51 protein-coding genes, 2 tRNA genes and 1 pseudogene (1 of these 54 cut by a window edge) are annotated in these 55,336 nt (G+C 75.3%); 20 read left to right on the top strand and 34 right to left on the bottom strand.

The genetic code is table 11. The annotated features are described in order from the left end of the window. From ACIOFR_RS28015 to ACIOFR_RS28005, 3 genes are all read left to right on the top strand, one after another. Positions 1-633: the 3' portion of an ABC-F family ATP-binding cassette domain-containing protein gene (locus tag ACIOFR_RS28015; protein ID WP_401001930.1), read on the top strand. The gene continues 1,005 nt to the left of window position 1, outside the view; only the last 633 of its 1,638 coding nucleotides appear in the window; its start codon lies beyond the left edge, outside the window; it ends in the stop codon at positions 631-633. 50 nt (positions 634-683) lie between these two features. After that, the gene (locus tag ACIOFR_RS28010; RefSeq protein WP_401001928.1) at positions 684-1,355 is read left to right on the top strand and encodes a nitroreductase family protein; all 672 of its coding nucleotides are present in this window, start codon (positions 684-686) and stop codon (positions 1,353-1,355) included. A gap of 100 nt (positions 1,356-1,455) precedes the next feature. Beyond that, positions 1,456-2,049, top strand: a complete 594-nt coding sequence (locus ACIOFR_RS28005; protein WP_401001926.1) for a GNAT family N-acetyltransferase — start codon at positions 1,456-1,458, stop codon at positions 2,047-2,049. A gap of 73 nt (positions 2,050-2,122) precedes the next feature. On the opposite strand, the gene ACIOFR_RS28000 is transcribed toward ACIOFR_RS28005, so the two are convergent. After that, complete coding sequence (locus ACIOFR_RS28000; protein ID WP_401001924.1) at positions 2,123-3,079, bottom strand: aldo/keto reductase; 957 nt, start codon at positions 3,077-3,079, stop codon at positions 2,123-2,125. A 461-nt stretch (positions 3,080-3,540) separates the two neighbouring features. Between ACIOFR_RS28000 and ACIOFR_RS27995 the strand changes: the two genes are divergently transcribed. The 3 genes from ACIOFR_RS27995 to ACIOFR_RS27985 all read left to right on the top strand — a co-directional run bounded on the left by ACIOFR_RS27995 (position 3,541) and on the right by ACIOFR_RS27985 (position 6,843). Then, positions 3,541-3,837 carry a hypothetical protein gene (locus ACIOFR_RS27995; protein ID WP_401001922.1) on the top strand — a complete coding sequence of 99 codons (297 nt, stop codon included), beginning with the start codon at positions 3,541-3,543 and terminating at the stop codon, positions 3,835-3,837. 542 nt (positions 3,838-4,379) lie between these two features. Next, positions 4,380-5,882, top strand: coding sequence for a carbohydrate binding domain-containing protein (locus tag ACIOFR_RS27990; RefSeq protein WP_401001920.1), 1,503 nt, complete (start codon positions 4,380-4,382; stop codon positions 5,880-5,882). A 160-nt stretch (positions 5,883-6,042) separates the two neighbouring features. After that, complete coding sequence (locus tag ACIOFR_RS27985; RefSeq protein WP_401001918.1) at positions 6,043-6,843, top strand: DUF6585 family protein; 801 nt, start codon at positions 6,043-6,045, stop codon at positions 6,841-6,843. 44 nt (positions 6,844-6,887) lie between these two features. Here ACIOFR_RS27985 and ACIOFR_RS27980 read toward each other — a convergent pair whose 3' ends face one another. Further along, complete coding sequence (locus tag ACIOFR_RS27980; protein WP_401001916.1) at positions 6,888-7,511, bottom strand: LysE family translocator; 624 nt, start codon at positions 7,509-7,511, stop codon at positions 6,888-6,890. A gap of 131 nt (positions 7,512-7,642) precedes the next feature. Here ACIOFR_RS27980 and ACIOFR_RS27975 point away from each other — a divergent pair. From ACIOFR_RS27975 to ACIOFR_RS27965, 3 genes are all read left to right on the top strand, one after another. Continuing rightward, a tRNA-Ala gene (locus tag ACIOFR_RS27975) sits at positions 7,643-7,718 on the top strand. Between the two features lie 28 nt (positions 7,719-7,746). Continuing rightward, the gene (locus tag ACIOFR_RS27970; protein ID WP_401001914.1) at positions 7,747-9,120 is read left to right on the top strand and encodes an SDR family NAD(P)-dependent oxidoreductase; all 1,374 of its coding nucleotides are present in this window, start codon (positions 7,747-7,749) and stop codon (positions 9,118-9,120) included. A gap of 86 nt (positions 9,121-9,206) precedes the next feature. After that, positions 9,207-9,279 (top strand) — tRNA-Arg (locus ACIOFR_RS27965). A gap of 42 nt (positions 9,280-9,321) precedes the next feature. Here the strand turns inward: ACIOFR_RS27965 and ACIOFR_RS27960 are convergent. The 3 genes from ACIOFR_RS27960 to ACIOFR_RS27950 are packed head-to-tail and all read right to left on the bottom strand — an operon-like array spanning position 9,322 to position 13,411. After that, positions 9,322-11,166, bottom strand: a complete 1,845-nt coding sequence (locus ACIOFR_RS27960; protein ID WP_401001912.1) for an AAA family ATPase — start codon at positions 11,164-11,166, stop codon at positions 9,322-9,324. After that, positions 11,163-12,524 carry a hypothetical protein gene (locus ACIOFR_RS27955; RefSeq protein WP_401001910.1) on the bottom strand — a complete coding sequence of 454 codons (1,362 nt, stop codon included), beginning with the start codon at positions 12,522-12,524 and terminating at the stop codon, positions 11,163-11,165. The genes ACIOFR_RS27960 and ACIOFR_RS27955 overlap by 4 nt, the downstream gene beginning before the upstream one ends. A gap of 26 nt (positions 12,525-12,550) precedes the next feature. Then, positions 12,551-13,411 (bottom strand): hypothetical protein, encoded by an 861-nt coding sequence (locus ACIOFR_RS27950; protein ID WP_401001909.1) that lies wholly within the window; start codon positions 13,409-13,411, stop codon positions 12,551-12,553. 172 nt (positions 13,412-13,583) lie between these two features. On the opposite strand from ACIOFR_RS27950, the gene ACIOFR_RS27945 reads away from it, so the two are divergent. After that, entirely contained in the window at positions 13,584-14,153 is a 570-nt protein-coding gene (locus ACIOFR_RS27945; protein WP_401001907.1) for an NUDIX hydrolase, read from the top strand. A 76-nt stretch (positions 14,154-14,229) separates the two neighbouring features. On the opposite strand, the gene ACIOFR_RS27940 is transcribed toward ACIOFR_RS27945, so the two are convergent. The 3 genes from ACIOFR_RS27940 to ACIOFR_RS27930 form a co-directional block, all read right to left on the bottom strand. Continuing rightward, positions 14,230-14,736 carry a hypothetical protein gene (locus tag ACIOFR_RS27940; protein ID WP_401001905.1) on the bottom strand — a complete coding sequence of 169 codons (507 nt, stop codon included), beginning with the start codon at positions 14,734-14,736 and terminating at the stop codon, positions 14,230-14,232. After that, positions 14,733-15,350, bottom strand: coding sequence for a thioredoxin family protein (locus ACIOFR_RS27935; RefSeq protein ID WP_401001904.1), 618 nt, complete (start codon positions 15,348-15,350; stop codon positions 14,733-14,735). The genes ACIOFR_RS27940 and ACIOFR_RS27935 overlap by 4 nt, the downstream gene beginning before the upstream one ends. Positions 15,351-15,559: 209 nt before the next feature. After that, positions 15,560-17,905: a Tex family protein gene (locus ACIOFR_RS27930; RefSeq protein ID WP_401002001.1), complete on the bottom strand. Its 2,346-nt coding sequence runs from the start codon at positions 17,903-17,905 to the stop codon at positions 15,560-15,562. Positions 17,906-18,223: 318 nt separating this feature from the next. Here ACIOFR_RS27930 and ACIOFR_RS27925 point away from each other — a divergent pair, with 318 nt between their 5' ends. Both ACIOFR_RS27925 and ACIOFR_RS27920 read left to right on the top strand, forming a co-directional pair. Then, on the top strand, positions 18,224-19,108 hold the full coding sequence (locus tag ACIOFR_RS27925; protein ID WP_401001901.1) for a hypothetical protein: 885 nt from the start codon (positions 18,224-18,226) through the stop codon (positions 19,106-19,108). A 92-nt stretch (positions 19,109-19,200) separates the two neighbouring features. Then, complete coding sequence (locus ACIOFR_RS27920; RefSeq protein WP_401001899.1) at positions 19,201-19,698, top strand: SigE family RNA polymerase sigma factor; 498 nt, start codon at positions 19,201-19,203, stop codon at positions 19,696-19,698. A 59-nt stretch (positions 19,699-19,757) separates the two neighbouring features. Here the strand turns inward: ACIOFR_RS27920 and ACIOFR_RS27915 are convergent, their stop codons facing one another. Further along, positions 19,758-20,204: a MarR family winged helix-turn-helix transcriptional regulator gene (locus ACIOFR_RS27915; RefSeq protein WP_401001897.1), complete on the bottom strand. Its 447-nt coding sequence runs from the start codon at positions 20,202-20,204 to the stop codon at positions 19,758-19,760. 93 nt (positions 20,205-20,297) lie between these two features. Here ACIOFR_RS27915 and ACIOFR_RS27910 point away from each other — a divergent pair, with 93 nt between their 5' ends. Further along, the gene (locus tag ACIOFR_RS27910) at positions 20,298-20,669 is read left to right on the top strand and encodes a cupin domain-containing protein (protein WP_401001895.1); all 372 of its coding nucleotides are present in this window, start codon (positions 20,298-20,300) and stop codon (positions 20,667-20,669) included. 269 nt (positions 20,670-20,938) lie between these two features. After that, positions 20,939-21,274, top strand: coding sequence for a hypothetical protein (locus ACIOFR_RS27905; protein ID WP_401001893.1), 336 nt, complete (start codon positions 20,939-20,941; stop codon positions 21,272-21,274). A gap of 37 nt (positions 21,275-21,311) precedes the next feature. Here the strand turns inward: ACIOFR_RS27905 and ACIOFR_RS27900 are convergent, their stop codons facing one another. Next, on the bottom strand, positions 21,312-22,115 hold the full coding sequence (locus tag ACIOFR_RS27900; protein WP_401001891.1) for an SGNH/GDSL hydrolase family protein: 804 nt from the start codon (positions 22,113-22,115) through the stop codon (positions 21,312-21,314). A gap of 45 nt (positions 22,116-22,160) precedes the next feature. Beyond that, positions 22,161-22,943, bottom strand: coding sequence for an alpha/beta fold hydrolase (locus ACIOFR_RS27895; protein WP_401001889.1), 783 nt, complete (start codon positions 22,941-22,943; stop codon positions 22,161-22,163). Positions 22,944-23,084: 141 nt separating this feature from the next. Between ACIOFR_RS27895 and ACIOFR_RS27890 the strand changes: the two genes are divergently transcribed. Further along, a complete protein-coding gene (locus ACIOFR_RS27890; protein ID WP_401001887.1) occupies positions 23,085-24,047 on the top strand; it encodes a MerR family transcriptional regulator in 963 nt (320 codons plus the stop codon). On the opposite strand, the pseudogene ACIOFR_RS27885 reads toward ACIOFR_RS27890, so the two are convergent. Next, positions 24,046-24,399: pseudogene (locus tag ACIOFR_RS27885) on the bottom strand (winged helix-turn-helix transcriptional regulator); the annotation flags it as partial. The gene ACIOFR_RS27890 and the pseudogene ACIOFR_RS27885 sit on opposite strands and share 2 nt — an antisense overlap. A 97-nt stretch (positions 24,400-24,496) precedes the next feature. Between ACIOFR_RS27885 and ACIOFR_RS27880 the strand changes: the two are divergent. Then, positions 24,497-25,708 carry a pyridoxal phosphate-dependent aminotransferase gene (locus tag ACIOFR_RS27880; RefSeq protein ID WP_401001885.1) on the top strand — a complete coding sequence of 404 codons (1,212 nt, stop codon included), beginning with the start codon at positions 24,497-24,499 and terminating at the stop codon, positions 25,706-25,708. 25 nt (positions 25,709-25,733) lie between these two features. Here ACIOFR_RS27880 and ACIOFR_RS27875 read toward each other — a convergent pair whose 3' ends face one another. Then, entirely contained in the window at positions 25,734-26,549 is an 816-nt protein-coding gene (locus ACIOFR_RS27875; RefSeq protein WP_401001883.1) for a carbohydrate-binding protein, read from the bottom strand. A 47-nt stretch (positions 26,550-26,596) separates the two neighbouring features. Between ACIOFR_RS27875 and ACIOFR_RS27870 the strand changes: the two genes are divergently transcribed. Beyond that, positions 26,597-27,076, top strand: a complete 480-nt coding sequence (locus tag ACIOFR_RS27870; protein ID WP_401001881.1) for a peroxiredoxin — start codon at positions 26,597-26,599, stop codon at positions 27,074-27,076. Between the two features lie 6 nt (positions 27,077-27,082). On the opposite strand, the gene ACIOFR_RS27865 is transcribed toward ACIOFR_RS27870, so the two are convergent. Then, positions 27,083-27,988, bottom strand: a complete 906-nt coding sequence (locus ACIOFR_RS27865) for a helix-turn-helix transcriptional regulator (protein WP_401001879.1) — start codon at positions 27,986-27,988, stop codon at positions 27,083-27,085. A 266-nt stretch (positions 27,989-28,254) separates the two neighbouring features. Between ACIOFR_RS27865 and ACIOFR_RS27860 the strand changes: the two genes are divergently transcribed. Next, positions 28,255-29,772 carry a methionine--tRNA ligase gene (locus tag ACIOFR_RS27860; protein WP_401001877.1) on the top strand — a complete coding sequence of 506 codons (1,518 nt, stop codon included), beginning with the start codon at positions 28,255-28,257 and terminating at the stop codon, positions 29,770-29,772. A 77-nt stretch (positions 29,773-29,849) separates the two neighbouring features. Here ACIOFR_RS27860 and ACIOFR_RS27855 read toward each other — a convergent pair whose 3' ends face one another. From ACIOFR_RS27855 to ACIOFR_RS27785, 15 genes are all read right to left on the bottom strand, one after another. Beyond that, complete coding sequence (locus ACIOFR_RS27855) at positions 29,850-31,469, bottom strand: purple acid phosphatase family protein (protein ID WP_401001876.1); 1,620 nt, start codon at positions 31,467-31,469, stop codon at positions 29,850-29,852. A gap of 114 nt (positions 31,470-31,583) precedes the next feature. Continuing rightward, positions 31,584-32,924, bottom strand: coding sequence for an MFS transporter (locus ACIOFR_RS27850; protein ID WP_401001875.1), 1,341 nt, complete (start codon positions 32,922-32,924; stop codon positions 31,584-31,586). Then, positions 32,921-33,901 (bottom strand): JmjC domain-containing protein, encoded by a 981-nt coding sequence (locus ACIOFR_RS27845; protein WP_401001873.1) that lies wholly within the window; start codon positions 33,899-33,901, stop codon positions 32,921-32,923. The genes ACIOFR_RS27850 and ACIOFR_RS27845 overlap by 4 nt, the downstream gene beginning before the upstream one ends. 5 nt (positions 33,902-33,906) lie before the next feature. Then, entirely contained in the window at positions 33,907-34,968 is a 1,062-nt protein-coding gene (locus ACIOFR_RS27840) for a hypothetical protein (protein ID WP_401001871.1), read from the bottom strand. Continuing rightward, complete coding sequence (locus ACIOFR_RS27835) at positions 34,965-37,979, bottom strand: thiopeptide-type bacteriocin biosynthesis protein (protein ID WP_401001869.1); 3,015 nt, start codon at positions 37,977-37,979, stop codon at positions 34,965-34,967. The genes ACIOFR_RS27840 and ACIOFR_RS27835 overlap by 4 nt, the downstream gene beginning before the upstream one ends. A 169-nt stretch (positions 37,980-38,148) precedes the next feature. After that, entirely contained in the window at positions 38,149-38,301 is a 153-nt protein-coding gene (locus tag ACIOFR_RS27830) for a hypothetical protein (protein WP_401001867.1), read from the bottom strand. A gap of 183 nt (positions 38,302-38,484) precedes the next feature. Next, positions 38,485-41,472 (bottom strand): AAA family ATPase, encoded by a 2,988-nt coding sequence (locus tag ACIOFR_RS27825; protein WP_401001866.1) that lies wholly within the window; start codon positions 41,470-41,472, stop codon positions 38,485-38,487. After that, positions 41,469-41,657, bottom strand: a complete 189-nt coding sequence (locus tag ACIOFR_RS27820) for an aroma-sacti cluster domain-containing protein (protein WP_401001864.1) — start codon at positions 41,655-41,657, stop codon at positions 41,469-41,471. The genes ACIOFR_RS27825 and ACIOFR_RS27820 overlap by 4 nt, the downstream gene beginning before the upstream one ends. Beyond that, a complete protein-coding gene (locus ACIOFR_RS27815) occupies positions 41,573-42,358 on the bottom strand; it encodes an iron-containing redox enzyme family protein (RefSeq protein ID WP_401001862.1) in 786 nt (261 codons plus the stop codon). Before ACIOFR_RS27815 ends, ACIOFR_RS27820 begins: the two co-directional genes overlap by 85 nt. Further along, the gene (locus ACIOFR_RS27810; protein ID WP_401001861.1) at positions 42,340-43,338 is read right to left on the bottom strand and encodes a hypothetical protein; all 999 of its coding nucleotides are present in this window, start codon (positions 43,336-43,338) and stop codon (positions 42,340-42,342) included. Before ACIOFR_RS27810 ends, ACIOFR_RS27815 begins: the two co-directional genes overlap by 19 nt. After that, the gene (locus ACIOFR_RS27805; protein ID WP_401001859.1) at positions 43,335-44,408 is read right to left on the bottom strand and encodes a radical SAM protein; all 1,074 of its coding nucleotides are present in this window, start codon (positions 44,406-44,408) and stop codon (positions 43,335-43,337) included. The genes ACIOFR_RS27810 and ACIOFR_RS27805 overlap by 4 nt, the downstream gene beginning before the upstream one ends. Before the next feature lie 14 nt (positions 44,409-44,422). Beyond that, a complete protein-coding gene (locus ACIOFR_RS27800; protein WP_401001857.1) occupies positions 44,423-45,013 on the bottom strand; it encodes a GAF domain-containing protein in 591 nt (196 codons plus the stop codon). Next, complete coding sequence (locus tag ACIOFR_RS27795) at positions 45,010-45,867, bottom strand: S8 family serine peptidase (RefSeq protein ID WP_401001856.1); 858 nt, start codon at positions 45,865-45,867, stop codon at positions 45,010-45,012. The genes ACIOFR_RS27800 and ACIOFR_RS27795 overlap by 4 nt, the downstream gene beginning before the upstream one ends. Further along, positions 45,864-47,240, bottom strand: coding sequence for a radical SAM protein (locus tag ACIOFR_RS27790; protein ID WP_401001999.1), 1,377 nt, complete (start codon positions 47,238-47,240; stop codon positions 45,864-45,866). The genes ACIOFR_RS27795 and ACIOFR_RS27790 overlap by 4 nt, the downstream gene beginning before the upstream one ends. A gap of 5 nt (positions 47,241-47,245) precedes the next feature. Beyond that, positions 47,246-48,172 carry a hypothetical protein gene (locus ACIOFR_RS27785; RefSeq protein ID WP_401001854.1) on the bottom strand — a complete coding sequence of 309 codons (927 nt, stop codon included), beginning with the start codon at positions 48,170-48,172 and terminating at the stop codon, positions 47,246-47,248. Between the two features lie 359 nt (positions 48,173-48,531). Here ACIOFR_RS27785 and ACIOFR_RS27780 point away from each other — a divergent pair, with 359 nt between their 5' ends. Both ACIOFR_RS27780 and ACIOFR_RS27775 read left to right on the top strand, forming a co-directional pair. Beyond that, the gene (locus ACIOFR_RS27780; protein ID WP_401001852.1) at positions 48,532-49,560 is read left to right on the top strand and encodes a LuxR C-terminal-related transcriptional regulator; all 1,029 of its coding nucleotides are present in this window, start codon (positions 48,532-48,534) and stop codon (positions 49,558-49,560) included. Positions 49,561-49,716: 156 nt separating this feature from the next. Then, positions 49,717-50,271, top strand: a complete 555-nt coding sequence (locus tag ACIOFR_RS27775; RefSeq protein WP_401001850.1) for a hypothetical protein — start codon at positions 49,717-49,719, stop codon at positions 50,269-50,271. A 46-nt stretch (positions 50,272-50,317) separates the two neighbouring features. Here the strand turns inward: ACIOFR_RS27775 and ACIOFR_RS27770 are convergent, their stop codons facing one another. From ACIOFR_RS27770 to ACIOFR_RS27750, 5 genes are all read right to left on the bottom strand, one after another. Beyond that, positions 50,318-51,214 (bottom strand): prohibitin family protein, encoded by an 897-nt coding sequence (locus tag ACIOFR_RS27770; RefSeq protein WP_401001849.1) that lies wholly within the window; start codon positions 51,212-51,214, stop codon positions 50,318-50,320. Positions 51,215-51,337: 123 nt separating this feature from the next. Beyond that, entirely contained in the window at positions 51,338-51,748 is a 411-nt protein-coding gene (locus ACIOFR_RS27765) for a (2Fe-2S) ferredoxin domain-containing protein (RefSeq protein WP_401001847.1), read from the bottom strand. A 156-nt stretch (positions 51,749-51,904) separates the two neighbouring features. Then, entirely contained in the window at positions 51,905-53,575 is a 1,671-nt protein-coding gene (locus ACIOFR_RS27760) for an FAD-binding dehydrogenase (protein WP_401001845.1), read from the bottom strand. A gap of 233 nt (positions 53,576-53,808) precedes the next feature. Next, positions 53,809-54,387 carry a hypothetical protein gene (locus ACIOFR_RS27755; RefSeq protein WP_401001844.1) on the bottom strand — a complete coding sequence of 193 codons (579 nt, stop codon included), beginning with the start codon at positions 54,385-54,387 and terminating at the stop codon, positions 53,809-53,811. 71 nt (positions 54,388-54,458) lie between these two features. Further along, on the bottom strand, positions 54,459-55,336 hold an 878-nt coding region (locus ACIOFR_RS27750), incomplete at its 5' end, for an RICIN domain-containing protein (protein ID WP_401001843.1).

Genomic DNA, 55,336 nt, shown 5'->3' with positions numbered 1-55,336 from the left:
CTGCGGATGGAGATCGCCTCCGCGCCGCGCTCCGGCTCGGTGGTCGCCACCCTGCGGGGCGCCACGGTGCGGCGCGGGCGGTTCGCGCTCGGCCCGGTGGACCTGCAGATCGACTGGGCGGACCGGGTCGCGATCACCGGCGCCAACGGCGCGGGCAAGTCCACCCTGCTCGCGGCGCTGCTCGGCCGGCTGGACCTGGACGGTGGCAGCAGCGTGCTGGGCTCGGGCGTGGTGGTCGGCGAGGTCGACCAGGCGCGCGGCCTGTTCCTCGGCGACGAGCCGCTGCTGGAGGCCTTCGCCGCGGCCGTGCCGGACACCGCGCCGGAGGAGGTCCGCACCCTGCTGGCCAAGTTCGGGCTGAAGGCCGCACACGTGATGCGCCCGGCCGCCACCCTCTCGCCCGGCGAGCGGACCAGGGCGGCACTCGCCCTGCTGCAGGGCCGCGGGGTCAACCTGCTGGTGCTGGACGAGCCGACCAACCACCTGGACCTGCCCGCGATCGAGCAGCTGGAGTCGGCGCTCGCCTCGTACACCGGCACCCTGCTGCTGGTCACCCACGACCGGCGGATGCTGGAGACGGTGTCGGTGAACCGGCGGCTGACGGTGGAGAGTGGTCTGGTCCGCGAAGCCTGATTGGACTGGACCCTTTCGTCGACGCGCCGTCATGTGCTGTGCTGGATCCCATGGTTGACAGTGCTTCGCCGACGGCGCACCCGACCGTCGAACTCCGGCCCATGACGGTGCCCGCCCACGAGGCCGAGGCCCGCGCCAGGTCCTTCCACGCGGTGATGGCCCAGCGCCGGACCGTCCGCGACTACACCACCCGGCCCATCCCGGACGGGGTGCTGGAGTGGGCCGTCCGGACCGCCTCCACCGCCCCGAGCGGGGCCCACGTGCAGCCCTGGCGGTTCGTCGTGATCACCGACCCGGACCGCAAGCGGCGGCTGCGCGAGGCCGCCGAGGCCGAGGAACGCGCGTTCTACGCCCACCGCGCCTCCGCGGAGTGGCTGGCGGCCCTGGCACCGATCGGTACCGACTGGCGCAAGCCCTTCCTGGAGGACGCGCCGGCCGTGATCGTGGTCTTCGAGGTGCACAAGGGCCCCGACTCGCCGCGGCCCTACTACACCAAGGAGTCGGTCGGCATCGCCGTCGGCCTGCTGCTCGCGACCCTCCACCAGGCCGGGCTGGCCACCCTCACCCACACCCCGAGCCCGATGCGGTTCCTGAACGAGGTCTGCGAGCGGCCGGCCGAGGAACGCGCCGCGTACGTCATCCCGGTCGGGTACCCGGCGGACGACGCCCGGGTGCCCGACCTCCGCCGCAAGGACCTCGGCGAGGTCCTGGTGCGGCTGTGACGACGCCTGCGGCGCTGCCGGTCGTACGGCCGGTCGTACAACCGGTCGTACTGATGAAATGCGCTGGTCGGAGCCGGTTCGACCGGGAGATAATCCGGCCATGAGCCGCACAGCCGACACTCCCCCGCCGCTGCCCGCACCCATCTCGGACGGCCGCCCGCCCGAGCTGCTCCCGCTGCCCGGCGGGATCTCGCTGCGGCGCCGCCGCGAGGCGGACGGCCCCGGGGTGAACGCGGCCGTCCGCAGCAACCTGGCGCACCTGCGCCCGTGGATGGCCTGGGCGAACGAGGCGCCGACCCTCCAGCACAGCAACGAGATGTGCCGGGCCGGCGAGGAGGTCTGGGACCAGGGCACCGACTTCATGTTCGTCGCCGGCCTGGACGACCGGCCCGGCAGCGTGGTCGGCGCGTTCGGTCTGCACGGCCGGATCGGCCCGGGCGCCCTGGAGATCGGCTACTGGGTGCACGTGGACCACGTCGGCCGGGGCCTGGCCACCGCCGCGGCCCGCGCCCTCACCACGGCGGCGCTGACCCTGCCCGGCGTCGAGCGGGTCGAGATCCACTGCGACCGGTCCAACGCCGCGAGCGCCGCGATCCCGCGCAAGCTCGGCTACCGGCTGGACCGGGTCCAGGACGCCGAGATCACCGCGCCGGCCGAGACCGGTCACAACATGGTCTGGATCATGGAACGCTGACCGCGGGGGCGGCCGGCCGGCCCGCCACCGCTACCGCCCGCCCCCGGTACCGCCCGGCTCAGTACCGCCCGGCTCAGTACCGCCCGCCGACCGGGGCCGGGAGCGCGTCCAGCGCCGCCAGGTCCTCGGCGCCGAGGACCAGGTCCGCGGCGGCCGCGTTGTCGGCCAGGTAGCGCGGCGTCTTGGTGCCGGGGATCGGCACGACGTACCGGCCCCGCGACAGCACCCACGCCAGCGCGACCTGCGCCGGGGTCGCGCCGAGCCGCTCGGCGATCTCCCGCACCTTCTCCACCAGCGCCAGGTTCGCCGCCAGCGCCTCCGGCTGGAAGCGCGGCAGGGTCGAGCGCCAGTCGTCGGCCGGCAGGTCCGCGGCGGAGCCGAAGCGGCCGGCCAGGAACCCCCGGCCGAGCGGGGAGAACGGCAGGAAGGCGATGCCCTGCTCCTCGGTGTACGGCAACACCTCGGCGAGCGCGTCCCTGGTCCACAGCGAGAGTTCGGACTGCACCGACGCCACCGGATGGACCGCCTCGGCGCGCCGGATCTCCTCCACCGTCACCTCGGACAGCCCGATCGCGCGGGCCTTGCCGGCGGCGACGGCCTCGGCCAGCACTCCCCAGGTCTCCTCGATCGGCACCTCGGGGTCGACCCGGTGCAGCTGGTACAGGTCGACGTGGTCGGTGCCCAGCCGCCGCAGGCTCGCGTCGATCGCCCGCCGGACGTGCTCCGGCCGGCCGTCCCGCCCCACCCTGACGTCCCCGCTCCCGGGCACCAGCCCGACCTTGGTGGCCAGCACGGCCCGCTCGCGGTACTCCCCGGCCAGCGCCTTGCCGACCAGCTCCTCGTTGTCGAACGGACCGTAGATGTCCGCCGTGTCGATCAGCGTCACCCCGAGGTCGAGCGCCGCCCGGATCACCTCCACCGAGGTCACGTCGTCCCGCCCGCGCGGGTCGTACGCCCAGGTCATCCCCATGCAGCCGAGGCCGATCGCACCGATCTGCGGGCCGTGGCTGCCGAGTGTCGTGCTACGCATGCTGCAACTCCTCCGGACGGATCGTCAGTACGCCCCCAGCCTGCCCCTTGGAGTGCGCTCAAGGTCAAGCCCGCCCCACCGCGAGGCCTTGAACACCCACCCCTGCGACAGGGTCGCGCCCGGGTTCCCTGTCAGCGGGAACTGCCATCCTGGTCCCGTGCTGATCAAGGGATACGATCACGGCCCGTGGTGCCGGGTGAGCCGTTGCTGGATCGCGGCGGGCGGGTTTTGGGCCAACCACCTTCTCGGCATGTGCAGCCCCCCCCGGAAGGGGATCGGTGGGATTTGGCGTGACCGTCTGTGCAGGTTGCGGGCGGGTGAGGCGCCGGTGTCGAGCCGTTGCGTGTGCGTCGAGGCTCCGGTCGTGCCACCGTCCGCCTCGTGAGGCCGCCCGTCGGGCTGCGGTTTCCGTGTGCGGAGTAGAATGAGCCTGACCTCACCCTGCCGACAGGGGAGTACTCATGATCGGTGTAACCGTTACTTTCTCCTACCCCGGCGGCTTGGATCGCTCACGGGTTGTCAAGGTTGCCGAGAATGCACGTGGCATGTTCGAAGGCATGCCGGGCGTGCGGTTCAAGTTCTTCACCTTCAGTGAGAAGCAGCAGCAGGCGGTCAATTTCTACGTCTGGGAGTCCGAAGAAGAGGCAGAGCAGTTCTTCTCTCCGGAGCTGCTCGGGCGAGTGACCGAGCTCTATGGTGCGGCGCCGTCCATCGAATTCGTGGAGATCGCCGAGATCGTCGACAATTCCAAGGCCTGAGGAGACCGTCGGGCTGGTTCACGGGGTCGGTTCAGGTGTTCCTGGACGGCCCCGTCGCCGTGTCGGCCCGAGGCCTCCCGGTCGCGTGCGCTCCCGCCGCGACCGGTGAGCCGGAATCCCGCCCTTCTGTGGGCGCCGAACACCACTCGGGCCACCGATCCGGCCATCGGCCAGGACATCGACCGTGACCGCCGATCCGCCGGCCCGGCCTCGCGACGACGGCACCCGGACGAGCACCGGAACGGGGGCAGGGCAAGCCGGACAGAGCCGACCGCACGCGGACAGGACAGGCGGCGTGCCTCGGCGCGGGGGACCTTAAAACGGGCGTAAGTGCGCTCGGGGTTCTTGACGTGCCCACATGGTCTAGTCCACATTTCGTCAGGGCGGCACCGCCCGACCCGGCTCCGCACTCACCGCATCCGCCGCCCCACGGCGGGTGGTTCAGGCTCCCACGCCCCCACACCCCCCACGCCCGCCACACGGCCCCGCTGCCTCCCCACGGCCGGCGCGGGCGCCCTGGCACCGTCCCGAGAGGCACCCCCATGCCACGTGCCGCGCTCCCCCGCCACGCCGCCGGCCGGCGGTCCAGGTTCGTCCCCCTGCTGTGTGCCGCCGTCCTGGCGGGCGGCACCGTGGCGGGGCTCGCCGGTGGCGCCGACGCCGCCGACACCGATCTGCTCGCCGATCCCGGGCTGGAGAGCGGCACGCTGGGCGCCTGGAGCTGCACCGGCGGCACCGGGGCGGTGGTCAACTCGCCGGTGCACAGCGGCTCGTACGCGCTGCGCGGGACGCCCGGCAACAGCACCACCGCGCAGTGCAGCCAGACCGTCGCCGTGAAACCCAACACCAGGTACTCGCTGAGCGCCTGGGTCCAGGGCCAGTACGTGTACCTCGGCGCGACCGGCAGCGGGGTCACCGATCCGGCGGTCTGGACACCCGGCGGCAGCAGCTGGCAGCAGCTCTCCACCGGGTTCACCACCGGTGCGGCCACCACCAGTGTGACCGTCTACCTGCACGGCTGGTACGGGCTGGGCGCCTACCTCGCCGACGACGTGGCACTCAGCGGGCCGGGCGGCACCCCGACCCCCACGCCCACGCCGACGCCCACGGCCGGCCCCACCGCGAGCCCGACACCGAGCCCCACCGGGAGCACGCCGCCGCCCAGTGTCGCCGTGCGCGTCGCGCCGTACGTGGACCTCGGCGCCTGGCCGACGCCGGTGCTCACCGACATGGCGGCGGCCGGCCGGCTGAAGTCTTTCACGCTGGCTTTCGTCACCTCGGTCGGGTGCAGGGCGAGCTGGTTCAACGCCTATGACCCGAAGGCCGGTTGGGGTCGGGATCAGGTCGACGCGGTCCGGGCGGCCGGCGGTGACGTCAAGCTCTCCTTCGGCGGCGCGTCCGGTACCGAGCTCGCCCAGGCCTGCACGACGGTGGATGCGCTGTTCAACGAGTACGACGCCGTGGTCAGGGCCTACGACCTGCGCTACGTCGACTTCGACATCGAGGGCGCCGCCGTGGTCGACGCCGCCACCAACGACCGCCGTTCGGCCGCGCTGGCCAGGCTGCAGAAGGCCCACCCCGGCCTGCGGGTCTCACTGACCCTGCCGGTCCTCCCGGAGGGGCTGACCGCCGACGGGGTGGCAGTGGTGCGGTCCGCCCGGGATGCCGGGGTGGCCGTCGACGTGGTCAACGTGATGGCGATGGACTACAACCGGCCCTCGACCGACTACGGCGACGACGCCGTCCAGGCCGCGCAGAGCACCCACGACCAGCTGAGGGCGCTCTACCCGGCGAGGACCGACGCGCAGCTGTGGGCGATGACGGCCGTCACGCCGATGCTGGGCGAGAACGACGACCACGGCGTCTACAACCAGGCCGACGCACAGCAGTTGGTGGCCTTCGCCAGACAGCACCACCTGGGCATGCTGGGTTTCTGGGAGATGACCAGGGACGCCGCCGCCTGCACCGGCCCGCTCTACAAGTGCACCAACATCGCCCAGACGCCGTACGAGTTCTCGAAGGTCTTCGCGGGCTACACCGGCTGACGGCCGCCCCCGACCCCCGCCCGGTGGATCCCCACGCTCCACCGGGCGGGCCTCTCCCCCTCGGCCGCGGAGATCCATCCGAGCTGTCGGGCCAATTCACCGACAAGCCGAGGTGAACTGCCCGACAATGGCGGGTAGTCGGCCTATCGAGGGGGCAACCATGGCTGGAGAAACGGCAGTTGACGCACTCGGGCACCCGGTGAAGACGTACCTGCCGGACCCGCGGAGCGGCGCGTCCACCCGCACCCGCAGGCTCCGGGTCAACCTGACCGTCGCCGCGGTGATGTCCGGGTTCGCCCTGCTCGGGCTGAGCCTGGCCGCCGGCGGCAAGCCGCTGTGGCTCGCGCTGCTGCCGCTGCTGCTGGGCGGGGCCGCGTTCGCCTCGATCTGGGTGAGCAGCATGCGGGTGATCGACGCGGAGCCCGCCGACCACGTCGAGCTGTACGAGCACGGGTTGGCCACCCGGTCCGGCCGTCGCGTGCGGACCCTGCTGTGGAGCGAGACGGCGGAGTACCGGGTCGGGGCCTTCGAACCGCCGATGAAGGTCACCTCCGAGGGTCTCAGGCCGACCCGGGAACCGGGGACCAGGGCCACCCTCCAACGGGCCGACGGCAGCCGCGTCGAGATCATGCTGAGCGGGGTCCGGGACGGTGCCGAGCTGCGGGAGACGATCGGCGAGCGGACCGTCGCCGTCCTGCTGCCGCCCGCGGTGGAGACCGTCCGGGCGGGCGGCGCCGTCGCCTTCGGCGGGTTCTCCCTCGACTCCACCGGGATCCACCACGACGGCCGGACGGTGACCTGGGGCGAGCTGGACCACCTGGTGGACGCCGCCGGAGCCCGGATCGCCGTCCAGGACGTCCGCGGCCGGCAGTGGTTCACCACCCGGACCAGCGACTTCCCGAACCTCCCGCTGTTCCGCGCGCTGGCCGGCCGGCTGCACACCGGGCACACTCCCGGCTGAGCCGCCCGTCCCGCGGCGCCGCAGCCCCGCCGCCCGCGAGGGCCTCAGTCCACCGCGATGCGGACCGCGAAGCCGGCCAACGCGGTGCCCATCGCGTAGCGGTGCAGCCGCTGCCAGAGCGGGCGGCGGTCGAAGAAGCCCGCCACCGAGGCCGCGGTCACCACGAAGAAGGCGTTGCCGAGCAGGCCCACCACGATCTGGGTCAGCCCCAGCACCAGGCTCTGCACCGCCACGTGGCCGCGCCGCGGGTCGACGAACTGCGGCAGCAGGGAGACGTAGAGGATCGCCAGCTTGGGGTTGAGCAGGCAGGTGAGCAGCCCCATCAGGAACAGCCGGCGCGGCCGGTCCGGCGCCAGCTCCCGGGTCGCGAACACGGACCGGCCCGAGGGCCGGACGGCCTTCCAGGCCAGCCAGAGCAGGTAGCAGGCGCCCGCGGCCTTGAGCGCGACGTACAGCTCGGGCACCAGGGTGAACAGCGCGGAGATCCCCGCGGTGGCCGCCAGCAGGTAGAACAGGAAGCCGACGCCGACCCCGCAGAGCGAGATCAGCCCGGCCCGGCGGCCCTGGGACACCGAGCGGGACACCAGGTAGATCATGTTCGGACCGGGGGTGAGCACCATGCCCGTCGCCACCGCCGCCATTCCCGCCACCGCCGCCGGATCCAGCACGCCCGCCCCACCCCTCGATCATTCGCCCACGCAACGCCCAGACGGTAGCACCCGGGTCGGGAGGGGTGCGGCGGGCGGGCGGTTAACCGCTTTCCGGCGCCGCGATCAGGGCGTTAGCATCCCTGACGGCCCCCGGGCGTGGACGCAGAGGCAGACGTCGCCGCGACGGCATCGCGGAGTACGCCGGTTCGAATCCGGCCCCCGGGCGGCACCACGGACGACGGTCGGAGGGGTTGTGCCGCAGTACCCGGCGCTGGACGAGGCGGAAGTCGCGGCGTACGCCGAGACCGTGGGACGGCTGCGCCGGCTCCCCGCGGACCATCCCGTGCGGCTGCACGCCGAGAAGATCGCGGAGTCGTTCGTCCGGGAGGGCCGCCGCAGCCGCCGCCAGACCGGCCGGGACGCCCGCACCCGGCACGACGCCGAACTGATAGCCGCCACGGCGACCGGCGCGACCGACCGTCGCGAGGACGCCCCGCTCGCGCTGCCCGCGCAGTCGGCGCCGATCGGCGAGCTCAGCCGGGCCCGCCGCTGCTATGTCTGCAAGTCGACATACCGTCAGGTGGACGGGTTCTACCACATGCTCTGCCCCGGCTGCTCGGCCGACAACACCGTCCGCCGCGGGCTGACCACCGACCTGCGCGGCCGGCGGGTCCTGCTCACCGGCGGCCGGGTCAAGATCGGCTTCCAGCTGGCCCTGATGATGCTCCGGGACGGCGCCGAACTGATCGTCACCAGCCGCTTCCCGCACGACACCGTCCGCCGTTTCCGGGCCGTCCTCGGCAGCGAGCGCTGGCTCGACCGGCTCACCGTCGTCGGCATCGACCTGCGCGACCCCCGGCAGGTCCTCGGCCTGTGCGAACAGCTGCGCGCCGACGGCCGGCCCCTGGACGTCCTGGTCAACAACGCCGCCCAGACCCTGCGCCGCCCGCCCGAGTCGTATGCCCTGCTGGCGGCCGGCGAGCAGGGGGAGCTCCCGCGCGCCTGCACGGTCGCGCACGCTCCGGGCTTCCGGCCGATGCCGGCCCTCACGGCGGCCTGGCCGGTCACCGGGCTGGCCCCGACCCTGCCGTCCGGCGAGGTGCTGGCGCTGGCCGACGAGGCCGGGCTGCTGCCCGACACCGCCGCCGACAACTCCTGGTCCGCCACGCTCGGCGGCCTCGACCCGGCCGAGGTGCTGGAGACCCAGCTGGTCAACGCGCTCGCCCCGGCGCTGCTCTGCGACCGCCTGCTGCCGCTGCTGCTCGCCTCGCCGCACCCCGCCCGCTACATCGTCAACGTCACGGCGGTGGAGGGGCGGTTCACGGTCCGCAACAAGACGGCGGGGCACCCGCACACCAACATGGCCAAGGCCGCGCTGAACATGCTGACCCGGACCAGTGCCGCCGAACTGGCCGGCCGCGGCGTGCACATGTGCGCGGTCGACACCGGCTGGGTCACCGACGAGAACCCGGCCCCGAAGAAGACCCGGATCGCCGGCGCCGGCTTCCGCACCCCGCTCGACATCGTCGACGGCGCGGCCCGGGTCTACGACCCGATCGTCCGCGGCGAGGCCGGGTCACCGGTCTCCGGCGTCTTCCTGAAGGACTACCGCGAGGCGGCCTGGTGACGGGCCGCCAGGCCGGACGGGGCCCAGGTCCCGTCCGGCCGACCCGGCGCGATCGACCGGACGGGGTCTAGAGTCTTCGGCAGGGCGGGGCCGTAGCGCAGAGGCAGGCGCAGCGGTCTCCGGAACCGCGGTACGCCGGTTCGAATCCGGTCGGCCCCGTCCCCTCCCCTCCCGCCGTCCCCCACCGTCCGCGGCCGCGGTTCACCGGTGGGTGGCGGCGAAGACCTCCATCCAGTACCGCTGGTGCTCCGCCGAGGCGCCGACCAGGTAGGTGGAGCGGAGCTTGGGCGGGAGCAGGGCGACCAGGCGGGTGACCGCCGCGCGGTGCCTGCGCAGCTGGGAGAGTTCGGCGTTGGCGATGGCCTGGTGGACCAGGTCGGTGTCGTTCGTCCCCTCGGTGGACCGCTCGGCCGCGTCGCGCAGCCGGGCCTCCCAGCCGGGCAGGTCCCCGGCGATCTCCCGCAGGCCGGTGGCCCGGCGGCCGGCGAGACGGTCGATCAGGCCGGTGAGCGGCACCGGGGCGTACTCGCCGTCGCCGAGGTAGACCGTGCCCATCTCCAGCGGCAGGCCGCGTCCGTGGAGCTTGATGAGGCGTTCCATGGTCCGCTTGCTGATCCAGGCCCGGCCGTCCTCGTCGAGGTCGTTCTTCCACCACTCCAGGACGGTCTCGGCGACGGCGCCGTAGCGGGCGATCAGCCACTCGTTGGCCGGGATGTCGGCGGGGTCAATCTGGAGGGAGACGGTGAACCGGGTGGCCTGGGCGATGTTGTTGCGCGCGACCTGCAGCTTGCGGCCGAGGTGGTAGGGCGGGTTCTGGAGCGCGATCTGGGCCCGCAGGTTCTCGATCGGCCGGCCGGCGACGGACCACTCCTGGGTGATCTCCATCAGCTTGGCGAAGGCCGACCGGTCCTTGGGGCGGTTGTACTCGTCCCAGACGATCGCCTTGGGCTCGGGGCCGGTGAAGCCGGCGGCGAGCAGGTTGTCCAGCGTGCCGTCCGGGGTGGGCACGGGGGCGCAGAGGTCCTCGACGTTGGTGACCGGCAGCGAGAAGTAGAGCGGGTCGCGGCCCAGCCCCTCCCGGGTCAGCTGGCGCACCAGTTCGGTCTTCCCGCAGCCGGGCGGGCCCTGGAGCAGGACGGCCCAGCGGTTGGCCAGCGCCGCCCGGACCACCCGGCGGACCGGGTCGGCGATCCGCCCGGGGTTGGGCACGCCGAGGGCGGCGGCGATCCGGTCGAGGGTCTCGGCGGTGCGGTCGGGGCCGGGCCGGCCGTCCGGTCCCGGCTCGGCCAGCCGCAACCGCTCGCCGTTGAGCAGCGGCAGGCCCCAGACCAGCGGGAACCCCTCCTCCGCGGCGGCCAGGACGTGTTCCAGGGTGCGGGGCGAGAAGAGTTCGCGCAGGCCGGGGGTGAGTGCGGCCCACTCGGCGAAGACCGGCCCGAGGTCCCGGTCCGGGTACCGCGCGGCGAGCCGGTGCCGCCAGGCGGTGTCGTTGGCGCCGATCCGGATGGTCACCATCCGGTCCAGGATCGCGAGGTCGCCGCGGCGGGCACCGGTCTCGGACAGGGACTCGTTGTCGGTGAGGAAGACCCCGACGCAGCCGAGCGCCCGCAGGTCGTACTCGCCGAGCGTCCAGTTGCAGGCGATCTGCATCAGCTGGGCCTGGATGCCCTCGCCCGCCTGCAGCGAGTCGTCGATCAGCAGCACGAACGGCCGGCCGGGCCGCAGGCCGCTCATCACCAGCTGGCGCAGCACGAGTTCGCCGGTGCCCGCGTCCCGGACGGGGACGTTGGCGAGCAGGTCGTCGGGGGTGAGGTTGGCCGCGGGGACGACCACCAGGGCGGTGCCGGGGTGCGCCTCGGCGATCCGGGAGTGGAAGGTCGCGGTCTTGCCGATGCCGTGCGGGCCGAAGACCTGCCCGGTCTGGCCGAGGTCGATCATCGCGTCGATGAAGGCCTCCAGCCGGGAGGCGCCGGTCCAGCCGTCGGGCGCGGCCGGGTAGCTGGCGGTGGCGCGCCACGGCCGGGCGGTCGCCGGGGTGCCGGTCATGATGCTCCTGTGGTGACGCGGTGGCAGGCCATCCGCGGCCGGTGGTGGTCGGGCCAGTCGTCGCCGCCCTCGGTGATCAGCCAGATCCACCGGTCGGGGTCGGCGGGGGTCACGTGCGGCGCGTACCCGTCGGTGAGGACGAGGACGGCGTCCGGCCGCTCCGCGAAGGGCTCGCCGCCGTCGCCGGTGGGGCTGCGGCCCTCGACGTGGTCGACGACGGCCTGGAAGCTGGTGCCGCCTCCGCCGAGGACGCGCTCGCCGGGCCGGAACGGCATCACGGCGCCGTCGAAGGAGAGCCAGTGCGCGTCCACCCCGTCGATCGCGCCGACCAGGCCGGTCAGCCAGTCGACCACGTGGTCGGGCATCGACCCCGAGGTGTCGTACGCGATGACCAGGAGCTTGCGCCGGACCGGGCCGTGGCGCGCCAGCATCGGCTGGTGGCCGAGGGCCGCCAGCAGGGCGCCGCGCTTCTTCGGGTAGACCAGCCGTTCGCCCTCGGCGAGGCGGCTCGCCAGGACGTCGACCAGCCAGCGCTGCCACCAGTCGACCCGCCGGGTGGCGACCGTCGTCCCGCGCAGCGCGCCCGCGCCGAGCCCGCTCCAGAGCCGGGCGGCCCGGTCGGAGGCCCCCTCGGTGCGGTGCATCAGGTCGAGCAGTTCCCGCTCGGCGCCGCGGTGCCCGCGCCGGGCCGCGAGCAGGGCGTTGAGCAGCACCGACGCACCGACCGCGTCCACCGTCTCCTGGTCCAGCGGGACGCCGTCGCGGTGGTGCAGGCAGAAGCCGCGCGGGACGGGCGGGTTGCGCATCCGCCGGAGTTCGGCGTGGACGCTCTGGTCGGTGTCCGTGAACTCCGCGTACCCGAGGGCGGGCAGCCCCTGCTCGGCGAGGTCGGCGAGATACCGGCGGTGGACCTCGCGCGGGTCGATCCCGACCGGTTCGCCGTGCAGCCGGGGCAGCTCGGTACGCTCCAGCCGGACCAGCGCGACGTGGTTGATGGTCACCTCGGTGGCCACCCGGAACACCGGGTCGGCGGTCGTCTCCGGGTCCGCGAACAGGTGGCGCTGGACCAGGTGCCGGGCCTCGTGGAACAGCACGAACTTGACCCCGTCGAGGCCGAGCGCGACGAAGAACTCCGGGTTGTAGAGCAGCAGGCAGCTGCCGTCGCCGGAGGCGACGACGGCGGCGGTGTCCACGGCGGTGGTGGCGACCTGGTGGTGGCACTTGGCGTAGAGCCAGGAGGCGACGGCGGACTCGGTCAGCCCGAAGTCCAGCAGGGCGGCCTCCTTGAGGCGGTGCGCCTCGGCCAGGACGGCGGGAGCGGCCGGCCGCCAGGCGGCGAGCGCCCGCCGGTCGGACACACCGACCGGGTACCGGGGCCCGGCGGTCACCGGCCCGGGTCCGGGTCGGGGCCCGCCAGTGCCCCGGCCAGCACGATCAGTTCGGGCGGTGTGGCGACGGACTCCCCCAGCAGCCGGGCCAGCACCGCCCAGGCCTCCGGGTGGCCGCCGAGCTCCGAACGGACCAGGGACGCGAGCTCCGCCTCCACCTCGGCGAGACGCTCCGGCACCGCCCGCGCCGCCATGCCCAGCACGGGCAGCGCGTCCGCCGCCCGCCAGGTGCGGGCGGGGACGGCGAGCGAGTCCAGGATCCCGGCCGCCCGCAGCCGGTTGCGGTACTTGGCGTGGTCGCCGAACAGCTCCCGCAGTTCGACCGGGCAGTCGGGCCGCTCGGCCAGCGCCCAGCGGGCGAACCCGGGGAACGGCTCGGCGCGGTGCGCGCTCAGGACCACCGGCCAGGCGGCCGTCCGCAGTTCGTCCGCGGCGGCGCGGGCCCGCCGCAGCGAGCGGGTGCCGCCCTGCTCGCGCAGCACCGCGAGCAGGGCCGGCAGGCTGCGGACGGGCTGGGGCGAGGGCCCGGTCAGACGGCGGCGCACCCGGCCGCCGGCGGCGCCACCGAACGGCAGGCCCTCCATCAGGTCCCAGGTCAGGCCCCGGGGCAGGGCACCCATCTCGAACAGGACCCGGTTGACCTCGGGGTCGTCGGCCTGGAGCAGCCAGAACCGGACCGACGCCGGTGCCTGCCGGACGGTCTGCCGGAAGCGACCGTCCGGACCGATGCCCGGCCACGGCCCGACCGGGCCGTCCGGGTCGATCCCCAGCCGCCCGCAGACCCGTGCCCGGGCCGCCCCTTCCGTCCGGCGCAGCAGGAACCGGACCGCCTCGGCGGCCGCCTCGTCCAGTGCCATCGTCCAGCCCACCCCTCTCGCTGCGGCACATGATGCCAGGTCGGCGCAGGTCGGCCGGAGGATTATCGGGGCCGGCCGGCGGCCGGCGAGCGGCCCTCGTCAGGGTGAGTCGCACACGCCCGTGGGCATGATTCCTCCGGTGGAACGCGCACGGGAGGATTACGATCAAGCGATGACGGACACAACCGACAGAGCAGGGGAACTCGCGGACCTCGCAGCCCGGTTCCCGAACCTGCACGCGCCCCAGCGCTGGGCCTGGGGCGGGATCGACGCCCAGTTCTCGACGGAGCTGCCGCCCGATCAACTGATCACCAACATCCACCTGGTGGGCTTCGCCGACGGCGGGGTGGTGCTCTGCCGCGACGTGCGCGGCCACTGGTTCCTGCCCGGCGGCACCCGGGAGGCGGCCGAGAGCATCGAGTCCTGCCTGGTCCGCGAGTTGCGCGAGGAGGCCGGTGCCCGGCTGGTCGGGCCGCCGGTGTGGATCGGCGCGCACCGGGCCGTCACCGACACCCCGGAGCCGTACCGCCCGTGGCAGCCGCACCCGGAGAAGGCCTGGCTGTGGGGCTGGGCCGAGGTGGAGGTGGACTCCTCCCCCACCAATCCGGACGACGGCGAGCAGGTCGTGGAGGTCCGCGCGGTGTCGCCGGCCGAGGCGAGGCTGCTGCTGGAGCGCGGCCGGGAGGCCTGGTGGGGCGAACTGGTGGACCTGGCCGTGGAGTCCCGCACCCGGGCGGCCTGACCCGGGCCCGCCCGGGCCGCGCCGCCGTACACCGCCGTACCCCGGCGCGACCCGGCGCGACCCGGCGCGACCCGGTCTACGGGAGCGCGAAGGCGATCGGGCGGTCGAACACCGGGATCAGGCAGCGTCCTTCGCTACAGGCGCCGTAGCTGACCACCGCCTCCGCCCGCGCCTCGCCGGTGCGGTGTACGGGCAGGGTGAGCGTCACCGGACCGTCCGGGTAGACCGGCAGTTCGACGTCGAGCCCGGCCGGGCTGACGGTGCGCAGCGGCCGGTCGGCCACCGGGGTTCCGTCCGCGGCCAGCCCGCCCCGGACGGCGAGCCGGGTCGGGATGCCGAGGCCCGAGACGCCGCCCGCCGGCAGGTCGACGCTGTAGAGGTGGAAGCCGGCCTCCTGCGGGCGGAAGGTGACGCGCAGTCGCTCCGCGCCGCCGGCCTCCCGGTCCAGCCGGACCGCGACGCTGACGCCGTTGCCCTCGAACCCGGCGGCGGGCGGTGCCGCGGCCGGGGACTGTCCCGCACAGCCGGCGACGGTGAGCAGCAGGGTCGCCGCTGCGCCCGCGTGCCGCCGGCGAAGGGTCACGCGGTGGCCCAGCGGTTCAGGAACTGGGCGACGGCCGGCGGCTTCATGGTCCGTGCGTTGGCGAACGCCCCGTCGCTGGTGGCGGTCAGGACCTTCCCGTCCGGGGAGAGCACCACCAGGGCGGGGATGCCGCTGGTGCGCAGGTCGACGTAGTCGAGGGCGAGTTCCACGTTGTGGTCGAACTGGCCGACGTCGACGGAGACCACCCGGTACCGGTCCCGCAGCACGGGCTCCACCTCGGGCGAACGGAACAGCCGTTCCAGCACCTTGCAGTCGGGGCACCAGTCCGCGCCGAAGTCGAGGAGCACCTGGCGGTGGTCCTCGGCGGACAGCGCGAGGGCGGCCTTGATGTCGGCCGCCGCGTCACGCTTGGGGTCGTAGCCGGCGGGGAGCGCCGGGCCGGACGGCGCCGCGGAGGCGGAGGCGGCCGGGGCCGCCGCGGGCGCGGCGGGCGCGGCGGAGGCGGCGGAGGCGGCGGGGGTGGCGGCGCCGGAGGCGGTCACCGGCGCCGTGGCCGTCCCGCTGGACGCGTCGACGCCGGCGGTCGAGGCGCACCCCGCACTCAGCAGGGCTCCGGCGAGCGTCGTGGCGAACAGGGCACGGCTGCGCCGCATGTGGTTCCTCCCCGGGTGGCGACGTGATCAGCAGAGGATAGCCCAGGTCAGCGGGGTTCCTTCGGGCACCCCTGGCCACGCACGGCCGTCGCCCCGCACGGGTCCGCGGGGCCGGGCGCGAGCCGGATCCGCGGACCCGCCGGACACACCGCCGGGCCGGGGCGGGAGCGGCGGGTGCGCCGCTCCCGCCCCGGCCCGGACGGGTACCGCTACTTCGTCAGACCGGCGCGGCGCAGCGCGTCGGCCATCGCGCTGTTGGCGGCCGGGGGCTGGTTGCCGCCGGAGCGGCGGTCCTGGCGCGGGGGCCGCGGGCCGCGGTCGCCGCCGCGGTCACCGCGGTCGCCCCGGTCGCGCCGGCCGCCGCCGCCCTCGCCGCCGGCGCGGCCGACCTCGTCGTCCAGGCGCAGGGTCAGGCCGATCCGCTTGCGCGGGACGTCGACGGTGGTCACCCGCACCCGCACGATGTCGCCGGGCTTGACCACCTCGCGCGGGTCCTTGACGAAGTTCTTCGACAGCGCGGAGACGTGCACCAGGCCGTCCTGGTGGACACCGATGTCGACGAAGGCGCCGAAGGCGGCGACGTTGGTGACGACGCCCTCCAGGACCATGCCGACCTCCAGGTCGCCGATCTTGTCGACGCCCTCCTTGAACTCGGCGGTGCGGAAGGCCGGGCGCGGGTCGCGGCCGGGCTTGTCGAGCTCGCCGAGGATGTCGGTGACGGTCGGCACGCCGAAGGTGTCGTCCGCGAAGTCGGTCGGGCGCAGGGCCCGCAGCGCGGCGCCGTTGCCGATCAGGGACCGCAGGTCGCCGCCGGTGGCGGTGAGGATCCGGCGGACCACCGGGTAGGCCTCCGGGTGCACGGCCGAGGCGTCCAGCGGGTCGTCGCCGTCGGGGATCCGCAGGAAGCCCGCGCACTGCTCGAAGGCCTTGGGGCCGAGCCGGGTCACGTCCTTGAGCGCCTTGCGGGTGCGGAACGGGCCGTTGGTGTCGCGGTGCGCGACGATGTTGTCGGCGAGCGTCCCGGTGATGCCCGAGACCCGGGTGAGCAGCGGGGCGGAGGCGGTGTTGACGTCCACGCCGACCGCGTTGACGCAGTCCTCGACGACCGCGTCCAGCGAGCGGGAGAGCTTGAGTTCGCTGAGGTCGTGCTGGTACTGGCCGACACCGATCGACTTGGGGTCGATCTTGACCAGCTCGGCCAGCGGGTCCTGGAGCCGGCGGGCGATGGAGACCGCGCCGCGGATGGAGACGTCCAGTTCGGGCAGTTCCTGGGAGGCGAAGGCCGAGGCGGAGTAGACCGACGCGCCGGCCTCGGAGACCATCACCTTGGTCAGACCGAGGTCCGGGTGACGGGTGATCAGGTCGGCGGCGAGCTTGTCGGTCTCCCGGGAGGCGGTGCCGTTGCCGATCGCGACCAGGTCGACCCCGTGCTTCCCGGCCAGCGCGGCCAGGGTGGCGACGGCCGCGTCCCACTTGTTGGCGGGCTGGTGCGGGTAGATCGTGTCGTACGCGACGACCTTGCCGGTGGCGTCGACGATCGCGACCTTGACGCCGGTGCGGAAGCCCGGGTCGAGGCCCATGGTGGCGCGGGAGCCGGCCGGGGCGGCGAGCAGCAGGTCGCGCAGGTTGGCGGCGAAGACGCGGACGGCCTCGTCCTCGGCCTCCTGGCGCAGCCGGGTGCGCAGGTCGATGCCGAGCCGGACCAGGATGCGGGTGCGCCAGGCCCAACGGACCGTGTCGGTGAGCCACTTGTCAGCGGGGCGGCCGCGGTCGGCGACGGCGAAGCGGGCGGCGATCCGCTGCTCGTAGTCGTTCTCGCCCGGCAGGTCGCCGTCCTGGCCGTCGGAGGGCGACAGTTCCAGGTCGAGGACCTCCTCCTTCTCGCCGCGCAGCATGGCCAGGATGCGGTGCGAGGGGAGCTTGGTGTACGGCTCGGCGAAGTCGAAGTAGTCGGCGAACTTGGCGCCGTCCTGCTCCTTGCCGTCGCGGACCCGGGCGACCAGACGGCCGCGGGTCCACATCCGCTCGCGCAGCGAGCCGACCAGGTCGGCGTCCTCGCCGAAGCGCTCGACCAGGATGGAGCGGGCGCCGTCGAGCGCGGCGGCGGTGTCGGCCACCGACTCGTTGAGGTAGCCGGCGGCGAGCTGCTGCGGGTCCTGCGAGGGGTCGGCGAGCAGGGTGTCGGCGAGCGGTTCGAGTCCGGCCTCGCGGGCGATCTGCGCCTTGGTGCGCCGCTTGGGCTTGAACGGGAGGTAGATGTCCTCCAGCCGGGCCTTGGAGTCGGCGGCCAGGATCTGGGCGCGCAGGGTGTCGTCCAGCTTGCCCTGGGCCTCGATGGACTCCAGCACGGCCGTACGGCGCTCCTCCAGCTCGCGCAGGTAGCGCAGCCGCTCCTCCAGGGTGCGCAGCTGGGCGTCGTCCAGCGCGCCGGTCGCCTCCTTGCGGTAGCGGGCGATGAAGGGGACGGTCGAGCCGCCGTCGAGCAGGTCGACGGCCGCCTTCACCTGCCCCTCGCGGACGCCCAGCTCTTCGGCGATCTTGCGTTCGACTGGCATGGTCACGAAGCCGGTCACCTTCTCCTGAGTTCCCTCGCGGGAGTGCCCTCGCGGGTTTCGCCCTGCGTTCTGTTCGCCCTGCATTCTGGCAGGTGCGTGCCCGGAATCGGGCCCGTGCGGGCCCGCTCGCGGCTGCGTGGCGCGCGGGGGCGGCGGCCGCGGACGGGCTGCCTGCCGACCCCCGGAAGAAAAAATACGATCGGATGATGCGACCGGAACGGGCGCCCGTCGCGTATGGAAAGGGCGAGACCCGCACCGAGCCGGGTCGCGCCAGGACCGTGCACGGGAGCCGCGCGGGGGACACCGGAGGACGCAGCCGTGATCGAGGACTTCCGCGACAGCCTGAACGAGGAGCTGTCCGGCCTCGCCGAACCGCCCCTGGGCGACCTGGTCGTCACGGCCGTGCAGCGCGGCCGCGGCAGGGTCCGGCGCAACCGGGTGGTCGCCGCCGCCGCCGGCTCGGTCGTCGCGGTGGCCGCCGTCACCGCCCTGCTGCTCGGCCCACCGGGGGCGGGACGGGCGCACACCCCGGCGATCGCGGTCGGCGGTCCCGCGACCGGTCGGGCGAGCACACCGGCGACCGGGCGGGCGAGCATCCCGGCGACCGGGCCGGAGAGCACCCCGGTGACCGGGACGCCGACCCACCGGCCGACCGTCGCGATCGGCGGCGCGACGGCCGAGTCCGCCGGGCCGCCGGTGAACGTCACCCCCTCCGCCCTGCTGGCCGCCGTGGTCGACGCGCTGCCGGCCGGGAAGACCGGCAACTACGCGGTGAGCGGCGGCGTCCTGGGGGTGCAGGTCTACCTGGAGACCGGCCGGGGAGTCGGGCTGGTCCGGGTCTTCGTCAGCACCGAGCCCGCGGACCTCGCGGACTGCGACAGCTCGCCGAAGCCGGGCCCCGGCGGACGGCTGGCGTGCTTCGTCGACCGGCGCGGCCAGACGACGGCCGTGGTCACCGGCCTGGAGGGCAACTGCCTGGCGACGACCTCCGTGCTCAGCGTGCGCGAGGACGGCACGACCGTGCACGTCGTCGTCGGCACCTGCCTGGCCTGGAACGGCTCCACCAACCCGCCCGCCCCGCCGGCGCTGACCGTCGACCAGGCGGTGGAACTGGCCGGCGACCCCTCGATCGGCGCCTGGATGGATCCCGACTTCGTCCAGACCGCCGCCAAGCGCTTCCCCGGGCTGCCCACCTTCCGCTGACGTCGGCCGCCACGGCCACCGCCGTGCCGCGCCAGGCGCGGGGCGCGGCACCAGATCTGACGAACCACCACCCGACCCGGGGAGACCGAACGGTGCGCGACGACGCCGAATTCACCGCATTCGCCGAGGCAGCCGCACCGCGCCTGCGCCAGATCGCCTACCTGATGTGCCGCGACTGGCACCTCGCCCAGGACCTGACGCAGACCACGCTCACCAAGATGTACGTCGCCTGGAACCGGGTGAACCGCGCGGACTGCGACCCGTTCATCTACGCCCGCAAGATCCTGCTGCACGCGCTGATCGACCACCGCCGCCGGCGCAGCAGCAGTGAGCTGACCGCCGAGCACCTGCCCGAGTCCGCCCGGGCCGCCGACCCGGCCGACGTCCGGCTGACCCTGCTGGGCGCGCTCGCCCTGCTGCCGCGCCGCAGCCGCGCGATCGTACTGCTGCGCTACTGGGAGGACCACAGCGTGGCCGTCACCGCGGAGATCCTCGGCGTCAAACCCTCGGTGGTGAAGTCCCAGAGCATGCGCGCGCTCGCCACGCTCCGGGAACACCTGGGCGAGGACCGCGAGTTGCTCTTCGGCTGAGCCCCGCGAGCCGCAGGCCGGGGTCCGGGGTCCGGCCGAGGCCGGCGCCGTCCCGTCGCCTACCAGACCGGCCGCAGCCGCCCGGACGGCGCCAGCCTCGCCAGGTCGTCGCGCAGCTCGCGCAGGCGCTGCTCGCCGAGCACCCCGGCCCAGGGCCGGACGGCCTCGGCCGAGGCCTCCTCGGCCGCGCGGGTGCAGGCCCAGCCGCGCTCGGTCAGCACGACGAGCCGGGCCCGGGCGTCCTGCGGGTGCGGTCGCCGCTCCACGTACCCCTTGCGGACCAGCTCCTCCACCATCTGGCTGGCCGCCTGCTTGGTCACCCCCAGGTGCTCGGCCAGTTCGCCCACGCTCGCGCCGGACGGGGCGAGCCGGGCGAAGGCGTAGCCGTGGGCGGGCCGCAGGTCCTCGAAACCCCGGGCCCGGACGCCCTCGTCGATGCTGCGCACGAGGTCGGCCGCGAGGCCGAGGAGCAGCGGCGGAAGGCTGAGGGCGACGGTCTGGTCCATGGCTGAAGTCTGCCAGCTCCGACTTGACACGATGGTCAAGCTGATTGACCATATAGTCAAGCAGCTTGACCATCGCGCATCGAGGAGACCGTCGTGCCCGTCGTCCGATCCACCGAACCCACCGTCCACCGGGCCCACGGGGCCCGCTTCGCCTCGTACGCCGCCACCTCCACCGGCAGCACCGAACTCAGCGCCTGGCGAGTCGAGTTGGACGCCGGAATCACCGGGGTGGAGCACACCGTCTCCCGGGAGGAGGTCTTCCTGGTGCTCACCGGCGCACCGGTCCTCTCGCTCGACGGCGAGCCCAGCGTCCTCGGCCCCGGCGACACCGCGGTCGCACCCGCCGGCACCCGGCTGCGCCTCGACACCACCGACGGGCCCGCCACCCTGTGGGTCACCACCAGCACCGGCCTGACGGCCACCCTGCCGGACGGCACCGTGATCACCCCGCCCTGGGCGGCCTGACCGCCGACGCCGGAGCGGGCACGGCGCCCCCGGGTACGGAGCGGGCGCCGTAGCATCGACGACCGGGAAGGGGGTGGGGAGATGCCGACACTCGCGGTGACCGGCCACGTCAACCTCGCCGAGTCGGGCGTGCCGTCGATCAGGCAGGCCCTGGCGGCCGTCCTCGGCGGCTGGCCGGCTCGGAGCTGACCGGGCTGTCCTGCCTGGCCGAGGGGGCGGACGCGCTGTTCGCGGACGCCGTCCTGGCGGCGGGCGGGCGGCTCGTCGCGGTGCTCCCGTCCGCGGACTACCGGCAGAACATGGTCGCGCCGCGGTACGCGGCGGAGTACGACCGGCTGCTCGGGGCCGCGGGCGAGGTGCGGACCATGCCGTACCAGCGGGCCGCGGGCGCCGCCTACGCCGCCGCCAACCGGGAACTGCTCCGCCACGCGGACCTGCTGGTGGCCGTCTGGGACGGCAGCCCGGGCAGCGACCGGGGCGGCACCGGGGACGCGGTGGCGGCCGCCCGTGCCGCGGGCGTCCCGGTGGAGGTGGTGTGGCCCGCGGGCGCGGCCCGGCAGGCTCGGACACGCCCGGCGCGGCGCGGGCGGCCACGGGTCCTCTGACGGCCTCGCCGCACCCGCCGCCCGCGGACGGGGCGGTCTACCGACCCCGGTACGGCAGCAGTTCGGGGCGCTTGGGGGCACGGTCGTCCCCCGAGGAACGGCCGGTGAGGCGGCGGCCGATCCAGGGACCGAGGTGCAGTCGCAGCCAGCGGAGGTCGGTGCGGAGCCTCTCGGCGCGGCCGCGCGGGGCGGCCGGGGGCAGCGGGGCGCGCCAGTCGTGGTCGGCGGGGCGGCCGAGGGCCTCCAGGACCGCGGTGGCGACCCGGCGGTGGCCCTCCGGGGAGAGGTGCAGCCGGTCCTCGTCCCAGAGCCGGCGGTCGTCGAAGCAGGGGGCGGAGAAGAGGTCCACCACGACGGCCCGGCCCGGGTGCTCGGCCGCGACCGACTCGACGAAGGCCTTCATCCGCAGGATCGCCGGGAGCAGCCGGGCGCCGCCCGCCAGCCGGCGGACCGGGTCGGTGCTGGTGAACATCACCACCGTGCCGCCCCCGGCCAGCAGTTCGCGGGCCGCCCGGCCGAGCTGCCGTTCCACCTCGGCGATGTCGCAGCCGGGACGCAGCACGTCGTTCAGCCCGCCGGCCAGGGTCACCAGTTCGGCGCCGGCCGCGGCGGCCGGGCCGATCTGGTCGGCGCAGATCTGGCCGATCAGCTTGCCCCGGACGGCGAGGTTGGCGTAGCGGAACTCCTCGTCCGGCCGTTCGGCGGCCAGGGCGTCGGCGACCCGGTCGGCCCAGCCCCGGAAGTGGCCGTCGGGGAGCAGCTCGTCGCACATGCCTTCGGTGAAGGAGTCCCCGACGGCGACGTAGCTGCGGAACACGGTGGCGGTGGCGTAGTTCTCCATGGCCCGTCGATGCTACGCGCACGCCCGGCCACCGCCGCGGGCGGGCTACCGGTCGGTAGTCGCCGGGTGGAGGCGGACGCCCCCGCCGGCGGCCGCCTCGACCAGGGCTGCGGTCAGGGCCACCGGGTCCTCCAGCATCGGGTAGTGGCCGGTGGCAAGCTCGAAGAAGCCGGTGTCGGGCTCGGCGAGCTTGGCGAAGCGCGGTCCGCCCGTCGCGTGCAGCATCCGGGCGACCTCCAGGCTCAGACCGTTCAGCAGGCAGAAGATCCCGGTGGTCGGCACCTTTCGCCAGGCACCGGTCAGCCGGACCGGGTCCTTCATGGTGGACACCGGGTGCGGGGTCGCCAGCGCCAGGTAGCGGTCCACGACGGCGTCGGGCAGGCCGCCGAGCGAGCCCCAGCCGGCCGGCATCAGCACCTCCCTGGCCGGAACCGGGAGGACGCCGCCCGCCGGGGTCCCGGCGATCCGGTCCCGGTGGTGCTCGTCCGGGAAGGTGTCGCCGAGCGACTCGCCGTCCTCGGGGATACCGGTGTCGACGAAGACCAGGCGGGCCACCCCGTCCGGTGCGCCGTCGACGGCACCGATCGCCGGGAAGATGCCGTAGCTGTGCGCCACCACCACCGCCCCGGGGCCCGCCGCCGCGAGCGCCCCGGCGACCGCCGCGGTGTGGGCGGCCAGGTCCGCCGCGGGGGCCAGGTCGGACAGCTCGGCCAGCCCGGGCAGGGTGAGCGGCACCGCCCGGTGACCGCGGGCCGCCAGCTCGGCGGCCACCTCCTCCCACACCCACGCTCCCGAGAAGGCTCCGGGTACCAGCACGAAGGTCGTCATCGTCGAACCGCCTCATCGATCAGGGCGCCGCTCCCCGGCGCAGTCGCACCGTAGGACCTCCCGCAGGGGGAGATTCCAGCGCCGGGCACCCGGCGGGAGCCGTCCCGAGGTCCGTAGGCTGGTCGCGAAGGGGGTGCCGCGATGGTGGACGAGGACGGTCGGAGCTTCGGGATCGGGGAGTTGGCCGAGGCCGCCGGGGTCAGCGTGAAGACGGTGCGGTTCTACTCCGACTCGGGGCTGCTGCCGGAGTCCGGGCGCACTCCGGGCGGGCACCGCCGGTACGGCGCGTCGGCGCTGGAGCGGCTGCGGACGGTACGGCGGCTGCGGGCACTGGGCCTGGCCCTGCCCGCCGTCGCCGAGGTGCTGCGGGGGGACACCGAGGCGTCCGCGGCGCTGGCCGCCCACCGGGCCGAGGTGGCGCGGCAGCTGACCGACCTGCGCTGGCGGCAGGCCGCACTTGAGGCCGTCGCCGAGCAACCGGGCGCGCTCGACCTGGTCGGTGACGCGCTGCGCACGCCGCCGGCCACCGACGTGCTGGCCGCGTTCTGGCGACGGGTCCTGCCGCTGCGACTGCCGCCCCGGCTGGTGGCGGCGATCATCGACGCGGCCGTTCCGGAGCTGCCCGGCTCGCCGACCCCGGCGCAGGCGCTCGCGTACGCGCGACTGCACGCGGTGGCCACCGACCGCGCGGCCGCCGCGGCGATCCGGGCGGCCGACGGCGGCAGCTGCGAGGACGCCCACCTGCTGTACGAAGGACTGGGCGAGGCCTACGAGTTGGCGCGGCGCGGCGACCCGGGCGCGCTGGAGTGCTTCGTCGCCGCGCACGCCCGCGCCGAGCGCACCGCCGACTCCCCCGCGTTCCGCCGGGCACTGGTCACCCGGCTGGCCCGGCCCAATCCGCAGATGGCGGCGTACTGGACGCACTCGGGCGCGCTGCGCACCGACCCCGCCCCGGACATGGGCACCACCCACGCGGCGCTGACGGCGGAGCTGGTCGGCTCGGCCGGCCCGGCCAGCGCCGTCGGCGCCGCCAGCGCCGTCAGCGCGACCCGACCGGCTCGACGGATTCAACCGGCCCGACCGGCTCGACCGGCTCCCCGGTGAACCAGTGGCCGCGGACGGCGTCGGTGGGACGGCGTTCGCCGAGCTCCGGCAGGCCCCAGGCGGCGAGCGACTCGACCACGGGCCGCAGCGCCAGGCCGCGTTCGGTCAGCTGGTAGACCGTCGCGCTGGCGGGCCGCTCCAGCTTGCGCCGGACCGCGAGGCCCTCGGCCTCCAGCTGCTTGAGCCGGGCGGCCAGGATGTCGGTGGAGACGCCGGGCAGGTCGGCGTGCAGATCCGTGTAGCGGCGCGGGCCGCCGAGGAGCTCACGGACGATCAGGAGACTCCAGCGCTCGCCCACCGCATCCAGGGCGCGGGCGACGGCGCAGTACTGGTCGTAGCTTCGGCGTGACATGTGGATCAGCATAGCCAATAGGTTGGACTTTCCAAGTGCTTACTTGGTAGAACAAAGCATGCCGCCGGCGTGGTGGTGACGGTTCGGGAGGCCGCTGATGGAGTTTCGCCAGTCCAGCAAGCTGAAGGACGTGTGCTACGAGATCCGTGGCCCGGTCGTCGACCACGCCAACGCACTGGAGGAGGCCGGGCACACGGTGCTGCGGCTGAACACCGGCAACCCGGCGCCGTTCGGCTTCGAGGCGCCCGAGGAGATCATCCAGGACATCGTCCGCAACCTGCGCGGCGCGCACGGCTACAGCGACTCCCGGGGCATCCTGCCGGCCCGGCGCGCGGTGGTGCAGTACTACCAGCAGCGCGGGGTGTCCGGCGTGACGGTGGACGACGTCTACCTCGGCAACGGCGCCTCGGAACTGATCCAGATGGCGGTCCAGGCGCTGGTCGACGACGGCGACGAAGTCCTCGTCCCCGCACCGGACTTCCCGCTCTGGACGGCGGTGGTCCGGCTGGCCGGCGGCAAGGCCGTGCACTACCTCTGCGACGAGGAGGCCCAGTGGTACCCGGACCTCGACGACATCGCCTCGAAGATCAACCACCGCACCAAGGCCATCGTGGTCATCAACCCCAACAACCCGACCGGCGCGGTGTATCCGAAGGAGCTCCTGGAGGGCATCCTCGAACTCGCCCGCCGGCACGGCCTGATGGTGCTGGCCGACGAGATCTACGACAAGATCCTCTACGACGGCGTCGAGCACCACTGCCTGGCCGCGCTGGCCGACGACGTGGTCACGCTGACCTTCAACGGCCTGTCCAAGGCCTACCGGGTGGCCGGGTTCCGCAGCGGCTGGCTGGTGGTGTCCGGGCCCAAGCAGCACGCCAGGGACTACCTGGAGGGCCTCACCATGCTGGCCGGCATGCGCCTGTGCCCCAACGTACCGGCGCAGTACGCCGTGCAGGCCGCCCTCGGCGGGCACCAGTCGATCCACGACCTCACCCTGCCGAACGGCCGCCTCACCGAGCAGCGGGACGTCACCTGGCGCGCCCTCAACGAGCTGCCCGGCGTGAGCTGCGTCAAGCCCCAGGGCGCGCTGTACGCCTTCGCCAAGCTGGACCCGGCGGTCCACCGGATCGTGGACGACGAGCGCTTCGTACTGGACCTGCTGCTCCGCGAGAAGATCCACATCGTCCAGGGCACCGGCTTCAACTGGCCCCGCCCGGACCACTTCCGCTTCGTCACCCTGCCCCGCGCCGACGACCTGGAGACGGCGATCAGCCGGATCGGCCGCTTCCTGGCCACCTACCGCCAGTAGCGTCGCCGGGCGGGGCCCGGCCGGGTCACAGCCGCTGCCACAGCGCGGGAACGTTCGGCGGCTCCCAGCCGGTGAACGCGGTGTGCCCCTGGAGGCAGCGGTAGGCGGCACCGCCGTAGGTGACCTGGTCACCGGCCCGGTACGTGGTGCCCGCCCGCCAGGTGCCGCCGGCCGGGCCGCTGGGCGAGGGGGACGGCGAGGAGGGTCCGGTCGGGGTCGGCGACGGCGAGGGGGTCTGCGCGACGTCGAGCACGAAGTCGAAGCTGCCCTCCTCGGCCGGACCGGCCTGCCGGACGTTCATCAGCAGCGCCGGATCGAAGATGGTGTCCGTGCTGTTGCGCGGCTCGCCCGGGAAGTACAGCTGGGTGGTGAGCACCGGGCGCCCGGGGGCCTGGGCCTTGACGTGGATGTGCCGGGTGCGGCCGGGGTAGAGGCCGGGCACGATCGTGGTCAGACTGAACGCTGGCCGGGCAGCAGCACCCACAGGTGCGGCGGGTCCAGCGGCCACTCGACCAGGTCGAGGACGTGCGCGCCGCGGCCACCGGTCACGTAGACCAGCTCGTAGAAGGAGTGGCGGTGCGGGAAGCCCGCCCGGGACAGCGGGCCGATGGTGTCGAAGGAGCCCAGGGCGAAGGGCAGCACGCCCGGCGCGGGGACCTCCAGGTTGTGCAGCGGCACCTGGTTCCGGGGCTGCCGGAGGGTCGTCAGGTCGGTCACCGCGCCAGTGTCGCCCGGCGGCCGGGTGCCGTCCAGGGCGGCCCCCGGCAGCGGAGCCGGACCGGGCGGGCCCCGGTGGCCCCCGCCCGGCGCCCCTTCCACCTCCGCTACGGCCGGGTAACATCGCCGACGGACGCAGCTCCACCGGCCCCCCACGACGAAGGACCTCCGATGGCCAAGCAGCCCGAGATCGGCTCCCCCGCACCCGAGTTCACCCTGCCAGGACTGCTGCTCGACGGGGACGTCGCCGAGCGCCGCGACTACCGTCTCGCGGAGGCCAAGGGCGGCCCGCTGGTCCTGGTCTTCTACCCGGGCGACGACACCGCCGTGTGCACCAAGCAGCTCTGCTCGTACACCTCGGACCTGGACCGCTTCAAGGGTCTGGGCGCCACCGTCTGGGGCATCAGCCCGCAGGGCCTGGACAGCCACGAGGCGTTCGCCCGCAAGCACCGGCTGGCCTTCCCGCTGCTGGCCGACACCGATCGCACGGTCGCCACGGCGTTCGGCATCGCGGTGCCGGGGCTCGGCCTGCGCCGTTCCGTCTTCATCCTGGACGGGGACGGCTCGGTGCGCTGGAAGCACGTGGCCCTGATGGGGCTGACCTTCCAGCACAGCGACACCCTCGCCGAACAGCTCGCCGCGCTCGGCTGACGCACCTCAGGGGCGGCCGCCCGGCTGCGGACCGCCGGCGCGCAGGGCCTCCTCGGGCCCGGCCGCCGGGGACGCCGTCCAGGCGAGCATCAGTCGCAGGGCGTCCTCGGAGGGGCTGCCGGGCTCGGCGGCGTAGGTGATCAGCGCCTGGGCCGGGTCGTCGGCGGCCCGCAGGGTCTCGTAGGTCAGTTCCAGGCCGCCGACGACCGGGTGCTGGAACCGCTTGACCCCGGACGTCTTGTCCTGGACCGGGTGTTCGGCCCACCAGCCGCGGAACTCCCGGCTCTTCACCGCGAGTTCGCCGACCAGCGCGCTCAGCGCGGGGTCGTCGGGGTGCCGGCCGGCCTCCAGGCTCAGGTAGGCGACGTTCTCCCGGGCGCAGGCCTCCCAGTCCGCGTACAGGGAACGGGACTCGGGCCGCAGGAAGGTGATCCTGGCGATGTTGCGCTCCGCCGGGTCCATCGCGTCGAAGTCGCCGAGCAGGGCGCTCGCCGCCTCGTTCCAGGCGAGCACCTCCATCCGCCGCCCCATCACCAGGGCGGGCAGGTCCGGGAGCGACCCCAGCAGGGTCCGGAGCATCGGCCGTACCCGCTGCGGGCGTTCCGCGCCGCGCCGCGGGCCGCGCGGGGTGCCGGCGGGGCGGGCGATCCGGTGCAGGTGACGGGTCTCGTCCTCGTCCAGGCGCAGCGCGCGGGCGAGGGCGGCGAGCACCGCGGGCGAGGCGTTGCGGACCCGGCCCTGTTCCATCCGCGTGTAGTAGTCGACGCTGACGCCGGCGAGTTCGGCGATCTCCTCGCGGCGCAGGCCCGCCACCCGGCGCCGGCCGAGCTCGGGCAGGCCGACGTCCCGGGGCAGCAGCCGGGCGCGGCGGGTGCGCAGGAAGTCGCCCAGCGCGGTGGTGGCGGTCGTCATGGCCCGATTCTCGCCGATCCGCCGTCGCGCTGCCTGGCCCTGCCAGGACCAGGCAGCGTACGCACCGCGTCGGGCCGGGGGCTGGAAACCGTGCGGCCGGCGGCCCGTCCGATGGGCTAGCATCACCCCATGACCACGTACCGGTTCTCCATGATGCCCCGCACCAGGGGCTGCTGACACCGGACGTACCCACGTTTCCGAGGCCCCGAGTCGGGGCCTCGTCCGCGTTCGCGACCGGAGCCCCGCCGCACGGCAGGAGGTTCCCGATGACCCGCCCGCGCTACTACGTCACCACCACCATCCCGTACGTCAACGCCCGGCCCCACCTCGGCTTCGCGCTGGAGCTGGTGCAGGCCGACGTGCTGGCCCGGCACCGCCGCAGCCGCGGCGACGAGGTCCGCTTCCTCAGCGGGACGGACGACAACTCGCTCAAGAACGTCCTGGCCGCCGAGGCCGAGGGGTCGGACGTCCAGAGCTTCGTGGACCGCAACGCGGACGCCTTCGCCGCGCTGCGCGAACCGCTGGCACTCTCCTTCGACGACTTCATCCGCACCAGCCGCGACCCCCGACACCGGGCCGGGGTGGAGGAGCTCTGGCGCCGCTGCGAGGCCTCCGGAGACCTCTACCGCAAGCACTACGAAGGCCTGTACTGCGTCGGCTGCGAGCAGTTCTACACCCCGGCCGAGCTGGTCGAGGGCCGGTGCGCCGAACACGGCACCGAGCCCCGGGCCGTGGCCGAGGAGAACTGGTTCTTCCGGCTGTCCCGGTACGCCGACACGCTGCGCGAACTGATCACCGACGGCCGGCTGCGGATCGAACCGGCCGCCCGGCGCAACGAGGTGCTCGGCCTGATCGACGGCGGTCTGCACGACTTCTCGATCTCCCGCTCGCACACCCGGGCCCGCGGCTGGGGCATCCCCGTGCCCGGCGACCCGGAGCAGGTGGTCTACGTCTGGTGGGACGCCCTGGGCAACTACGTGACCAGCCTCGGATTCGGCTCGGACGAGGCGGAGTTCGGACGCTGGTGGGCCGGGGAGGACGGGGACGGCCGGCGGGTGCACCTGGTGGGCAAGGGCGTCCTGCGCTTCCACGCGGTGTACTGGCCGGCCATGCTGCTGTCCGCCGGGCTGCCGCTGCCGACCGACGTCCTGGTGCACGACTACCTGACCGTGGACGGCCGCAAGATCAGCAAGTCGGCGGGCACCACCGTCGACCCGACCGCACTGGTCGACGCGTACGGCACGGACGCGGTGCGCTGGTGGCTGCTGCGCGAGGTGCCCCGGGTCGGCGACGCCGACTTCACCACCGAACGGCTGGTCGCCCGGGCCGACGCCGACCTGGCGGGCGGCGTCGGGAACCTGGTCAACCGGGTCGTGACGATGGTTCACCGGTTCCGGGACGGGCGGGAGCCGGCCATCGCCGCGGCCGGCGGGCGGCTGCCCGGGGTGTGCCGGCGCGCGCCGGAACTGGTCGACGCCGCCCTGGCCGGGCACGACTTCCGCCGGGCCGCCGCCGCGGTGTGGACGGTGGTCGAGGAGGCCAACCGGACGATCGACGAGACCCGGCCCTGGGAACTCGCCCGGGCCGAACGGTCCGGTGACCCGGCGGCCGGCGCACGGCTGGACACCGCACTCGGCGAACTGCTGCACGCCTGCCGGACGCTGGGCCGCGAGCTGGCGCCGTTCCTGCCGGACGCCGGCGCCCGGATCACCGGGCGCTGCACCCCCGTGGACGGCGTGCTGCCCGCCCCCGGGCCGCTGTTCCCCCGGATCGCCGGCGACTGAGCCCGGCTCGGCCGCCGGTCCGCGTCCCGTGGCGGGGCGCGGACCGGCGGCGGGACTCGGACCGGCGGCGGACGGGATCAGCGCCCGCCGCACTCCCCGGCCCGCCGGGCGATGGTGTAGTGGTCGATCCGGGTGCCGTCCTCGGCCAGCGCGGTGACCTGCATGGTCGCGGTGCGGCCCGGGTGGGCGGGCACCACGTCCACCTTGATGAAGGAGTAGCCGGTGTAGCGGACCCGGGACCACTCGACGGTCTCGGGGACCTTGGTGCCGCCCTTGGCGAAGTGGTACGTGGCGATCGAGTCGACCCGCTTCTCGTGGCCCTCGTAGCTGTCGGGCGCGTCGAAGGAGTACAGGCTGCGCCCGGCGGCGCCGGCCGTCACGTAGACCACACCGTCCTTGGCGGGCTCGACGGTGGCGCCGCTGGGCACCGCCTTGGCGACCTTGTTGCCGAGGATCGCGTCCGTCCGCTCGTAGACGTGGTTGTGACCGTTGATCACCAGGTCCACCCGGTACTTCTCGAACAGCGGCACCCAGGCCTCCCGGACACCGCCCTCGGAGGCGTGCTGGTGGGTGGTGGAGAAGGCGCAGTGGTGGAAGAAGACCACCACGAAGTCGACGGTGTCGTCCTGGCGCAGCTCGTGCAGCCTGCGGTCCAGCCAAGCGGTCTGCTTGCCCGCGGTGATGCCGAGGTTGGCCGGGATCTCGTACGAGACGTCGTTGGCGTCCAGCGAGACGACGCCGACGTTGCCGTACTTGAAGGAGTAGACGCCGGGGGCGGTGCGCGGGTCCGGGCCGTTCTGCGGGAGGTAGAAGCGGGAGGACTCGCCGCCGTAGCCGTTGTGCGAGTACCACGCCTCCATGTCGTGGTTGCCGTAGGAGACCATCCACGGGACCTTGGCGGCGACCGTCTCGGTCTGGACGAGGAAGCGGTCCCAGGTGGTGGCGTCGTAGACGGACTTGTCGGAGTCCTGGCCGGATCCGGCCGGGTCGGCGTAGCAGATGTCGCCGGCGTGCAGGTGGAAGGACGGGTTCTGGGCCAGGATGACGTGGTCGTTGCCGGCCGCGTGGGCGCTGACGCCCTGGTCGCCGAAGGCGGTGAAGGTGAACGGCGCGAACGGGCGGCCCCGGCGCCGGGAGCGGGCCGGCGCGGTGCGGAAGGTGCTCAGGGTGGAGATCGCCTGGTGCGAGGCCGGGTCGAAGCCCTGGTGGCCGACGCCGTAGTAGTAGGTGGTGTCGGCGTCCAGGTGGTCCAGTTCCACGTGCAGGTAGTACTGGTCGACGGGCGTGCCGGTCGGGGTGAGGGCGGGGGTGTGCAGCGCCCGTACCTCGGCCTCGACCTTGTGCCCGAGGTCCCACGGGTGCCGGCCGTACCGCAGGAACGGCTTCTTCACCGGGGCCGGGACCTGCCAGGAGATCCGGAACTGACGGTCCGGCTCGGCGCCGAAGGCGAGGTGACGGCCGATCGGCGCGACCAGGGAGCCGTCGATGCCGTCGGTGGTGGAGGGGACCGGCGCGGACGGGTCGGCGTACGCCGTACCGGAACCGAGCGCGCCGCCGACGGCGAGCACGCCGACCGTGACGGCGCTGGAACGCAGCAGCTTGCGGCGGGAGAGCGCGCTGCGCAGGTACTCGTGCTGCTCGGCCATGCTCATCCGGTCGGCGAGCTTCTCGGGCACGCCCATGCGGGGGATATTCATGCCGGAGAGATTCGCACCGTGCGGTGGCGCGTGCACGGACGTTCGGTGAACGAGCGACTGACGGCGAGTCTGCCGGTGCGCAAGATTGCGCCATGGGTTCGCAAAGTGCGGCACCTAGGACTCCTCCGTCCGGTCGGGCGGGTCCGGCTGGTCGGCCGGCCGGAGGCGGCGGGCCGCCCAGACCCCGCCGGCGATCATGAACAGGCCGCCGACCGCGAGGATGGTGTCGATCCGGCCGAAGTGCACCCCCGCGACCTCGGTGTCCAGGCCGCGCAGCGCGGTACTGGCCAGGAATCCCGCCAGCGCCATCGTGGAGATCGCGGCGAGCTGCTGCACCGGGCCGATCACGGTGACCACCCGGCCGAGCAGGTGCTGCGGGGTGACGCCCAGCAGCAGCGGGCCCACCACCACGTTCACCGCACCCACCGGCAGGCCGATCAGGGCGAGCACCACCAGGGCGAGCGGCAGCGCGGTGAGCCGGGAGTAGAGGACCACCCCGGCACCGGTCAGCACCAGGCAGAGCCAGTAGATCCGGTGGTCGCTCAGCTTCCCGGAGACGGCACCCGCCAGCAGTCCGCCGAGCAGGGTGCCGACCGCGAACCCGGCGCCCAGGGTGCCCAGCCAGGAGGCCGCGGAGTGCAGGTTGTCGGTGACGAAGAAGACGTCCAGCACGTTGAGCGCGCCGACCCCGAGGGTGTACACGCACACCGAGCCGAGCAGCGCCATCAGGACGCGGTTGTGCACGAAGAAGCTGATGCCCTCCCGGAAGTCGGCCCGGAAGGTGGAGGGCCCCCGGTCGGCCGGGCGTTCGGTGGGCGCCACCACCAGTGACCTGATCAACAGGAAGGACAGCAGGAACGAGCAGGCGTTGGCGACCAGGGCCCACTGCACGCCGGCGGCGAACAGCAGCGGCGCCGCCAGCGGCGGCCCGACGATGCCCGCGGCGCTGCCGGTGGCGGAGGTGAGGCTGAACGCGCGGGTGCGGTCGGCCTTCGGGACGGTCGCGCCGATCACCGCCAGCCGGGCCGGGTTGAAGAACTGTCCGGCCCCCGCGCAGACCGCGACGGCGAGGTAGACCAGCGCCAGCGCCACCGGGGTGGGCAGCCGGTCCCCCGCGACCGGCACCGCCAGCAGGGCCAGGATCACCACGGCCCGCAGCGCGTCGGTGGCCAGCATCAGCCGCCGCCGGTCCCAGCGGTCGACGAACACCCCGGCCGCCGGACCGACCAGCAGGGTCGGCACGGCCGCCGCCAGCAGCACCCCGCTGACCGCCGCCGGCGCCCAGCTCTGTCCCTTGGCGAGCACCGTGCCGACCCACAGCACGACGGTGGTGTCGAAGACGAAGTCCCCGACCACCGAGACCGCCTGGCCGAGCCAGAGCCGGTGCCAGTTGCGGTTGTGCCGCAGGCCTCCGGCCTGCTGCGGTGGAGCCTGGGCCGGCACGGTGTCGGTCATCTCGCCTCCCTCGGGCGGTGCGGGGCCGGACGGGACGGCCCCGAGTGGGTGAGGGCGCGCAGCAGGGAGCCGCCGCCGGTGGGGAGCGGCCCCGGGCGGGCCGGCCGGATCCGGTCGGCCGTCTCCTTGGCGTCGGCCGCGGCCGGCGCGGCCGCCAGTCGTCTCCTGAGCTCGGCCGACCGCTCGCTCAACTGCCGTTCGAACTCCTGCGGTTCGAGCCGGTGGAAGCCGTAGGGCAGGCACTCGCGGAACTCCTCGGCGGTCAGCACCCGGTCCACCAGCGGGCGCAGCACCGCACCCCAGGTGATCGGGCGCAGCGCCACCGACAGGTGGACGGAGGCCTCCTCGGTGGCGTCCCCGACGTGGACGAAGCCGCGCGGGATGTAGAGGCATTCCCCGGCCCGCAGGACAACGTCCAGCAGCGGTTCGGGCTCCGGTCCGGTGCGGGCCGCCGCCCACTCGCGCACCGGCCAGCGCTCCGGCGGCGTCGAGACCCGCCAGCGCTTGGAGCCGTGCACCTGGCGCACCAGCACGCCGGCCGTGTCGTAGTGCGGGGCGACGCCGCGTGCACCGGCCGGCGTCAGGAACGCCGCACAGTACGTGGCGAAGCCGGTCTCCTCGGTCAGCTCCCGGCAGAACGCGGCCACCTGGGGGCAGTAGGTCTGCAGCTCCTCCAGTACGAGGGTGGCGCCGGCGGCGACCTCACGCTCCACCGCCCGGCCGTCCACCAGCAGTTCGCGCCGGCCGGCCGAGCGTTCCCGCCCGCGGCCGACCCGGGCGGCGGGCAGCTCCTCGCCGTCCCGGAAGAGCCGGACCGAGGGCACCGGGAGGCCGGTGGTGTGGATCAGCCGCTCGGCGGTGCGGGCGTCGAAGACGTCGGAGAAGGTGCCCAGGGCCGCGGCGACGAACGGTGCGTCCTCCCAGTGCGTCCTGAGCCGGTCGGGGTCGCCGACCAGGCGGGCCACGCTCCCGGCCACCGGCCTCACACCCCCGCCCGGCTGCGGCTGGAGGCCAGCGCGGCGTGCAGCCGGTGGGTGACCTCGGCGAGCCGCGCGGGCTCCCCGGCGCGGGGCGGGGCCGGTTCGCCGAGCCGGAGCAGGATGCCGCGGACCAGGGGCGCGTCACCGCGGGACTCGGCGAGCGCGGCGCGCAGCAGGATCCGGCCCTGGCGTTCCCGGCCGGCCCGCTGCAGGGTGGCGCCGAGGACGGCCCACCAGCGCGGCACGGTCAGCGGGGAGGCCCACGGGCCGGGCAGGCCGCCGACCGCGTCGACCAGCGCTTCGGCGAGCTCGGCGGCCCGTTCGGACCGGCCGTGCTCGGCCGCGTGCGCGGCCAGGTGCAGGGTGCGGACCACCGCGAGGCGGCGGGCCATCGGGTCGGGGTCGGTGAGCGCGGCCGGCCCGGGGGGCCCGGCGGTCCCGGCGCCGAGCAGCCAGGGCGTCTCGGCGGCGTGCTGGATGCCCTGCGCGGCCAGCGCCGGCCAGCGCGCGGTGAACCGGGCCGCCTCGGCCGCCAGCAGGTCGGGCCGGGCCCTGCGGTGCAGGATCCGGCAGGTGTCGCTGACCCTGATGTTGCGGGCCAGGGCCCGGATCCGGCGGGCCAGCGAGGGGTCGTCCGCGAGGTCCTCGGGCCACCAGTCGATGTCCTGGGTCTGCACCCGCAGGCCGTCGGCGATCCGTTCCAGCGCGGCCAGCCCGGCCAGCGCCCGGTCGAGCCCGCCGGCGTACCCCTCGATCCGGACCAGGTTGACCTGCGGCTGGAGGGCGAGCGCCGCGATCTTGGCGGTGTGCGGGCCGCGTCCGTCGTGGACGCGGCCGCGCGCGTACGCGGTCTCCGCCCGGCACAGCGACCGGGCGTGTTCGGGGCGGCCGAGCCGGAAGTGCACCAGGGCGATCAGGTTGGCCGCCACGAAGAGCGGTTCGGGGTCGTCGTCGGCGGGCCGGGACAGCAGGCCGAGGGCCCGGTCGACGGCGGCCGCCTCGTCCTGCGGGACTCGTTCCTCGTCGGAGAGGAAGCCGAGCCAGTTCGGTGCCGGTGCTGTCACAGTGCGGCCTCCTTCGGGGGTCCTGCCGGGCGGGCGGGGGCGGTGCGCTCGGGAACGGCGGTGCGGGCGGGGGCGTCGGCCGTCCGGGCGCGGGGGCGGGCACGGGTGGTGGTCCCGGTGGCCGAGGTCGCGCTCTGGCGGTCGAGCAGGCGGCGCCACAGGCCGAGCGCGGCGCGCTCACGGGCCCGGTCCAGACCCAGCCGGTTGGCGTGCAGGTGCAGCAGCGAGGCCAGGGCGTGCCCGCGGCGTCGCGCCCCCGCGGGGCCGGGCCAGTGCTCGGCCAGCAGACGGCGGTACTCGGCGGCGGGCGCCGCCCAGTGCGCGGCGACCAGATCCGGCCCGGCGCCGTTCCCGGCGCGCAGCCGCCACAGGTCCCGGCCGTGGGCGCGGTGTTCGAGGGAGCCGTCGCGGCTGTCGGCGACGGCGGCGGCCAGCGCCCGCCGCTCGCGGAGGTCGGGCAGCAGCAGGACGGCGATCCGGTCGAGGGTGAGGGCTGCGAGCGCGGCCGGCGGCAGACCGGGCGGGGGCCGGTGGACGGCGCCGCCGCCGAGCAGGGCCGCGACGGCCGCGGAGTCGGCGCAGAACAACCGCTCGGCGGCGCCGATCAGTTCCGGGCCGCCGTAGCGGTCGGTCTCCGGCCGGTAGGCCCGGACGGCGACGTCGTGCAGGGGCAGCCGGTGGGCGCACTCGCCGGCCCAGTCGAGCAGTTCGTCCAGCAGGCCGGGCTGCCGGCGGACCCGGACCCGCAGGTGCTCGACCGGGTCGGCGTAGCGGACGAAGAAGAGCTGCGCCCGGGGCAGCCGGGCCGTCAGGTCGGCGAGCAGGGCGTCCTGCCAGGGTGTGCGGAGGTGGAGGTGGAGGGAGAGCCAGTCCGCGGCGGGCCGGCCGGGGCGGGTGGCGGCCGGGCGCCGGGCCGGTGCGGGCACCGGTCGGGGTGCCGGGGCGGCGGGGGGCAGCAGGACGACCGGGACCACCGCTTCGAGGGCGTGCCGCCCGCCGTCGGCGCCGGTGACCGGCTCGCCGCCGGGCGCCGGCACGGCCTCCTCCAGGACCGGTCCGGCGTCGTCGGCCCGGTCCAGGGCGTGCCGCAGGTGGGCGAGCGAGACGGCGCTGTCCAGGTCCAGCAGCAGCTGCCGTCCCGAGCGCACCAGGCAGAGGTGACGGGGGGCCAGCCACCGGTCGGCCCAGTCCCGGACCTGCCGGGCCGAGCAGTCGCCCAGCTCGCGGCGGTCGGGGCGCCAGCGGGCCGGCGACACCACCAGGCCGCGGTGTTCGAGCCGGGGCCGGAACGGGCCGCCCCCGGCCGGCCCCCAGTCGAACGGCGCCGGGTGGCGGAACTGGTTGGCGGAGGCGTCCAGCAGGAAGCGGCAGACCGGCGGGGCCAGCCGCAGGTCCAGTCCGCTGGCCTGGGTGAGGTGCAGGAGGTGACCGGTGGCGGCCTCGCGCAGCTCGAAGCGGCCGCCGGCAACGGTGACCAGCACCTCGGCGAGGGCGAGCCGCGGGGCCCGGCCCGCGGGCGGCAGGTCGACCGTGAGCTGCCGGGGGCGCCAGAGCTCCCGGGCGGTCACGTTGGCCGCCGCGGCCTGCTCGGGCCGGTAGCGCAGCTCGACGAAGCGGTGGCCGGGGGCGGCGGCCTCCTCGGCCGCGAAGGCGGCCCGCAGGGCGGCCCGGGCGGGCGCGTCCAGCAGGTCGGTCGCCCGGCCGTAGGCCACTCCGGCGGGCACGGCGCCGGGACCGGCGATCGCGGCCCGGATCCCGCCGCCCGGCGTGCGCGCGATCCGCAGGCAGACGTCGACGCCGGGCAGGGCCGGGCGGTCCCGGTCGATCGGGCGGTCGGAACCGAGCCGGGCGAGCAGTTCGTCGTCGAGTTCGCGGACCGGCCGGCGGTACGCGAGGGCCTCGGCGACCAGCGAGCCGAGCAGGGGCCCGCGGGGGTCCGGCGCGGCCGGCCCGTCGGCGTCCAGGGCCCGCAGGTCGGTGAGGGTGTGGACGGCTTCGAGCGCCGGCACCCGGGCGTGGTCGCCGTAGTGCTCGGCGAAGGCGGCGGCCGCGCGGGCCAGGTAGGCCGGGTAGCGGCTGCCGCGGCCGATCAGGGCGAGTACGGCCGCCGCCCGTTCCGCGTACCGGGCCACCGCCGGGTCGAGGGCGGCCGGGCCGGCCGGGCGGGCGACGGCGTCCAGGTGCAGGGCGGGCCGGGGGCGGGCCCGCAGTGCCGTCCGGAGCCGGTCCAGCGCCTCGGCGGGGTCGGCGACGGTGTTGAGGCGGTCGCACAGGCCCAGCAGCGGCCCGGGGGCGGGGAGTTCGGGCCCGGCGGTGCGCAGGAAGCCCCGGCGGAGCAGTTCGCGGACCAGGCGGCGGGCCGGCCCGGGGTCGGCGGTGCCGTAGCGGCGGCCGAGGTCGGCGACGAGGTCGGCGAGCGGGACGGGACGGGCCGCGGCGCGCAGCACGGCCAGGGCCGGTCCGCTGCCGCGCAGCCAGTGCGCGGCGCCCGGTCCGGCGGGTTCCCGCCACGGGTGGCCGTCGGGGGTGTGCACCAGGTCGGAGACCTGGACCAGGGTCCGGCCGTCGGGCTCGGGGGCGCCGGGACCGGGCCGGCGCAGGGCGGCGTCCGGGCGGGCCACCGGGCGGGCGGGGCCGGCCAGGTGGAGCCGGGGGCGGGGGCCGAACGGCACGGCCGTGACGGCGGCGGCCAGCCCGAAGGGGGTGGGGCGGGTGCTCAGCCGGTTGAGGCAGCGGTCCAGGGCGAGGGCGGTCCGCAGGTCGGCCGGCCCGTCGGGGCCGGTGAGGGCGCGGGCCAGAGCGGGCGCCGTGTGCTCGACGGCGGTGGCCAGCAACGGGGTCCGCCAGGCCTCGGCCAGCAGCGCGCGGTGGGTGGCGGGCCAGTGCGGATCGTCCGCCGGGCAGGCGGCGAGCAGCTCGGAATACCGGTCGGCGGGCAGTGCCGGAATGCGCAGGACGGCCACCGCGGCGGCCCGGTAGCGGGGGGCGTCGGGGTGATTCCGATCGGCCATTGTGACGTTCCCACCCCTCGGCCGGGCATTCGGCGGTCGGACATTCGGCGCGCACGGCTCCGGAAGAGCACCGGAGGGGCGCGGACGTGCTTTCCGCGCCCGCGGCCCACGCCTTGCCGGCGGAACCTGGCGGACCGTCGGCAAGGGGGGGTTCAGCGGTCGGCCGGGATCAGTTGGCCGAGCAGCCGAAGTTGATGTTGGTGAAGCCGGCCTCGTCGTCGACGTCCGCCGCGTGGCCCTCGACGTCGCTCTCGGCGAGTTCGGCCTCGCGGGCGGCGGCGGCCAGCTCCTCGGCCTCGTTCTTGTCGAATTCGTTGGACATGAGCCCTCCCAGGGATCCTCGACGCTACTTCGGGCCGCTTTCCGCGGCCCGTTCGAATTGTTCTCACCGGCCGGACCGGCGTCAACAGTTGCGGCAATACCGGAAATCGGTCCGACGGCACCGGAAATGGGCAGCACGGAACAGCCCTCCGGACCCGTGGTGAAAACCTCCCGGAATTCCCGCTCACGCATTCCGGAACGGCCCCGGACCCGCACCCTTCGCCTCACGCGCGGCCCGCAGGGCGCGGTCGGCACGCTCGGCGAGGCCCGCGCCGCCGGGCACCGTCCGGGCGATCCGGACGGCGGCCGTCAGCGGCAGCAGCAGCGCGCCCGCGCCACGGACGGTGTCGAGCACCGCCAGCGACCGCCCGAGGTGCGCCCCGGCCGCGGGATCGCCCCGGGCCGCCGACCGGACGGCCTCGACCTGGTGGTGCAGCACCCGCGCCTCCCAGCCCGCCCCCGGCGCCGGCGGGCCCTCGGCCGGGGCCGGGTCGCGCTGGTCCAGCAGCCAGGCCGAGGCGAGACAGCGGTCCGCCGCCGGTCCGGCCCCGGCCTCGGTGAAGCAGGCGGCGGCCGCCCGCTGCCAGTGCGCGGCCCCCTCCGGGTCGCCGGCCCACTCCTCCACCGCGCTGCGGAACTGGTACAGCCCGGCCAGGGCGGCCCGGTGCCCGACCCCCGCGAACACCTCGCGGGCCTGTTCGAGCAGCTCGCGGGCCGGGCCGGGCGCACCGCCGAAGGCGTGCAGCAGCGCGGCCGAGCAGCCGACCAGCGCGTGCAGCACCGGCGCCCCCGCGGCGCTGCGCCGGAGCTCCTCGCAGCGGGCCAGCGCGGCCGCGACCGCACTGTCCCCGAACGCCAGGCAGAGCGCCAGGTTGGCGTGGATCTCCGCGGTGCCGAGCCCGGCCTCCACCGCGGCCGCGCCGCCGTGCGCGGCGGCCAGCAGCCGTTCGCCCTGCCGGTAGTCGCCGGACCCGATCGCGTCGAGCGCTTCGAGCAGGAGCAGCCTGGCCCGGGCGGGGCGGTCGCCGGAGCGCTCGGCCAGCCGGCGCGCGGCCCGCACGGCCTGCGGCCCGGACGGGCGCAGGGCCAGCTCGTTGGCGCGGAGCTGGAAGGCCGCCGCCGGGTTGGCCGCGTCCCGCCCGAGCGCCGCCGTCCGGTCGATCAGGGCGAGGGCCTGCGCGGTGTGCCCGCAGGCCGCCAGCGCGTAGCTCTCGATCGAGGCGGCCTCCAGCCGGAGCGCGTCGTCCGCCGTACGGTCGGCCAACTCTCCTGCCCGCGAGGCGAGTTCGACGGCGGCGCGGACGTCGGAGCGGCCCACCGCCCGGCGCGCCGCCGCGGTGAGGCAGCCCGCCGCCAGGGCGGCCGCCGCGGCCTCCTGCGGCGAGCCGGGGCGTAGCTCCCGGACGCACTCCAGCGCCCGTTCGGCCTGGACGGCGGCCTGTTCCAGCGCCCCGGGCCGGCGGGCGGCCCGGCGGCGCAGTTCCTCGGCCACCTCCGTGTGCAGTTCGGCGCGGTCCGTCAGGGTCAGGTGCGCGTACGCCACCTGGGCGGGGCTGCGGCAGTCGAGGCGCAGCCGGCCGTCGTCGCCCGGCTGTCCGGCGGCCAGCCCGCGTGTCTCCAACTCGGTGAGGGCGTCGGCCAGTTCGGACGGGTCCAGGCCGGTGGTGGCGGCCAGGTCCCGGGTGTCCACCGGCGCTCCCCAGGCCCCGATGCAGCCGAGGACCCGGCGGGCCGGGCGGCCGAGCCGCTCGATCCGGGCGCCCAGCGCCGCGCTGGCCGAGGGGGCCACCAGGTCCTCGATCCCGTCCGCGGCGAGGGCCGCCAGCTGTTCGAGGAAGAGCGGGTTGCCGCCGCTGCGGGCGACGAGCGCACCCGCCCCGGCCCAGTGCAGCTCCAGGTCGCCGCCGGCGGCGGCCGGGCGCAGCAGGTGGAGCAGCCGGTGGCTGTGCTCGGCGGACAGGGCCGGCACCGAGAAGGCGGCGGGTGCCCGGACCGGACCGGACGGCGGCGGCTCCCGGCCGGCGAGGACGAAGAGCACCGGTCCGCAGCCCGCCGGCACCTCGTCGATCACCCGGAGCAGGTCGTCGGGCGCCCACTGGACGTTGTCGACCAGGACCAGCAGCGGCCGCCGCGCGCTCAGGGCGGCCAGCCGGCGGCCGATCCGCCAGCGCAGTTCGGCGGTGGACGGCGCGAGCGCCCCGGCCCCGGCCGAAGCGGGCGCCGATGCGGGCGCGGGCGCGGCCGCGGTGAGTTCGGCCTCCAGGCGCAGCAGCCCGCCGGGCCCCTGGGCGCGGTCGTCCCGGGTGCAGTCCAGCCGGACCACCAGCGCGCCGGCCGCGGGCGACGACTTCGCCAACTGCCGTAGCAGGGCGGTCTTCCCGCTGCCGACCTCACCGTCCACCGCGAGCACCGAGCCGCCGGGCCGGCCGAGCCGGACGGCCAGCTCGGCGGTGAGGTCGCCCAGCAGCCGGCGCTGGTTGACGAACGGCGGCGGCACGGCGGCGGGGCGCTCGCCCGGTTCGACCGTCCAGGCCTGCAGCGCGGTGTCGAAGCCCTTGGCCCGTACCGGTTCGACCGGTGTGCAGCGCACCTGGTCGCGGACCAGCAGCCAGGTCCGGACGTCGGCCAGCGCGCCGTCCTGCGGGGCCGCACCCTGGAGGCGGGCGGCCCGGTTCATCACCGCGCCGATCGCGAACGAGGAGTCCCGGTCGGCCAGCACCACCTGGCCGGAGGCGATGCCGAACCGGACGGCCAGCGAGATCGGGTCGCCGTCCGTCTCCCGGGCGAGCCTGCGCAGGGACTCGTGGGCGGCCCGCACCGCCCGTACCGCGTCGTCGTCGGCCGGGCGGTCGGCGCCGAACACCCCGACCACGGCGTCCCCGATGAACTTCTCCACCCGGCCGCCGTGCGCCTCGACGGCGCCGCGCAGCGCGCCGAAGTACCGTTCCAGCACCCGGTGCCAGAGCTCGGGACTGAGGCTGGTCGCCAGTCGGGTGGAGCCGGAGATGTCGCAGAAGGTCACCGTGACGAACCGCAGGCCGGCCGGGCCCGCGGCGGCCGGCCGGCCGACCGGACTGCCGCAGGCCATGCAGAACCGGGCCGCCGGCGGGTTGTCCGTGCCGCAGCCCGGACAGTCGCCGCCGGGCGGCGGGGCCGGTTCGGGAACGCTCACCACAGCAGGGCACCCCCCTCGATCCCGTGGCCCTCGACGTCCGCGCCGGCCGCGTCCAGCCGCCGCTTGACGTCCAGCAGCAGCTGGACCTCCTCGTCGGTCAGGGCGTCGAGGACGGCCAGTTGCTCGTCGCTCGCGTAGTCGAGGTCGAAGCCGAGCTCGGTGAGCCGGTGCGGGTCGGCCATGATTCCTCCGTGGGGTGTCGGCGCGCGGGTCGGACCAGGGGGGCGAGCACATCGACCAGTGCGTCCGCGCTGGTCGCGGCGGCGGTGAGCAGCAGTCGGTGCTGCGCCCCGGTGAGGGTGAGCGAGTCGAGGAACGCCCGCAGCGCGCCGCCGTGGCCGGTGTCCAGCGCGGCGTGCGCGGCCAGCGTGCGGAACGCCGCGGCGGGCAGGCCGGTGCGGGCCGCCAGCCGGTCGGCCACCCAGGTCGGGGGCGGGTACCACTCCAGCAGGGCGATGTGGCCGAGCAGGGCGAGCGGGTGGACGTGCCGGATCCAGTACCCGGGTGCCCCGGCGAACCGGGCGACGGCGGGGGGCGGCACGGCGGCCAGAAGGTCGGCGGGGTCGGCGCCGGTGGCCGCGTAGTCGGCGAGCAGCCAGTGGTCGTGGCCGTGCTCCTCGGTCAGCTGGACGGCGAAGTACGGGGCCAGTTCGGCCGAGAGCGGGTCCGCGCGGCGCAGGCACTCCTGGACGGCCTCGGCGAGCAGCGGGGTGGTGGCGCGCACCACCTGGTGGCTGGTGCGCAGCCAGGCCCGGTAGCGGTCGGCGTCGCACCCCTCGTCCCAGAGCCCGGCGGCGACGGCCGCCAGGGCGGGTGCCAGCCGGTCGAGCAGCAGCCGCAGCCGCAGCCCGGCCGGTACGGGGGTCAGGTCGTCGGTCGGCATCGGGCCGTCTCCTCCCCGGCGGGGGCCAGCAGGCCGAGCAGGGCCGCCGTGCGCGGTTCGGCGGCGACCGTCCGGTGGGCGGCCCAGCAGGCCTCGCACACCGTGCGGTGACCGGTGTCGGAGAGGTGGGCGAAGCCGGGCAGCGGGGCCAGGGCGGCCGGTCCGGTGGTGGCGAGGATCCGCAGCAGCGGGTCGCGGGCGTAGTCGTCGAGGGCGGCGGTCACTCCGGCGGCGTCGGCGGCCCGGCGGCGCAGTCCGCGGGGGCCGCCGCCGGTGATGACCGTCTCGTTGCAGCAGCCGGTGACGGTCCCGTCGTAGCGGACGGTCGGTGCGCGGGCGGGCAGGCAGGGACCGAACGCGTCCAGCGGGCGGGGCTCGGGCGGCGCGAACAGTCCGGCTCCGCGGCCGGTGGCCAGCGGCCGGGTGGGGTGGAGTTCGGCGTGCGCCGGCCAGTCGGGGCCGAGTTCCTCGGCGAGCAGCCGGCGGGCGGCGTCCAGCCGTCCGGGCTGGTCGATGACCTGGAGCACCGGGTGGGCGCCGGCGCCGAGCACGGCGGCGATCGCGCGCCGCAGCCGGACCTGGCCGAGCCGGGCCAGGTGGTAGCCGTCCACGCCGAGGAAGACGGTGTCGGCCTTTGCCAGGACGCCGGTGATCCACCGCGGGGTCCGCGGGCCGGCCCAGTGGCCCGCGGTGAACAGCACCACGGCCGGGCCGGCGGCGTGCAGCCGGTCGACGGCGAGCGTCAGCGCGCGCCGCTCGGCGAAGGGTTCACCGCCGGAGACGGCGACCGCGCGCAGCCCGGGGCGGTCGGCCAGCGCGTCGAGCAGGTCGCCGAGCAGGGCGAGGTCGGTGGGGCCGGGACTGTCCGGCCGGGCGGAGACCGAGCAGTGGGCGCAGCCGACCGGGCAGCGGTCGGTGAGGTAGAGCAGCACGCTCGCGCCGGGGGTCCGGCGCAGGGCGAGGACCTCGTCGAGTCTCATCCGGCCCACCCCAGTTCGACCAGGTCCGCGTAGCCGGGCAGGGCGCCGCGGGCGGCCGCCAGCCGCCGGGGCGCCCGGGCGGCGGTGAGCGCCAGGACGGCCCGTTCCATCCGCTGTCCCGCGGGGGTGGCGAGGACTGCGGCGGCCCGGGCGGCGGTGGCGGGGGTGAGGGCGAGACAGCTTCGGCAGGCGTCGGGGGCGCAGCCGGGTGCGTCGGGCGGGCCGTGCCGCTGCCGGGTGCCGACCGGGCCGAGGGTCCGGACGGATCGCAGCAGCGGGTCGCCGAGGGTGCGGGCGGCGAGGGTCCGCCAGGAGTCGCGGGCGGCGTGGCCGAGGATCAGGTGGGGCGGGCCGCCGTCGCGCAGCAGGCTCTGCCGGGTGCAGGCGAGGACGGTGCCGTCCTGGTCGACCAGCGGCCAGTGGGCGAACTCGCACGGCCCGGGGTCGGTGCGGCCGGGGCCCGGCGCGGGCAGCAGGCCGCGGGCCCGGCCGGTCGGACGGACGGCGCTGACCAGCATCGGCACCCGGGCGCCGAACCGCCGCCGGACGTCGGCCACCAGACCGTCGACGTAGGGGTCGGGCCCGGCACCGGGCGGCGCCGTGACGTGCAGGCTGACCGCGGGGACGAGGTCCAGGACGGCGGTGAGCGCACCGAACACCTCCGCCCGGCCGACCTCGCGTTCGTGCTGGGCGTCCAGGCTGGCCGCGAAGTGCGCGAGGCCTGCCACGGCCCGCCGGATCGCCGGGGGCAGGCCGGCGCCGCCGCGGGCGAAGAACATCCCGGACAGCAGCGCGGCGCCGGTGCCGGCCCGGGCCGCCGCGGCGGTCAGGTCGGCGACCAGGCCGGGACGCAGCAGCGGTTCGCCACCGGACATCAGGATCAGCTCGGGCCGGCAGTCGGGCTCGAAGGAGTGGACCAGCCGCCGGAACGGCTCGCCGGGCGACTGGGCGGAGTCCATGGTGGAGGCGGTGGAGCAGTGCGCGCAGGCGAGCGGGCAGCGGTCGGTGAGCGCGAGCAGCAGCCCGGCGGCCGGCCGGGCGCCGAGGGTGAGGAGGTCCGCCAGGTGCACGCCGCCGCTCCCGTCTACCGGTCCGTGCGGAGCAGGTCGGCGACGGCCGCCAGCAGGGCCCGTACGGCGTCACCGCGGGGTCCGTCGACCTCCCGGGCGGCGGCCGTGATCCGGGCCAGCGGGTCGTCGTCGGCGTGGCCGGACGGACGGTGGCGTTCGGCGAGGGTCAGGGCGAGCACCGCGGCGCTCTGGTTGGCCAGTTCGGTGAGCAGGTCCATCGCGTCCAGGTCGCCGATGCCCTCGACCTCGGGGTCGAGCACCTCCAGGACGCCGAGGATCTCGCCGCGGTGCTCCATCGGGACGGCCATGATGACCTCGGGCACCAGGCCGGTGCTCTCGGCGAAACCCTTGTCGAAGCGGGCGTCCTCGGCGACGCCGCGCACCACCATCGGCTCGCCGGTGTTGGCCACCCAGCCGGCGATGCCGTGGTCGCCGGGGATGGCCACGCCGACCAGCCGGTCCTCGCCGACGCCGGAGGAGGCCTCGAAGACCAGCGTGCCGTTCTCCTCGTCGCGGACGAACACGGAGGCCGCGGCGGCGGCGAAGGAGAGCCGGGCCAGCCGGACGGTGGAGCGCAGGATCTCGTCGAGCTGGTCGGACGTCACTCCGGTCTCCTCGGGGCGATGTTGTCGGCGGTGGCGGTGAGGACGTGCCGCAACTGCGGGGTGCGGAAGCCCGGGTGGCGTTGCAGGATGCGTGCGCAGAGCCCGGTGATGTGCGGGGCCGCGAAGCTGTTGCCGGAGACCCGCCGGGTGGCGCCGCCGAGCCAGGGCGCGGGCACGTCGACGCCGAGGGCGAAGAAGTCCACCGGCGGACGGGGGTTGGACTCGACCCGCTCGGGGTCGGCGACGGCGTGCGCGCCGACCGAGATGACCGAGGGGAAGCGCCAGGGGTAGCTGTCGACGGGGCTGTTGTGGGCGGCGGAGATCAGCGTCACGCCGGCGAACCAGGCCTCGTCCGCGAGGTCGTGCAGCCGCTCCTTGAAGTGCTCGCGCCGGGTGGAGAGGCTGACGTTGATCAGGGCGAAGCGCTCGGCCACGGCCCACTCCAGGGCGGTCAGCAGGGCGTCCCCGTTGCCCTGGAGGTTGCCGCCGAGGACGCGGACGCTGGTGAGCTCGCAGTCCGGGGCGAGCGAGCGGACGATCCCGGCGCAGGCGGTGCCGTGGCCGGCCACGTCGCCGCCGGTGTCCTCGGCCACCGACCACGGGCGGGTGCCGTCGGGCGCCGGCCCCGCGGCCCGGACGGCGGCCAACTGCCGTACACCGCCGCCGATCTGCGGGTGGTCGGCGGTCACCCCGCTGTCCACGACGCAGACCCGTACGCCGCGTCCGGTGGCCCGGCCCCAGGCCCAGGAGCGGCTGACCGGCGCCGGGGCGGCCAGCTCGGCCGGGTCGCACAGCTCACCGGCCGAGGTGTGCGCGAAGCGGATCGTCCGGCGGGCCTGCGCGGCGCCGCTCACCGGACGTCGCCGTCGGGGACGAACGGGGTGAAGCCGCGTCGCCGGACGGCCAGGTCCAGCCGCTCGGACCAGTTGAACTTGACGCTGGGACAGGGCAGATGACCCTCCCGCCAGAGCTTGGGACAGGAGCCCCCGCAGACCGGCAGGATCGGGCAGCGCGAGCACTGCGCGCCGCCGTCGCCCACCTGGTCGTACCAGTCGTCGAAGGCGCCGCCGGGCCGCCGGGCCGAGCCGGCCAGTTCGGCGACCCGGGCGACCACACCGGTGTCCCGGGCCCCCGGGACGAGCGGGTGCTCGGAGCAGGAGTAGACCCGGCCCTCGGTGTCCACGATCTCGCCGGAGCGGGTGGTGGCGGTGCAGGTGGTGCGGACGGTCGCGGCGGGCAGCGGCCCGAAGTGCAGGCCGAGCGCCTCGGCGGTGCGCAGCCAGCCGGCCTCCCGCACCGCGTAGGCGCGGGCCGCCAGTTCCACCTCGGACACGTCGTTGCCCCAGGAGTGGACGGCGATCAGGTGCAGGGTCACCTGGGGATGGGCCAGGCCCAGGCAGGCCAGGTCGTTGAGCAGGTCGGTGACGGACTCCTCGTTGTCGCGGTCGATGTTGACCCGGATGCCGATCCGCAGGCCGGGTGCGGCACCCCGGGCCAGGGTCTCGGCGAGCACGGCGACGGTGCGGTGGAAGCTGCCGCGGCCGTTGCGCCTGAGCCTGCGCCGGTCGTGCACCTCCTCGGGGCCGTCGACGGTCAGCTCCATCTCGTCGAGCGCGCAGTCCCGGTGGAGTTCCGTGAGGGTGCGGACGCTGAGCAGGCTGCCATTGGTGGCCATCCGGGCGCGGTACGTCGTGCCGTGACGGGCGGCGGCGGCGGTGAAGCGGGCACTCATCTCCCGGATCACCCGCAGCGCGAGCAGCGGCTCGCCGCCGAACCAGGTGACCGCCACCGTGTCGATCCCTGGGTCGGCCAGCATCGCCTCGACCCGGCGGGCGGTGCGGTCGGCCCGGCGCCGGTCGTGGGCGGCCTTGACGTGCTCCTGGCCGCAGTAGCTGCACGCCATGTTGCAGTAGGAGGTGGGCATGATGGTCACCGACCGGGACGTCGTCCGGTCCGAGCCCTCCCGCAGTCCACCGGTCACCTCGGCGAGTTCGTCCTCGCCCCGGGCGACCAGCGCCCGCAGACCGGCCAGCCGCCGGTGCTCGGCGGGATCGAGGCCGGCCAGGGCGTCCGGGTCGCCGGAGCGCAGCGCCGCCGCCGTCGCGCGGTCCAGCCGGATGACGGCGGCCGAGCGGGTCGCGTAGCCGAACCAGGCCTCGCTGCCGTCGGCGTCCCGGTACGCGCGCTCCCCGATCAGCAGGTAGCGGCTGGGGACCAGGGCGGTCATGGCGCTCACGGTGCCTCCCGGTGCTCGGGTTCCGTCGTCCAGGACGCGGCCGCGCCCAGGGAGATGCGCAGGCCGGCCGAGGCCGTCGAGTACGGGTGCCCGGGATCGACCGCCAACCGCAGGGTGACCTGCGGTGGTCCGCCCACCGGGCGGCAGCGCACCGCCGTCAGCCGCTCCAGCCGGTGCACGGTGACGGCGCGCTCCAGCAGGCCCAGCAGGACGGGGTCCGCGCAGCGCAGCCGGGTGACCCGGCCGTCCGAGAGCTCCAGCGTGACCGGCCGCTCCCGCAGGGAACCGCCCAGTCGGGTGGGCCGGTTGATCCGGATCAGACCGTCCGCGCGGAACTCCCCGTCGGCCGCCCCCACCGGGCAGTGCAGGTGGCCGCCGGGCAGCTGGTGGACCCGGCCCGGCTCGGCCGGGCCGTCCTCGACCCGCGGGGGCCGGTCGGCGCTGGGGCGCAGCAGCAGCTCGGCGCCGTCGCCGGTGCCCACCCGGACGGCTGCCGCGGCCGCGGTGCGGGCGCACAGGTCGGCCAGCCGGGCGGCCCGCAGCGCGGGCTCCTCCCAGTCGGGGACGGGGAGTTGGACCGCCACCAGGGAGGACGGCAGCCGGAGCACCGCGTGGTCGAGCGGATCGGCGCACAGGAAGAAGGCGGCCTCGCGCGCCGCCGGTCCCTCGCCGCGCAGCCCGGCCAGCGCGCCGACCACCTGCCGGCCCGTGCGCACCGGGCTCCACCCGTCCGCGGCCAGCAGCCGGACCGCGACCCCGCCGGCCCGCGCGGTGGCCGCCAGCCAGGCCGCCTCGGGCGCCCGGCCGCGGTCGAAGACCACGGCCAGCCGGTCCCCGGCGGCGAGGCGCAGCCGCTCGAAGAGCGCGGAGCGCACGGCGAGCCGCTCGGCGGGGTCGGGTGCCAGGATCTGGGCAGAGGGCATACGGGCAGCCTTCGCGAGGTCGGGGCGGTGCCGTCCGCGGGCGCGGAACGGCCTGGTGCCGGACCGGCCGGGTGCCGGACCCAGCCGACCGGCCGACCGGTCGGGGTGTCCGGAAAACGGCGGTCGCGCGACCGGCCCTCTGGCCGGATACATCACCATGTGGAATGTTCTGCGCAGGCCCGCTCTCCCCACGGAGCCGGGCCCGGCCTACGGTCAGCTGCTGTGACGGATCGTCAACTCCCGTGAAGATCAGCGCACGTGACAGTCTCGCGGCCGGGTCCCCGACCCGTCCAGCACGCGGATCTGGCAGCAACCTGCATGTCCCCAACGTGCAGCGACCATGACCGGGGGGTACCTCGTTGCCGGACACCACGGCTCCCGATCCCGTACCGCGGCTCGACCCCGCCGCCGTCCGGCTCTTCGACCTCGCCCTGGCCAGGGGCCGGATCGACCGCTCGCGCCGCGGCCTGGAGGCGCCCGACCTGGACCGCGAGCAGTTCGAGCGGGCCTGCGAGGTGCTGCTGCGGCTGCGGCTGCTCCGGCCCGTTCCCCAACTGCCGGACCAGCTCGTCCCGATGAGCCCCGAACTGGCCGCGGCCGGGGTGACCGCTCCGCTGGAGGAGGGGATCGCCCGGGCCGCGGAGCAGGTGCGGGCCATCCGCGAGGAGTTCGGGGCCCTGATGCCCCGGTACCGCTCCGCCCGGCACGGCACCGCCCGACGGGATCCGGTCGAACTGCTGACCGACCCGGTGGTGGCCGCCGCGGTCTTCGCCGAGGAGGCCGGGCACTGCCGGGAGGAACTGTTCACCGTCGCTCCGGGCGGACTCCCGCAGGGCGGCCCCGCGGACACCACCGGCACCGGCCTCGCCGCACTCGCCCGCGGCGCCCGGCTGCGCACCCTGTGCCGGGCCGCACCCGCCACCCCCGGCCCGCGGCGCGAGCAGATCAACCGGCTGATCGCCGCCGGCGCCCACTACCGCGCCCTGCCCGAACTCCCCGAACCCGCAACGGTGATCGACCGCAGCACCGCCTTCCTCACCCGGCGCGAACCGGACGGCAGCGCGAGCACCGTCCTGCTCCGCGACCACGGCGCGGTCGCCTACCTCTGCCAGGCCCTGGACCTGCTCTGGGCCACCGCCACCCCCTGCCGCGCCCAGCACCGCACCGCCGCCCGCGACCCGGCCGGCAGCGGGGTGCACCGGGCGGTGGTCCGGATGCTGGCCGAGGGCGCCAAGGACGAGGTGATCGCCCGCCGGCTGGGGGTCTCCCTGCGCACCTGCCGCCGCCACATCGCCGACATCCTGGAGAGTCTGCAGGCCGACAGCCGCTTCCAGGCCGGCGTCCTCGCCGAACGCACCGGGCTCACCACCGGCGGTCCACCGGCGTAGCGGCCGGCCAGCCAGCCAGCCGGGACCGGGCACGAGGGAGGGCGGCACGCAGGGGCCATACCACCACCGGCGCCGCGGCGGCAGGCGATCCGCACTGTCCCCACCGCGGCCCCGGCCCGGCCGGTAGCATCCGGTGAGCCGAGCCGAGGGGACGTCATGACGGTGATCGCGGTGACCGGACACCTGGATCTCACCGGACCCACCGTCCGCCTGGTCCGCACCGCCCTGCGCCGGCTGCTGGCCCACCACCCGGCCGCCGGACTGACCGGTGTCTCCTGCCTGGCCCGCGGGGCCGACGCGCTGTTCGCCGAGGCGGTGCTGGAGGCCGGCGGACGGCTGGTGGCGGTGATCCCCTCACCGGCCTACCGGGAGTCCGTCGGCGAGGCCTACGCGCCGGAGTTCGACCGGCTGCGGGAGGCCGCCGACGAGGTGGTCGTGCTGCCGTTCGCCGCCCCCGGCGCCGCGGCCTACGAAGCGGCCAACGCCGAACTGCTGCGCCGCGCCGAGCTGTTGGTCGCGGTCTGGGACGGCCTGCCCGGCAACGGCCGCGGCGGCACCGCCCACATGGTCACCGCCGCCCGGCGGGCCGGTGTCCCGGTCGAAGTGGTCTGGCCGGACGGCTCGCACCGCTGCGCCGCGTCCCCGTCCTCGCCCCCGTCCCCGTCCCCATCCTCGCCCCCGTCCTCACCCTCGGCGGACCGGACGCCCTGACCCGCCGCGGCCGCCGCGGCCACCGTGTCCGTCCCACCGCCGCCGGCTACCGCTTGGTGCCGTCCACGATCAGCGGGGTGCCGCCCGCCCCCGAGCCGCCGCACGGGCTGGCGTAGACCGGGTTCTTCTCCGCGGCCGCCTTGAACGCCTCGATGCACTGGCTCATCAGGATCTTGTCGGTGAGCGAGTTGGCGATCAGCGAGTTGGCCTGGGCGGTGCTCTCGGCCTCGATCCTGCGCTGCTCGGCCTGCGCCTTGGCGGTCAGCACGGCCGCCGCCGCCTGCTCGGTGGCCTGGTCCTGCTGGATCTTCTGGTCGATCGCCTTCTGCAGCACGTCGCTCGGCTTGACGTTGCGCAGGTTCACCCCGTTCACGACGATCCCGCGGGGTGCCATCCGCTCGGTGATCAGCCGCCCCATCTCGGCGTTGATGACCTCCCGCTGACTGGCGTAGCCCTCGACGCTGGTGTGCTTGGCGAAGACGTTGCGGACGATCTCCCGGGTGTCCGGGTACACCAGCCGCTGCTGGACGTTCTCGGAGCTGCCGGACAGCCGGTAGAGCGCCTGGGTGTGCTCGGGGTCGATCGACCACTTCACGGTCAGGTCGACGTAGAGCACCCCGCCCTCGGAGGACCGCACCTCGACGGTGTCGTTGCCGGTGAGGTTGAGGTCGGAGGGCCGCGTCGAGAAGGTGGTGACATCGGTCAGCGGGGACTTCAGGTGGAGACCGGGCTGCCACGTCCCGCCCACCGAGCCGAGCGAGGTCGGCACCGCGACCTCGTACGGCTCGACGACGTACGTGAAGGTGCTCAGGCCGAGCAGCAGTCCGACGAGGGCGACCAGCGACCCGGTGAGGGTCGCGAAGCGGAACTCGACGACGGCCCGGCGCCTGAGGACGACCAGCGCGACACCGACGGCGAGCAGCAGGATCGAGAGGAGGAACATCGGCGCATCTCCCGTGGGCAGGCGTCATGACCCTTGCAGCGTAAGGAGATCGACGCCAGGACGGTGGCGGAATGGGCAACGCCGGCCGTCAACTGGGATGAATCGTGATGTTCGCCGGGCAGGTCAGCGAGCCTGCTCCGGCAGCCCCTCGCGGATCCGGCGGGACACCGCGAAGGCCTGGAGGTCCAGGGTGCCCGGGCAGTCGGCGAGGCCCGGACCCCCGTCCCGCACCCAGGCGGTGACGTCGTCCAGCATGTCGTCCTGGAACACCCAGCCCAGCCAGACCGGCCGGCCGCCCGCCCTGCGCCCCTCGGCCGAGGGGCTGACCACCACGACGTTGGCGTGGTCGCAGACGTCCAGGCAGTCCACCACCCGCACCTTGCCGGCCGCGCCGATCCCCGCGTTCAGCCGGTCCAGCTGAGCCCGGTGGTCCACGCCCGGGTACTTGGCGGCGTTCCCGCAGCAGCACCCCCGGCAGACCGTCACCGTCACCGGCGCGGCCGGAGCAGCGGGTTCCTTGCGGGAGCGGGGCATCGGCTTCCTTCCACGGATCTCGACACCGTCGCGGTGATCATCCACGGCGGCCCCCAGGATTCTGCCGCACCCCGCCACCGTCCGCCCCGCCGGGCCCCCGAGGGCTCGCCGTGAGGCCCCCGGTGAGGCCCGCCGTGGGCCCGCGGCCCGGCCCGGTCAGGCCGTCGCCGCGGCCGCCGCCCGTCCCGCGGCCCGGCCGGAGAACAGGCACCCGCCGAGGAAGGTGCCTTCCAGCGAGCGGTAGCCGTGGACGCCGCCGCCGCCGAAGCCGGCCGCCTCACCGGCCGCGTAGAGGCCGTCCAGCACCGTGCCGTCGGCCCGCAGGACCCGCGAGGAGAGGTCGGTCTGCAGCCCGCCGAGCGACTTGCGGGTGAGGATGTTGAGCCGCACCGCGATCAGCGGGCCGGCCTTGGGGTCCAGCAGGCGGTGCGGGGTCGCGGTGCGGATCAGCCGGTCGCCGAGGTAGCGGCGAGCCCCGTGGACGGCGGTGACCTGGAGGTCCTTGCTGAACGGGTTGGCCATCTCGCGGTCCCTGGCCTCGATCTCGCGGCGGAGCGCGGCCTCGTCGATCAGGGCGTCGTCGCCCGTGGTGCGAGCGCCCAGCGCGTTCATCCCGCGCACCAGCTCGGTGAGCGAGTCGGCGACCACGAAGTCCGCGCCGTGCCGCTTGAACGCCTCGACCGGTCCGGTGGCGCCGGGCAGGGCCCGACCGAGCACACCCTTGACGGACTTTCCGGTCAGGTCGGGATTCTGCTCGGAGCCGGAGAGGGCGAACTCCTTCTCGATGATCTTCTGGGTGAGGACGAACCAGGTGTGGTCGTACCCGGTGGTCATGATGTGTTCGAGCGTCCCGAGGGTGTCGAACCCGGGGAACAGCGGGACGGGCAGCCGGTTGCCCCGGGCGTCCAGCCACAGCGACGAGGGGCCGGGCAGGATGCGGATGCCGTGCCGGGGCCAGATCGGGTCCCAGTTCTCGATGCCCTCGGTGTAGTGCCACATCCGGTCGCCGTTGATCAGGTGGCCGCCGGCCGCGCCGGCGATGCCCAGCATCAGCCCGTCGACGTGCGCGGGCACCCCGGACAGCAGCCGCTCCGGCGGGGTGCCCAGGCGGGCCGGCCAGGCCTTGCGGACCAGCTCGTGGTTGCCGCCGATGCCCCCGGAGCAGACGATCACCGCCTGGGCCCGCAGCTCGAAGGCACCGGCGACCTCGCGCGAACTGGCCTGCCCGCGCTCGACGGTGCTCGGCACCAGCACCTCGCCGGTGACGGTGTCCACCGCGCCCGCGGTGGCGCCCAGCGAGGTGACCCGGTGCCGGAACCTCAGCTCCACCCGTCCGGCGGCGACCTGCGCCCTCACCCGGCGGGCGAACGGCTCGACCAGCCCGGGCCCGGTGCCCCAGGTGATGTGGAAGCGCGGCACCGAGTTGCCGGGGCCGGTGGCGAGCAGGCCGCCGCGCTCGGCCCAGCCGACCACCGGGAAGAACCGGACGCCCTGGCCGTGCAGCCAGGCGCGCTTCTCGCCGGCCGCGAAGTCCACGTACGCCTCGGCCCACTTGCGGGGCCAGGCGTCCTCGGGGCGGTCGAAGCCGGCCGTGCCGAGCCAGTCCTGCCAGGCCAGTTCGTGCGAGTCGCGGATCCGCATCCGGCGCTGTTCGGGCGAGTCCACCAGGAACAGCCCGCCGAAGGACCAGTGCGCCTGGCCGCCGAGGTTGGCCGCCGGCTCCTGGTCGAGCAGGATCACCTTCCGTCCTGCGTCGGCCAGTTCGGCCGTGGCGACCAGGCCCGCGAGGCCGGCTCCGATCACGATGACGTCGGCGTCCAGTGCCATGCGAACGGTCCTCCAGGGCCTCGGTGGGTGCCCCGATACTGCGGCCTGCGGGCCGGTCGGTCAACCGGCGGGTAACCGTGCGCCGACCGCTCCGCCCCCGGACGGCCGCGCCCGTCCGTGCGACGCGCGTCGGCCCGGGACGCCGACGGTGCGGCGTCCCGGGCCGACGGCCGGGCGGGTGGTGCAGGTGGTGCAGGTGGTGCAGGTGGTGCGGGCAGGACCGGTGGTGCTGGTCAGCCCGCCGCGCGGCGGCGGCGCAGCAGCGCGGCGGCGATCGCCACCGCGGCCATCGCGACGACCGCCGCGACCACCACGACGGTCCAGCTGGAGTCCGCATCGGACGAGGAGGCGGCAGGTGCGGCGGCCGTGTCGTTCACCGACGGCGGCGGGGTGGACGGTGCGCCCGGCTCGACCCCGGGCCCCTGGCTCGGTGCCGTTCCCGGCACGGCGGTGACCGTGAGGTCCGCCTGACCGCGGCCGAGGGCCGGGAAGCCGGACTCGACGGTCACGGCCCAGTGGCCGGGCGGCAGGGCGAGCGCCGTGGTGAGGGTGCCGGGGCTGTCGGGCACCGGCTCCAGCTTCCACGGGCCGACCGACCGCCCGTCGTCGGCGACCGCACTGAGCGTCGCGGCCACCTTCTCGGCGACCGGGTCGTTGTCGTTCGCCCAGAGGGCGGCCGCCCGGGTGTGCCCGTCCCCCAGTGCGGTGATCTTGAAGACGATGGTGTCGCCGTGGGCACCGGCCTGGCCGGCCCCGCCCAGGAGGGCGGCACCGGCCAGGACCGCGGCGGAGGCGAGGGTGCGGATGCGCATCTGCGGTGACTCCTCGTACGAGCGGTGGGGCGGGAGGGGGTCGGTTCCCGCCCCACCGGCTTGGGTGGGCCTCAGGAGGCCTGCTGGATGGTCCAGTTCTGGTACGTCTGGTTGTTCGGCTGCTGCAGTTCGAGCAGCCAGCCGCCGTAGTACCAGCGCTTGCTGGCGCCGAGCACCAGCGAGGAGCCCTTGGGCGACAGGGTGAAGCCGCTGCCGCTCGCGCTGACCTTCCACTGCTGGCTGTCCGCGCTGCCGCAGGTCTGCTGCATCACGTACTGGCCGGCCGCGGCGGTGCCGCCGATCTGCAGGCACTTGTCGGAGCGCACGGAGCGGACCCGCAGGTTGCCGTCGCCCTGGTCCTCGAAGGTCCACTGCTGGTTGGCGTAGCCGGTGCGCTGGTAGCCGATCAGCACGGCGCCGTCACGGGTCGAGCCGCCCCACATGTCGGCGGCCTGGCCGGTCAGGCTGTTGGTCAGCGTGTACTTGGTGCCGGGCTTGGTCGGAGCGTCCGGGCCGGCGGCCTTCGGGGTGCGGAAGGAGGCCTCACGGCCGGGCTTGGCGACCTTGTTGGACTGGTCGCGCACGGCGACGGCCACCTTGTAGGCGGTGTCGGGGCGCAGGTTGACCAGGCTGACGACGGTGGAGCGGACGGTGCCGAGGGTGCGGCCGTCGAGCACGAGGTCGTAGCCGGACGCGTCGGCGACCTGCTTCCAGCTCAGCAGGACCGAGTTCTGGGTGAGCTGGCCGACCACCACGTCGGGCGCGGTGGAACCGCCGCCGGTCTGGGTCGGGCTCGGGTTGGCCGTGGGGGTCGTCGAGGTCTTGGTCGGCGACGGGTTCGGGGTCGGGGTGCCGGTGCCGGTCTTGGTCGGGCTCGGCGTGGGGGTCGGGGTCGGGGTGGGCGTCGGGTTGGGCCCGGTGCCGCCGCCGGCGATCAGGAACTGGTTGT

Source organism: Kitasatospora sp. NPDC088346 (assembly GCF_044740765.1).
Taxonomy (GTDB): Bacteria; Actinomycetota; Actinomycetes; order Streptomycetales; family Streptomycetaceae; genus Kitasatospora.
The sequence above is the reverse complement of the archived record's forward strand: the minus strand, read 5'-3'. Positions and strand labels throughout refer to the sequence as shown.

Coding starts and splice junctions, on each gene's coding strand:
- ACIOFR_RS27895 (WP_401001889.1), bottom strand. CDS start 22,943: ATGACGACCTTCGTGCTGGTACCCGGAGCCTTCTCGGGAGCGTGGGTG.
- ACIOFR_RS27995 (WP_401001922.1), top strand. CDS start 3,541: ATGATCGGTGTAACCGTTACTTTCTCCTACCCCGGCGGCTTGGATCGC.
- ACIOFR_RS27810 (WP_401001861.1), bottom strand. CDS start 43,338: ATGAGACTCGACGAGGTCCTCGCCCTGCGCCGGACCCCCGGCGCGAGC.
- ACIOFR_RS27930 (WP_401002001.1), bottom strand. CDS start 17,905: ATGCCAGTCGAACGCAAGATCGCCGAAGAGCTGGGCGTCCGCGAGGGG.
- ACIOFR_RS27935 (WP_401001904.1), bottom strand. CDS start 15,350: ATGCGGCGCAGCCGTGCCCTGTTCGCCACGACGCTCGCCGGAGCCCTG.
- ACIOFR_RS27855 (WP_401001876.1), bottom strand. CDS start 31,469: ATGAATATCCCCCGCATGGGCGTGCCCGAGAAGCTCGCCGACCGGATG.
- ACIOFR_RS27815 (WP_401001862.1), bottom strand. CDS start 42,358: ATGCCGACCGACGACCTGACCCCCGTACCGGCCGGGCTGCGGCTGCGG.
- ACIOFR_RS27755 (WP_401001844.1), bottom strand. CDS start 54,387: ATGCGCATCCGCACCCTCGCCTCCGCCGCGGTCCTGGCCGGTGCCGCC.
- ACIOFR_RS27785 (WP_401001854.1), bottom strand. CDS start 48,172: ATGCCCTCTGCCCAGATCCTGGCACCCGACCCCGCCGAGCGGCTCGCC.
- ACIOFR_RS27865 (WP_401001879.1), bottom strand. CDS start 27,988: ATGACGACCGCCACCACCGCGCTGGGCGACTTCCTGCGCACCCGCCGC.
- ACIOFR_RS28005 (WP_401001926.1), top strand. CDS start 1,456: ATGAGCCGCACAGCCGACACTCCCCCGCCGCTGCCCGCACCCATCTCG.
- ACIOFR_RS27770 (WP_401001849.1), bottom strand. CDS start 51,214: ATGTTCCTCCTCTCGATCCTGCTGCTCGCCGTCGGTGTCGCGCTGGTC.
- ACIOFR_RS27960 (WP_401001912.1), bottom strand. CDS start 11,166: ATGACCGGCACCCCGGCGACCGCCCGGCCGTGGCGCGCCACCGCCAGC.
- ACIOFR_RS27875 (WP_401001883.1), bottom strand. CDS start 26,549: ATGTTACCCGGCCGTAGCGGAGGTGGAAGGGGCGCCGGGCGGGGGCCA.
- ACIOFR_RS27820 (WP_401001864.1), bottom strand. CDS start 41,657: ATGGCCGACCCGCACCGGCTCACCGAGCTCGGCTTCGACCTCGACTAC.
- ACIOFR_RS27760 (WP_401001845.1), bottom strand. CDS start 53,575: ATGGCACTGGACGCCGACGTCATCGTGATCGGAGCCGGCCTCGCGGGC.
- ACIOFR_RS27830 (WP_401001867.1), bottom strand. CDS start 38,301: ATGTCCAACGAATTCGACAAGAACGAGGCCGAGGAGCTGGCCGCCGCC.
- ACIOFR_RS28000 (WP_401001924.1), bottom strand. CDS start 3,079: ATGCGTAGCACGACACTCGGCAGCCACGGCCCGCAGATCGGTGCGATC.
- ACIOFR_RS27985 (WP_401001918.1), top strand. CDS start 6,043: ATGGCTGGAGAAACGGCAGTTGACGCACTCGGGCACCCGGTGAAGACG.
- ACIOFR_RS27880 (WP_401001885.1), top strand. CDS start 24,497: ATGGAGTTTCGCCAGTCCAGCAAGCTGAAGGACGTGTGCTACGAGATC.
- ACIOFR_RS27990 (WP_401001920.1), top strand. CDS start 4,380: ATGCCACGTGCCGCGCTCCCCCGCCACGCCGCCGGCCGGCGGTCCAGG.
- ACIOFR_RS27775 (WP_401001850.1), top strand. CDS start 49,717: ATGACGGTGATCGCGGTGACCGGACACCTGGATCTCACCGGACCCACC.
- ACIOFR_RS27790 (WP_401001999.1), bottom strand. CDS start 47,240: ATGACCGCCCTGGTCCCCAGCCGCTACCTGCTGATCGGGGAGCGCGCG.
- ACIOFR_RS27835 (WP_401001869.1), bottom strand. CDS start 37,979: ATGGCCGATCGGAATCACCCCGACGCCCCCCGCTACCGGGCCGCCGCG.
- ACIOFR_RS27765 (WP_401001847.1), bottom strand. CDS start 51,748: ATGCCCCGCTCCCGCAAGGAACCCGCTGCTCCGGCCGCGCCGGTGACG.
- ACIOFR_RS27950 (WP_401001909.1), bottom strand. CDS start 13,411: ATGGCACTGGACGAGGCGGCCGCCGAGGCGGTCCGGTTCCTGCTGCGC.
- ACIOFR_RS27890 (WP_401001887.1), top strand. CDS start 23,085: ATGGTGGACGAGGACGGTCGGAGCTTCGGGATCGGGGAGTTGGCCGAG.
- ACIOFR_RS27860 (WP_401001877.1), top strand. CDS start 28,255: ATGACCCGCCCGCGCTACTACGTCACCACCACCATCCCGTACGTCAAC.
- ACIOFR_RS27915 (WP_401001897.1), bottom strand. CDS start 20,204: ATGGACCAGACCGTCGCCCTCAGCCTTCCGCCGCTGCTCCTCGGCCTC.
- ACIOFR_RS27900 (WP_401001891.1), bottom strand. CDS start 22,115: ATGGAGAACTACGCCACCGCCACCGTGTTCCGCAGCTACGTCGCCGTC.
- ACIOFR_RS27850 (WP_401001875.1), bottom strand. CDS start 32,924: ATGACCGACACCGTGCCGGCCCAGGCTCCACCGCAGCAGGCCGGAGGC.
- ACIOFR_RS27945 (WP_401001907.1), top strand. CDS start 13,584: ATGACGGACACAACCGACAGAGCAGGGGAACTCGCGGACCTCGCAGCC.
- ACIOFR_RS28010 (WP_401001928.1), top strand. CDS start 684: ATGGTTGACAGTGCTTCGCCGACGGCGCACCCGACCGTCGAACTCCGG.
- ACIOFR_RS27870 (WP_401001881.1), top strand. CDS start 26,597: ATGGCCAAGCAGCCCGAGATCGGCTCCCCCGCACCCGAGTTCACCCTG.